Source organism: Limosilactobacillus fermentum (assembly GCF_013394085.1).
Classification (GTDB): domain Bacteria; phylum Bacillota; class Bacilli; order Lactobacillales; family Lactobacillaceae; genus Limosilactobacillus; species Limosilactobacillus fermentum.
Genome location: NZ_CP040910.1, coordinates 722366 through 767408, shown reverse-complemented (window position 1 = coordinate 767408; position 45043 = coordinate 722366). Strand labels below are relative to the sequence as shown.

The following is a 45043-nucleotide window of genomic DNA, read 5'->3' as shown; positions in this document are numbered from 1 at the left end:
GATGGGCTGATTTTAAATCTATCTGGTTAGCACACTCACCACAACCACAAACGTTTGAAGACTTAGAACAGCTGGTGACAGAAGGTATCGATTACTTTACGCATTCCTTTATTTCAGGCAAAAGAAATGACCTTACCGCAGCAGAATACCGCTTTGGCAAGGCCAACTAGTTTTTATTATTTAATGTGTCAACTTGACAGGGTACAGTACCCGCCTGTTTGACATGGTTATCAGCTTTCAAGTTTCAGACAATATCCAAAATAAAGCTAAGAGGCTGAGAAAAAACAAAGTTTCTTCTCAGCCTCTAGTTTTATTTCCGATAAATTAAGAAACCATCCTGAGTAAGCTGTCGACCCTCATAATTTTGACTGAGGACTTCTTGTCCGTTACCATCAATTGTAACAGTTTGATTGCTTGTATTAAACAGTCCAACCAGTTCACGGCCATTAAACTGTCGTCGAACCTCAATCAAGCCATTTTTAAGTACCTGTAAGCTTAATTCCCCCTCAGAAAGTAATTGCCAGTTTTGGCGACGTAACTCGTTTAACTGCTGGAAGAAGGCAAAAATTTGCTTTGCCTTACCATCGGGGTGCCAGTTCATCGGTTTACGACAGTCAGGATCATTTTCACCAGTCATTCCGTATTCGGTTCCATAATAAATGGATGGGACACCAGGCTGCAGAAAAGTAAATGCAAAGGTCTGTTGAACTAGGTCAACATTATTATGGGCTAGAGTCATTATCCGTGCTGTATCGTGTGAATCAAGAACATTAAACATCATCTGATTAGTTTGATCACGATACTTCATCAGTTGCGTGCTCAACTGTTCAATCATCTGATTACTGCTCAGTTCATGATTAATGAAGTGGTGCAAAATCGCCGTAGTATAGCTGTAATTCATAACCCCACTAAATTCATCCCCATTAAGCCAAGCCTGTGAAGTGTGCCAAATCTCACCAAGAATATAGAAATCCGGTTTCAGGGCAACCATTTCTTGGTGGAACCGCCGCCAGAAGTGGTGGTCAATCTCATTTGCAACATCTAATCGCCAAGCATCGATATCAAAATTCTCTACCCAATACTTTGCAATTCCTAACAGGTAGTCTTGAAATTCTTGACTAGCTGTATTCAATTTTGGCATATGAGGCGTATAGTCAAACGTATCATATGTTGCATCTGGTGTAAACTCAAAATTATCCGTCTGGGTATAAGTAGCTGGAAACTTATTTATGTGAAACCAGCCACTGTACCTTGAATCCTTACCGTTTTTGAGGACATCTTGCCACTGCGGCGACTTATCGCCAATGTGGTTAAAGACTGCATCAAGCATCACCCGGATTCCTCTTTTATGAGCCTCCCTAACGACTTTTTTGAAAAGCCTAGCATCACCAAAATGAGGATCAATTTGGTAATAGTCTTCCGTATCGTACTTATGATTTGACGGTGCCTTAAATAGCGGATTAAAGTAAATTCCATTAACTCCTAGCTTCTGTAGATGATCGAGGTGGTCAAGTACTCCTTGAAGGTCACCACCGTAAAAGTCTTGCCGTCCAGGCCTAGTATCTGGATCCCATGCTTTTGTACTAGCAGGATCGTTTGTCTTATCACCGTTAGCAAATCTTTCAGGAAAAATCTGATACCAAATTGTTTTCTTGACCCACTCAGGAGCATAAAAGGCATCAATTCCTTGGAAGAAGGGCATTCGGAAGTAAGTATTCATGTCCTCCAACTGTTTCTTATCATCAGGATCAATGAAACCACGATCAGTATAAATAATATGCGTACCATCTACTCCTATGATTGTAAAGGCGTATGCTAACCGTTTCTTGGGTTCTGTAACAGCAATTTGCCAGTAATCAAATAGATCATCACTCAAGATTTTCTTCATCGCTGTTGGTTGAGTATAAAACGGCGGCCTAATTCCAGCAAGGCTCCGTAAACTATAGGGATCACCGTGAAGAAGTTCTACTTTCTCTACATCATCCTTTGCTGTTCGTAAGCGAATACGCATCGTTTTGGCATCATATAAGAACGCCATTTCACTTTCGGGTCGGTGATAAATTGCTGCATAATTCACTAATCAATATCTCCTTTTTCAACAGAGGTTTCCTTAACAACGTGAACCGCAAAGATACCGATAAAGCAAAGAACACCAGCCACAGTTAACATGTGTGGAATATCATTGCCTAATAACGGGAAAAGAGCAAACGAGGCAATCGAAGCAACGATTTGTGGAAGACAAATCCAACAATTGAACAGGCCCATGTAAGTACCATCATGCTTACCATCAAGGGCGTTAGTCAAAATAGTAAATGGGATTGAGTTAATTGTTACCCAGGAAATCCCAATACCAATAAAAGCAATAACAGATACGAACCGTGTAGGAGCAACTGACAAGCCCCAGAAACCGAGAGCACCAACTAACATTCCAAATGAGTAGGCTGGCTTACGGATCTTATCATTCAACTTTGTCAAAACTAAGCCCCAAATGATAGCGACGACAACTTCGATTGCTGATAAAACACCAAACCAGTTACCAGCGGCCTGATAAGCAGCACTGGCAGCGTTAGTTGTATGCCAGATATTCTTTGCAACCGTCCCTGTTCCATAGGTCCACAGGTATTGGAAGGCAGCCCAAGCAAAGAATTCAACAAGTCCTAACGTCCAGAAGACTTTTGGTGCATTCTTTACAATGGTAAAGAAGTTTTCACCAATATGATCTTCTTCACTTAAACCATGATACTTAGCATAGGTTTCAGGATCATATTCATCAACCTTCCAAATGGTGAAGATAGATGAAACGACAAGAATTAAAGCACCGAGGTAGAATGAAAATTTAACTGAATCAGGCAATTCGCCCTTGGCCGCAACGTTAGTGACACCAATCCAGGTTAAGAGAAAGGGAAACAAATCGGCAGCAACGGAGCCAATGTTACCCCAGATAGTCTGCCAAGACCAAGCGATATCCTTTTGTTCATCATTAACCATATCAGAAATCATCATCTTGAATGGTTGCATAGACATGTTAGAGGAAAGATCCATGAATAAAATGGAGATTGCACCGAACCACAGGGCAGTACTCGTCTTGAAACCAAATGAACCAGAGTTGGGCAGTAAACACATCACAACAACTGCAACAATTGTCCCAATAATTAAGTATGGGAGCCGTCGTCCAATTTTAGGAATCCAAGTCCGATCAGAAAAATAGCCAACAAGTGGTTGAACGATCATCCCTGCAAGTGGCGGTAAGATGAAAAAGAATCCTAATTTAGTAGGGTCTGCACCGAGGGTCTGAAAAATACGACCCATATTTGAGCTTTGTAAAGCAAATGCCATCGAAGTTCCTAAGTTACCAAATGTCATCAGCATTAAAGTCGAAAAGGCTAATGTTGGTAGCATCTTCTTTCCTTTTTCTTTGTCCATACAAAAGACCTCCATGAATAATTACTAGGTAGTGTCTTCAAACTACAGGCGTTAAACTTTTCTGCATGGTATCCAGTTTGGTGCCATTTTTTACTGATTAAATAATTTGAAGACACACCCTAGTGAATTTATTGAAATTCAATTAAAATAATAGCATCATTTTTCATTTTTGCAAGCGTTTGCACATTTTTTTGTAAACGATTGCAAAAATTTTGTCGATTGATGAACAACTAGTAATAAATCATAGTAAATCTTTTTAAAAGGCAGATTGTAAAATTTAAGTTGAACATATTAGTGGACAGAAAAACCCATAAAGGTCTTTAATGGTGTCACCACAACATTCCATTAGAAAGAAGGACCTTTATGGGCACCACTATTTTATCATTTGAAGACCGCGTTGTCATCGAAACACTTCATCATGAAAAGCACTCACTTCAATATATTGCCGATTATTTAGGCTTTAGTAAAACCACTATCTTTAATGAGGTTTATCGCTTAGCTGGTGAGTATCACGCAGTTAAGGCTCAAACTAACCATGAAGTTAAACTTAGTCATCGTGGTCGTAAAACCATCTTAACGACTAACCTAAAGCGATTGATTGAAGAAAAAATCAAGATCCAAAAATGGTCAATTGAACAAGTGGCTCATGTAGTTAGAATTGCCTACAAAACCATCTATAACTGGATTGATCAGGGACTACTGGATATTAATGTGACTGATTTACCTAACCATGGTATTCGTCGCAAACGAGCTAAAGAAACCCGTGGTACTTTTAGTCATGGACGTTCCATCGAAGATCGTCCAGCTGAAATTTCTGATCGTAATACTTCAGGTCACTTCGAAGCTGATACAGTTTTATCTGGAAAACGTAAAGGTCAAGCAGTAGCTACGTTTGTCGAGCGTAAGAGTCGGCTTACCATCGTTAAACGGCTTAATGGACGAGATAGTACTTCAATGTCCAAGGCTATTTTAGAATTGGCTAACCAGTTAGGAGATAATCTCAAGACCCTTACTGTTGACCATGGGAAAGAATTCGCCAACTACAATTTGATTGAAGAACAGACCGGTGTTCCGCTGTACTTTGCGCACGCTTATTCGCCACATGAACGAGGCAGTAATAAAAATCGCAACTGAGTACTACGCCGCTTCATTCCCAAAGGTCAACCGATTGATGAGATTACCGATGATGAATTAATTCAAATTAACTGGTATTTGAATTCCCGACCACTCAAATGTTTAAATTGGCGAACACCGATTGAGATCTTTTTGCGTAATCTGCGTTACTAAATTTGTTCAAGTTATTTCTTGCAATCTACCCCCAACAAAAGCAAATAGTAACAAAAAGAGCCTAGAACGTTGATTTAACAACATTCTAGACTCACCATGCTCAGATAACTTGACGGAGTTAAATTAAACATGAAAGGAGAGTACAGGATTTGAACCTGCGCGCCCATTCAACATGGGTTCGCCGGATTTCGAGTCCGGTGCATTACCACTCTGCCAACTCTCCGTAACAACTATGTAAGTATAGCATTACTTACATAGACGTGCAAGCGATTATTGGTCAGCAATGTCGTAAGTTTTGCTCCCGTTCTTGGTTGTGTACATTGCTTGGCTGGTGTCGTTGGGGTTCATCAAGCTGATCGAGTAGTCGCTGCCCAAGAGCTTGGACACTTGCGTCGACGTCTTATCCAGCGAATCGGTCAGAGAAGACCAGCCCATGCTGCTGGCTTGGGTTGGGTTTTGGGCCAGGTACTTGAGCGAGTCGGCCTCGTCGCCGCTGGACGGGTCGATTTGAAAGGTCTTGGAGCCCGAATCAAAGGCCACGCTGCCGAACTTAGAATAGGAAGATTGGAGCTGCTTTAAAACGGCGGCTTCTTTTTGTTCCTGGGTCATGTTGGCCGTCGAAGAGGACAAAGCGGGGTTGTTAGAATAGCCGCTGATGCTGTTGCTACTGGTGCCCGACGACGAACTCTTGGCACTGGTCTGACTGCTAGTCTGGGCGCTGCTGTTTTTATGCCAATAAGGCAGGTTGATAACCCCGTACACCGTTACCGCCAAGCTCACCAGCACCAAGAGGGTGGCAAACTTCCACTGGTGGTACTGTTGCCAGGAATTAACCAGGTAAAAGCACCCCAACACAAAAATTAACCCACCGAAAACCACTAAAAGTATCATGATTGAATTCAACCTTTCAAATATTTTGTCTTAATCTCAATTGTGTCGCCTTGCTCAATTCGCTACAATAATTATATTAACCATTAAATTATATTAATCATTAAAGGAGAACAGCTTATGCGCATTTACTTAGCAGGGCCTTTTTTTAGCGATGAACAAATTGACCGCATCGCCCGGGCCGAACAAGCCCTCACCCAAAACCAAACGGTCGACAGTTTCTTCTCCCCCCGCCTGTCGGATGAAAATAGCACACCCTTACTCAAGGAAGGTACGCCGGAATGGGCGCAGATGATTTTCAAAAAGGACGTCGAAGAAATTGACGACGCCGACCTAGTGGTGGCCGTGGCCGATTTTGTCCACGCCAACGTCGATTCCGGAACCGCCTTTGAAGTTGGCTACGCTTATCACTCTAACAAGCCGATCGTGATTGTGCAAGAGCTGGACGAGCCTTTGAACTTAATGCTTGGCCAAGCGCTGACCCACTACACCACTTCCGTTGCCGACCTCGCCACGCTTGACTTCACCAATTTACCCAACCACCCCTACAGTGGCCAGACATTTTAGCAGTGCAGTCGAGGTGCTATCTTGGAAAAACGCAGACAAGTTAAGTTAGAAGACGTGGCGGCCCTGGCCGGGGTCTCCAAAACAACGGTTTCCCGGGTCCTCAACAACCGTGGCTACCTGAGCGAAGCCACCAAGCAACGGGTCCACGAGGCAATGGAACAGCTCCATTACCGCCCCAACGCAATCGCCCGCCAGCTCTTTACCCAAAAGACCAACCTGGTCGGCCTGGTCTTCCCGACCGTCAACGACCCCTTCTTTGGCCAGCTTGAAGCCGGGTTGGACGAGTGCCTGTACGAGAACGGCTACCGGACCCTGATGGGTAACAGCCAAAACAACCCGCAAAAAGAAGAGCAGTACTTACAATTGCTCTTAAACCACCAGATTGACGGCCTGATCGTCGGCGCCCACAACCAGGCGATGCCGGATTACTTGCAGACCAACTTACCGATCGTTTCGATTGAACGCGCGGTCGCCCCGCAAATTCCGGTCGTCGCCTCGGATAACTACCGCGGTGGCCAGCTGGCGACCCAGCGGCTGCTAGATGCCGGTTGCCAACACATTATCCACACCAATTACCCTAAGGACGTCATGACCACCAACCAGGACCGCCGCAAGGCCTACGAGGATCTGATGAGCCAGGCCGGTTACCCCGCCATTACCTACGAGGTTAATTACGACACCCCGATGGAGGAAAAAAAGGCCATTTTCGCCCGCCTCTTTGACGAATACCCCGAAGTCGATGGCATCTTTGCCGACAACGACACCAACGCCGGGCTGATCATCCAAGTGGCCAAGGCCCGTGGCCGCCGGGTCCCCGAGGACCTCAAGGTGGTCGGCTTCGACGGCGCGGACGGCACCCGGATCCTGTTCCCGGAACTGACGACCGTCCAACAGTCGATCGACCAAATGGCGGCGGTCGCCGTTAACCTGTTAGAACAACAGATTGCCGGCCAAACCAACGTCGAATCCGTGACCCTGCCGGTAACCCTTTTGGAAGGCACCACGGGCTAGGAGGCGCGGTTTGAAGCTCTACGATTATTTTTTGGGTGACTGGCAATTGACCGGGACGTCCCGCATCTTAACGGGGCACGCCACCACCATGCACGGCACCTGGCGTTTTTCTCCGCTCTCTCCCGATAGCCTCCTGTTGACGGAGAACGGCGAAATGATCATGGGTAAAACGGCGGCGCCCCTCTCCTTTTGGCGGGAATACCGCTACCAATTTGCGGGTGACCGGGTGCTGGTCTACTTTCACGACCAACCGTCTGGTAACTATGAACTTTACCAGGCCTACCGCTTGGACGAGAACGGTCACCTCCTCGTCCCGGACAACACCTACCTGTGTGCCCTCGACACTTACGACGCCCGTTTTGAACTGGACAATGCTCACTTCGCCCAACACACCTGGGTAAACGGTCCCCAAAAGGATTACCGGTTAGATAAAGAGTTACAGCGAATATAAGAAACAAGGGGCTGGAAGAACACCGTTTTCTTCCAGCCCCTTGTTGTATTTCAGTATGCTCAATGGGTGCCGCAACCCTGATTACTGCTCCTGGTCTTTTTTCAACAGTTCCAAAAGGGCCTTATCCCGGTCAGCCACGATCTGCTTACCGGCGTCCCCTTCTAAGTCGAAAAAGCCACGCCCGGTCTTTAAGCCAAGTTCGTTCGCGTCCACCTTTTTCTTTAAGAGCGGATCTTCCCCGGTGCCGTTTACTAGGTCTTGGTATAGGTAGGTGGTCAACTTTTCAAAGATGTATTGCCACGAAATGCCCCGCCAATTGTAGCCCTTATATGGGTACACAGTCGTACCATCGTTAACAAATTGAGAAACTGAACCATTTATTTCTGCCGGTGACTTAACTAACTTGAAGTGCTCAAACTCTTTGGTGTTAGAAATCTTATACGTTTGCCCCGTCAGTGACCGCGTTTCAAACGGAGCCGCTAATTGTTGACCAGTGTCGATGTCAACGTAGTATACCTTCTGCGTCAACAACTTCGGAACAATATCCGTCAAATTGTAGTACTTTGAGGTGTTAAGGTATTGGGAACTAGTTGGCCGCCCAAAGAACCACAGGTAGTTCATCGAAGGCCTGGCGTACATTGAATTCGACATGTACGAATCAACAACCATCGTCCCGTCACCATTGTAGTATGTTAAGTCCCCGTATAAACTCTGCGATAACTCTGACTGGTCCTTGCCTAGCGTGTAACTGTTTACCAAATGGTGGTTGGCATCCTCTTCATATACATAGAGAATCCCCTTCCCCGCCCGATCAGTTGCAAAGGTGATCGTGTGACCAACGTCTTCATACTCACCACCATTAACAATCAACGCTTCAAACACGTATTGATCGGCTGGTACATTCTTATACACCCCAGCCGGCATGTTCCCCGGGTCGCTTTTGGTAATCGTCGTCTCCCCAGTCGACGGCACGTTTTCGTACTCACTCGTCGCGGTTGCTAACATCCGACGGACGGCCCGGCGAGCAGGCATAGCGCTAGCGGAACTGGTACTGGCGGCGCTGGCTGCATCACTGGTGGCGCTGGCCTGGCTAGCAACGGCGCTGTCACTCGTCGCGGCGGCGCTGGAAGCAGCGGCGGCTTGGCTTTGCCCAGAAGCCACCGCAATCGTGGCATTGGCTTCCCCACTGGTGGCGCTGGTTGACGAGCTGAGCGCCCCGACTTCTTCGGGGTTAGTAGCGGCGTGGGCAGTTGGCCCTAAGGCCACGCTCGAGAACAAGAAGACCCCCGAGGCGACCGCAACGGAAAAGACCCCGATGCTTAGGCGCCAAATCGACCAACGGGTGTAGCGTTGGCCCATCTTCTGCTCAAGTAAGTTTTGATTGTTTTTCCCAACCATAATCGTAATCTTCTCCTTGAGATGTCTATCCGCCACGAGCGCCCGCATAAACTATCCAGCGATAAAACGAACTGGTTTAAAAAACACCTTTTCCCCGTAATTGAGAAAGTCGGCGTTCGGTGCCACCCGTGGTTTTTGATCAATTTGATTTATCACATCATATATCAATAGATTAATTAGGTCAACTCATCAATTAATCACCTAATAAACATTATTGTTCGGGATTTTAATATCCTTTTTGCCTCAATTTGTAAATTAAACGTTAGGATCGGGTCCCGCTTTAACGTAATTCAGAAAAAGAACTCACTAATCACCATTAGCCCAGCTTTAGCACTGGTTAGGATCAACTTAGCGCATTTCAACGCCAGGGAGCCAACTTGGTGCATTCGTCCATTAACCTCCATTTCCGCCCCATCATTCCATCATAATCACTCCTGACGATCGTTCGGTTTTTAAGCACACAAAGGCGCCCTACTGTCTTTTTGAGGGGTGTTTCGTTATAAATTAAGGACAAAATAAAAACATTACCGTGGGGTTCGGTAACGTTTTCCTTACTTGAAGTAAATGTCATAATGCAGCTTACAACCGGGATTGAAGGGGTGCTGGCAGTTTAAACAAGTGCCAGTAGCGTACTGGGCAAAGTTCATCTACTGCCCTGCCCGCATTCCCCGCACACCACGGCGAGTTCTTCCTTGCCGCAGGCGGCAAAGGGGTGATCTTCCAATTAATCGTGGCACTGGTAACAGGCGTAGTATTTTTGACACCGGGCGCACTTGAGGGCGGCCACGTCAACTTCCTGGTGGTAATGGGTGCACCGCCCCGCCTCATCGGTATCAATTCCGTGAATCTCAATCATTTTAAACTCCCAATCTCGCTATTTTTGTACTGGTTTAATCAATTCAACGCCCCGCTTTCCTCGTTTCCAGCGGCTGTAGACCGTTTCAACCGACAAGTGGTAGCACTCAGCTAACTCCGGCAGGCTCAGCCGTTCGCCGTTAATTTCGACGCGGTGGTTGACCGGGCACTTCTCCTTGACGAGCCGTTCTTTGGCGACTTCGACTTGGCCATCCCGGGGCGTCCGGTTGCGGATCAAATCGATTTCCACGCCCAGCTGCTTGGACAGTTCGTGGCGGGTCAGCCGCTGGTTGTCGACGATCAATTCCTTGCTTGGCATGTGGGCTTTGAAATCTTCGGCCACCTCCCCGAGGTACTTTTCGATCGCCGCCGCCTTGACGACCTCACTGCGGTTCTTAGCCAAGTGGTTAAAGGCGTTGCGGACCGACACCTCGTTACGTTGGTGCGTCAAAGAGTAACAAGAAATGCTAACGAAGTGACCGTGATCGTCAATTAAAAGGTCGTTTTTGCGCCCGGCCTCGTGTTTGACCGGCTCAATCAGCTCTTCGCCCCGGCACCCACTGTGGTAGCGTTAGTAAATCGTCCCGACCGCAAACCCATACCGGCAGGCAATTTGGCTCAGCGACAATTTTTCACCGTTCACCCACTGGACGATCCGGGTCGGCTTTTGTTGCTTGCGGATTGGCGCCGCCAGCTGGTCGTCACGCTTCCCCCGCCGGTAACGAGCCTGGATTTAGTCGGCGCTCAACTTCGGGTAACGCTCAGCCAGTTCCCCAGCCGTCAGCTCCTCGCCTTTAAAGGTGATCAGCTTGCCCTTCCTGGTTTTGACGTGGCTGACGAGGAGGTCCTTGCCCCGTAGCCCCTTTTCGTAGCGATCCCGGATTGTCCGGGTGGTTACGTGGGCCCGCTTGGCAATTTCGGCGATCGTTAATTGTTCACCGTCGATCTCGATTTGGCGCGCCCGGCGGCCCTTTTTAAGCGGGGCGACCAACTGGTCCTCTCGCTTGCCGTGCCGGTAACAGTTGGCAATCACCGTTGCCGATAAGCCGGCAATGTCGCCCAGTTCTTGGTAGGTCAGCAAGCGGTGGTGGTAACGAATCCATTTGGCGTGGTGCGCCGTGGTTAACGACTGCGCTCGCCTAAGCTGGCCGGTTATCGACAGTGGGTTGAAATACAACTGGCCATAGAGGGGCCCACCCCCATTGACCCACAGTCCCTTTTCTAGCCCGCGCAAGTCAGCCATGGCAATCACCGCCCGCGCCGACATCCCCACCAAGGAATGGCCGATTAGATAACTGAGGCGCTCTGCTCTGCTCTGCTCTGCTCTACTCTGCTCTGCTCTACTCTGCTCATAGCATCGTCCGATCCCCCTTTTGTGTCAACTTTTAGTTTGGCATCCGTTCACATTTTATTGACGATAAGCAAACGCTGTCAATTAGATTCGATTGATTTATGAATTAAAATCTTATTGATCGGATTGCCACGCGAACGTCAGCGCCAGACCCCAAGAGTTGCTCACCCGGAAATTAATTTATTTCCTAAAATTATATCAGACTTGCGACCTATATATTGTCTACTGATGCTTGAGCGTATAAATAATCACCATAATTCAATTACATTGGTGCGTTTTTCGTCCACTTCTCGCCCCCAATGGGTGAATTAACCTTCCCTACTTGCTTTCTTTACCCATACTTTATTATAGAATCAATTATTAGCCGATTTATTAGAAAGGGTTAATAAGCTTCTTTGGGTGCGCTTTTGCACTTCCGAACCGGATCTGCACCCCAATTTAAGAAGTTCGTTCTTCACCCCATTTTGGCCCCTTTTTTGGTCGGGGCGTTACACTTTTTTCAAAAAAATCGCTTCAGGGGCTTGCCAACTTAAATAAAGTTCGCTAGAATTGGAAAAAATTAAATAAGAGAAAAATGAGAAAGACGAGTAGGTCGTTGATTTGTCCAGTGAGTCAGGGCTAGTGGAAACCTGACCAACCCTCTGCGATTGAATAACACTTTCGAAGATTACTAACCCAAATGCATTGCAAAGTAGGCTTAGTCGTGACCGGAACGTTACCACCGGATGAGTATGTTTGTACTCAATGAAAAGTGGGCTAGTAATACCCTAGCCAACTTGGGTGGTACCGCGGAAATAAGCCTTTCGTCCCTTGTCAAAAGCAAGGGGTGAAAGGCTTATTTTTTTCATCCACGGTTTAACCACAAAGGAGACTTTACAATGTGCGGATTTTTAGCTGTTGATTCTAAGGAATTTGATTTAACGACCTTTTGCGACGCACTGGAGAAAAACGTTGACCGCGGCCCGGACATGACCGAAACCGTCGAAGAAGACGCGGTGATGTTTGGTTTTAACCGCCTGTCGATCATGGACCTGTCCGATGACGGGATGCAACCCTTCAAGGGCGAAGATTGCACCCTGGTCTGCAACGGAGAAATCTACAACTTCTTACAGCTCAAGGAGAACTTAAAAGACGGCTTCAGCTTCCAAAGCTCTAGTGACTGCGAAGTTTTGATCCCGCTCTACCGTAAGTACGGGTTGGACACCATGTGCAAGATGCTCGACGCCGAGTTCGCCTTCGTCTTATACGACAAGGTGGCCAAGAAGGTCGTGGCCGGGCGTGACCCGATCGGGATCCGGCCAATGTTTTACGGCTACACCAAGGAGAGGGGCGAAATCGCCTTTGGTTCCACGGCCAAGACCCTGATGGACTTGTGCGACCAAATCTTCCCGTTCCCACCGGGCCACTACTACGACGGCGAAAAGTTCGTTACCTACCGCGACCCAGCCATGGTTACCCGGATGCACACGCCAAGTTTTGCAGAAGCCACGACCGGCATCCGTGATTACCTGGTCAAGGGGGTGGAAAAACGGCTCCACGCTGACGCTCCGGTCGGCTACCTGTTGTCCGGGGGGCTGGATTCTTCCCTCGTTTGCTCGATCGCATCTAAGTTAATGCCGGGCAAGAAGTTACGGACCTTTGCGATCGGGATGGACCGCAACCCGATCGATCTCAAGTACGCCCGTGAAGTTGCCGACTACTTAGGCACTGACCACACCGAATTCATCATGACTCGCGACGATGTTTTAGGGGCGCTACGTGAGGTCATTTATACCCTGGAAACCTGGGACATTACGACCATCCGGGCCTCGATCGGGATGTACCTCTTGTGCAAGAAGATCCACGAAACGACCGACCTGAAGGTGATCCTGACCGGGGAATGCTCCGACGAAATGTTCGGCTACAAGTACACCGACTACGCCCCGAACGCCGAAGCCTTCCAAAGCGAATCGATGAAGCGGGTCCGCGAACTCTACATGTACGACGTGCTGCGGGCCGACCGCTGCATCTCGGCTAACTCGCTTGAAGGCCGGGTGCCGTTTGCCGACCTCGACTTCGTGGAATACGTGATGTCCTTAGACCCGGACATGAAGATGAACCACTACGACAAGGGGAAGTACCTGTTGCGGATGGCCTTTGCCGGACAAGACTACTTGCCAGACGACATCCTGATGCGGGAAAAGGCGGCCTTCTCCGACGCCGTTGGCCACTCCCTGGTCGACGACTTAAAGGAATACGCCGACGCCAAGTACACGGATGAAGACGTGGCCAAGGCCAGCGAAAAGTACGCCTACAAGACGCCGTTTACCAAGGAATCCCTGCTCTACCGCGACATCTTTGAGGAATTCTTCCCGGGCAAGGCCGAATGGATCAAGGACTACTGGATGCCAAACAGCGACTGGGAAGGTTGCGACGTTGACGACCCGTCCGCTCGCGTCCTATCCAACTACGGGGACTCGGGCAAGTAGTGAGTGCGGACCAACCATAAGGCAGGTCGTGGGCTTAAACTACATTGAAGATTAAACAAAGGGCTCCAACCATATTCTTATGCGAACTGGTGGCGCCCTTTTGTAACTGTTCTTTTATTTGACCATCATGGTCGTCATGCTATAATAACGATATAAACGGGAGGCTGTCGGAAGCCTCCCTGGGTAGAGCCGATATTTCGGTGGCCAACTTTTAGTTATTTAATAACCGCTAGCCGGTGCAAGCTAAGGCGGTTATTTTTTTACGCTAAGTTTGATTAGCGCAACGATCAGCATCAGCAGGCAAATGTCAAAATCGTCAAAAATAACAACGAGGGTCAACTCAATCAAGAGGGCGTCCTTTCTTCCAACTTGCATCAATCGGCTCCAGCAGTTCACACGTGAACTGCTGGGGTCTTTTTTCATCTTCCCAACCTTTTCGGTAGCGGTTACAATGAAAGAAACGCCTGTCGGCAAATCGAAATGGAATTGAGGATACTATGGTCACCAAAACTAACCACACCCGTTTGTACGTCTTAGCGGCGATGTTTGTCTTGATCTCCTTTATGTTGGGGGTGTAACGAATTCATGGTCGTCGGCAACCTTTCCTTGATTGCCCACACCTACCACCAGACCCTGAGCCAAAGCGCTTCGATCGTCTCGGTCTTTGCCTGGACCTACGCGATTGCGACCCCGCTCCTGGCGCTGTCGACCAACCGCTTCAATAAGCGCTCCTTGTTCTTGACCCTGCTGGCGGTCTTTTTAGCCGGCACCCTCTTGAGCGCCTTTGCCCCCAGCCTACCGATCTTCTTATTTTCGCGGGTGATGACCACCTCGGTAGCGGGCTTGATGGAGTCCTTGATGTCGGTGATCGCCTACCAACTCGCCACCACCGATCAGCAACGGTCCATGCTGGTCGCCTGGATCTACACCGGCTTTAGCATCGCTTCGGTGGTCGGCAATCCCCTGGGGACCTTCATCGCCAACCTCTGGCGCTGGCAAGACGCCTTCATTATGGTCGCCATTATAACGGTGTTGGCGACCGTAGTGGCCACCAACTTGATCCCCAAAGACCTGGTCAACGAACCAGCTTTCTTTAAAGAGCAGTTGGTACTCTTCTCCGACCGCCGGATCCAACTAGCGATCGTCTTTGCCATTTGCTCGGCCGGGATGATCTTTGGTTACTACACCTACATCCGCTCGTTGATACACCAAACCCTCGGCTTTTCGCTCACTGCCCTGTCGCTGGTCCTCTTGTTACTAGGGGTGTTGGACGTTTTTGCCAACCAATTATCGGGACGCCTCGCCGCCAAAAATGGGATAAAACGGCTGCGCCCCTTCTACGTTCTTGACCTGGTGCTATTAGCGCTCTTCCAATTCAGCATGCAAAACGCCTGGACTGGGCTGTTGCTGCTGTGCGCACTCGTCTTTTTCTTTGCCCTGTTTGGCTCCCCGATTCAGATCTTTGTCTTAGACGTCGCCAGCCACGATTACCCCCAGGCCACCACGCTGGCGTCCACGTTAAACGCCATCTTCTACAACGTTGGGGTCGCGGTAAGCTCCTTTACCGCCACCCAAACCCTCAAGGTGGCCGGCCTCCCCGACCTCGGCTGGAACTCCCTGGTCTACTGTGCGGTCGCCCTACTAGTCTTGCTAACCCTGGTCCGGATGACGGACCGCGAGGCTATGCGGGGCTAGGAAATGAATTGATTGACCCTTAAAAAATAACCGCTAGCTGGTCAGAGCTAAGGCGTTTTTTTTGTGCCATTTTTAAACATTACAATCAGGGCGCTGCTCCGTTAACCGGAAGCAACGCCCTTTTTATTATGAATTGGTTCCGTCCCACAAAACCTCTTCTTTACCGAGGTCCATGAAACTGAAGAAGCGGTCTAGCTCTCCTTGCAGGCGCTGGGCCAAACGGTCGAAGTACAGCTGGTCAACGGATTGCGCGGCCAACAACGCCGACCGCAAGTTGTTGACGACATCCACCTTAATGGACTGAACCGAATCTTCAATCGAAGAATTGACAACCCAACGAAGCCGTTCGGCATTAAACTGCATTTCCACCTGATCATTTTCGGACTTGATGATCCCGTACGGGTGGCGGCCACGCTGAACAACGCTGCCTGCCAGTTCATACTTTTGAACTAATGCAATGAAGTATTCGATAACAATTTTTTGTTCGTTTGTCATAACTTCTCTCCCAATAATAAAAAGTCATGATTATATTTTCTGATCAATAACTATAATTGTTAACTACAACCCCTATTAATTTCGTCATCACCCTAATTGATTTCTCATTCACTTAACGCTGATAAGGAGTAGTCAACAATTCGGTTTTATCAACTTAAACAACTTCTTTGGCGTCACGATCGCACTCCCAGACGAGGAACTTCCCAGCCGCGATTCTCATCATTTGATAATCTAAAGCCCGCCGTTTCACATTAGTTATAAAAATTAATTTTAGTGATTTCCCTTCCACAGCACCTCTTCATCGCCCAACTTGGAGAAGCCAAAGAATTGGTCGAGGTCATCTTGTAGCTGTTGGGCGAGGCGAGAGAAGTACTTGTAATCCCGGTTGGCCTTGGCGACCAGGAGTTCCTTTAGGCAGGTCAAAACGTCCACGCGAATCGCCTTTCCGACGTCGGTGGCGTTTCGTTCGCTTACCCAGCTTAAGCGGTCGGCGTTGAAGGGTACTTCCAGGGCTTCGTGCTTGGCTTTAACGACCCCATAAATGTGCTCCCCCTTTTGAATCACCAACGCCCGAACGCGGTGCTTTTCCATTAACTCAATAAAGTAATCAACGGCAATCGATTGTTCTGTGGTCATATCAATCTCTCCAAATTAATAAGTTCTATTTATATTTTGGGCAAATATACGGGCGTTGTCAATCAACCGGTAGATTATTTTTGTTATCAAAATAAGGGAAATCTCATCAATTTAACGCTGATAAGGGACCCTTGCCATCCCTTATTTATCGGTGCTAAGGAGTAAGATGACCGGCAAACGAGTTCTACGATCAAATATTTCGAAAATAAAAATACTAATCGGGTTGCCATTTTAAAAATGAGAGCGGCGCCAATCTTTTTTGATCCACTGATCACATGGGCTTGATTTAAATCAAGAAAGGAATTGAGAAAGACAGCAAGAGGCAGGGAGAACGCCGTGTTCCCCTGCCCCTTGTCGTTTAGTGTTCCAATTGTCGAATCACCCGCGCCGGGTTACCCACCGCAACCGTGTAGGGTGGGATATCCTTGGTGACCACCGACTTGGTGCCGACAATCGCGCCTTGGCCGATCGTCACCCCCGGTAAAACGCTGACCCGGGCGCCCAGCCAGGCGCCCTTTTCGATGTGAATCGGCTTGGTCATGATCGTGTGCAAGTTACTGGGCTCGTGGTTAACGGTGAAGAGCCCCACTTCCGGCCCCAGCATGGCCCCATCGTCGATCTGCACCCCGCCTAGAGACATCATCGTGACGTGGTGGTTGATGTAGACGTTTTTGCCCAGCGTCACCTGACTGGCACAGTCAACGCTCATTGGCGGCGTCAGGTAAGTGCCATCCTTGATCTGGCCGTTAAAGAGCTCGTTTTCAAGCTCCACCAGCCGTTGCTTAGCAGCCGGATCAGTTTGCCGCAGCTGCCAGCAGAGGTGGTCGCAACGATCGATTTCGCCGTGGACCTCACGCTGGTAGTCGGCATCCCGAATGTCAATGTGTTCGCCCTGGTGGAGGCGGTCAAAGACGGTCATTACTTCTTCCCCTCTGCCATCCCGGTCACCAGACCCGGTTGTAGCGGGCCGTAGTAGTATGACGCCGTGGCGCCCCCGTCGACGAGGAAGGTAGCCCCGGTGATGAATTGGGCCCGGTCGCTCATCAAGAGTTCGGCCACGTCGGCCACTTCATCGGCAGTCCCAGGCCGCCCCGCCGGACTCTTGGCAAACATGTTCTTGTAAAAGTCGCCCCGGATCCCGTTGAATTCGTCGAGGGCCAGCGGGGTGACGATGATCCCCGGGGTAATGTCGTTAAGCCGGGCCCCGCGTGCACCCCACTTAACAGACTCGCCCATCACCCGCTTTTCGTTGCACCACTTAGCCAGTTGGTAAGCTTGCAGGGTGGTTTCGATGTTTTCCTCGGCTAGAAGGGGCAGGTCCAAGAGCTCTTCGGTCGGGGGCAGCGCCAGTTGCCGGTCCTCTTCTGGGGTCAGCTGCTTCATCCGGAAGCCGGATTGCGAAGAGATAACGATCCCGGCGCCGCCTTCTTCAATCACCTTACCGCCCTCCTCTAGCAAAACGGCGGTCCCGTATAAATCAACCTTCAAAATCGTTTCGATTGAAGCCTGCGACGGCGACACACCGGCCCCGTTAACCAGGTACTTGACCGGCCCCATGCTCGTGGCCTTTTTAACCATCGCCTGGATCGAAGCCCGGTCGGACAGGTCCATCACCGTGGTCGTGACGTCAAAACCGGCCTCTTCTAAGACCTTGCCGATCGCCTTGGCGTTTCCCTCGCTCTTGTCGCCGAGCAGAATTTGCTTACCGTAGCCCATCCGCCGTGCGATTGCCAGCAAGATTTGTCCCGCCCCGACTACGATCATTACTTCTTTTGCCATTTGTGTTGCCACCTTTCGTTTACTTGATGGCTTAATTGTAAAAAAGCTCCCCGCCACGATCAATTCGCGTTTGGGGAGTGATCCATAAGTTAATCTGATTAATAATTAAACAGGGGATCGCCCTTCTCTTAACCTGCCACCCCCACCGGACAAATATTTAGATTTGCGCAAAATGGAAGTGCGAACCAACCTCCTCGACAGGCCGTTGGGCTAAGCTTGGCCGGGGGGTAGTGCGACACGCACTGTTCTCAGACCTGCTTAGCCACTAGGCCTGTGGTTGGGGAGCACGTTATCTGTGTAAACTTTCAAAACACTAATCTTTGCGCCCAATTTTAGATTTGTCCTGTATGCTTTCCTCACGATCACCGCTGACGTAACGCTTCAAGGCCAGCCCCTAGCTCACTCTGGTCCTTTACTAGACCCAACTCCTCCGCTTTTACCAGTTTCATCGCCTGCTCAACTTCTTTTGGGAGTTCTTCAAAATCGTTCAGCGAGAAACCACGGTTGGACTTATTGCTACTAGCATTCTCAAAATTTTTCATTGTCACGATAGGTATCCATTTCCCATTTACCCTTATTTGATCCGCCCACCCGAATGTTACACGGAACAGTCATGGCAAACGAAAGCACTATTGCCTAGGAACAGGGAAAGTTGGAGGAAGTTTTAGAATTACGCCGGGGTGTAAGAAAAGCGTTTATTATTATTCTCCCCCTACTAAAAAACCGATAAGGGTGCTTGACATCCCCCGCCCTTATCGATATTGTTAAAACATACACAATATCTAATTGGAGGAATTGACATGATTAAAGCTTTTGCTTCCCCATCTTCTTACGTTCAAGGTAAGGGTGTGCTCTTTGAATCCAAGCCCTACCTGGAAAGCTTCGGCACCAAGCCCCTCTTAATTACCGGCGGCCACGTCTACGAAGCCGTCGGCAAGGACTTTGAAGCTTACTTAACAAAGCAGGGCTTCGACGTCATTTTGGTCAACTTTAATGGTGAATCTTCGACCAAGGAAATCGACCGGATCGCCGCGATCGCCAAGGACCAAGGTGCCACGGCCATCTACGGTCTCGGTGGCGGGAAGACCAGCGATACGGCCAAGGCGGTCGCCGATACCGCTAAGCTGCCGGTCGTGATCATGCCAACGCTGGCTTCCACCGACGCCCCGTGCTCGCGTCTGTCGGTCATCTATAAGGAAGATGGCACGGTCGAAAACTACCGCTTCTACGACCATAACCCGGAACTGGTGCTGGTGGACAGCCAAGTGATCGCCAACGCCCCGGCCCGCCTCTTGGTCGCCGGGATCGCGGACGCCCTGGCCACCAACGTGGAGGCCCAAGCCGTCACCCAATCCGGCGCCGACACGATGCTAGATGCCAAGCAAACCCTGGTCGGGATCGCAATCGCCGAAAAGTGTGAGGAAACCCTCTTCAAATACGCTCACCAAGCCGTGGCCGCCGTCGAACAAAACGTGGTTTCCAGCGCCCTGGAAAAGATCATCGAAGCCAACACCCTGATGAGCGGGCTCGGTTTCGAAAGCGGTGGCCTGTCCGGGGCCCACGCCATCCACAACGGCCTGTGCATCTTTGAAGAGACCCATGCCCTGACCCACGGGGAAAAGGTCGCCTATGGTACCCTGACCCAGCTGATGCTAGAAGGCGCCGATGAAGAGCGCTACAACAAGTACTTGCGCCTGATCAAGTCGCTCGGGCTGCCGACCACCTTGGCCGACCTCCACTTAGCCGACGTTTCCGACGAAGCCCTCTTAGAAGCTGGTAAGGTCGCCTGTGCCCCGACCGATACCCTTCACCGCCTGCCGTTTGAAGTTGAACCGGGTGACGTTGCCCAAGCCTTCCGGGCCGTCGACGCCTACTCCAAACAAATCCTCTAATCAACCTTCCTAATTCAACCACCCAGCAGATGTTGCATTTAGTCTACTGGGTGGTCTTTTTTGCTCATTTTTATTAAATTAGCTTAATAGAGTCCAGAAAGTCTATTAAACTTTTCAATAATTAGCGCTTTTAGGTTTTCCATGGGTTATCATGGAAGATAATCATTCTTATTATTGGGGTATAGTAATGATCGGTGCTAGAATCAAACATCTTCGAAAGGGGCGGAACCTGTCCCAGGCGATGCTTGGTAAATACATTGGCGTTTCGCAAACCACGGTCACAGCGTGGGAAACGAACCGGACAGAACCCTCCAGTACATATGTCACGAAACTAGCAGAATTGTTTGAGGTATCAACTGATTACCTTTTAGACCATGAACGGTCAATTCGGCAACCAGTGACGGTCGACCTGGCCGATGAAAACGTCAATTTAACCTACCGGGGGCGTCCCCTCTCGAAGAACGACCGGAATATTATTTACCGGCTGATGGAAGACTAGGAGCTTGCTCCTGGTCTTTTTTGTTTTGGAAGTGCGTACCAACCATTGGCAGGCCGTGGGCTAAGGATAGGGCGAACGGTTGGTGCGGCACGCACCGTTCTTCGGCCAGACTTAGCCACTAGGCCTGCGGTTGGGGAGCACGTTATTGGAAGTGCGACCCACCCTCCTCGACGGGCCGTATGACCAAGCTAGAGCGGGGGTTGACGCCCTGACGTCATTCTCCGCTCGTACTTAGGCACTAGGCACGTGGTTGGGGAGCACGTTATTGGAAGTGCGTACCAACCTCCTCGACGGACCGTGGGCTAAACTAGAAAATCCGACTTAATTTTTTTCGTCCGTCCCAATTATCTAAGAATTTGTGTAAACCGGTTTATATTAAATAACAACGGTGACGCCCCTATTAAATTAGTTTATATATGTCAAATTTGTATTTTATGAGTAATAAATTTTAATTTTTTCTATATGTAACCTGTTGACAGTTATTATAACCGGCGTTATTATGTAACCGTTAACAAGAAGGTAACTACTTCACGATGCAAGCGATTCCCTGCGCTTGGTTGCCGAAGGTCACAAAGTTCACCCCACCAAACTGGGCGGTGGTTCTAAGCACAATCGCCATCCTACTTTTGACTTTCACATACTGCAATTGTTCATTAATCTACAATCATGCTGGCGGAAGCACTTGAATCCAGGATTTACTTATGGAAAGGATCTTCATTATGCAACAACCAAAGGAACACTCATTTGACTCTGAAAAGTTCATCTCCTGGCTTGGCCGCTTCGCCAGTGTCATCGCCATCCTGATGTACGTTTCCTACATCGCTCAAATCATCAATAACCTACACGGCCAATATGGTGCCCCACTGCAACCGTTCGTGGCCGGGGTCAACTGTTCTTTGTGGTCAATCTACGCCTACTTCAAGAAGGACCGTGACTGGCCCGTTTTCTGGGCTAACTTCCCAGGGGTCTTCTTCTCCTTCGCTACTTTCATTACTTGCTTCCACTTCTAAAGGGAAGTGCGACCCAGCCAATCAAGCAGGCCGTGGGCTAAGGATAGAACACAGGTTAGCGCATCAGCGGTGTTCTGTGGTCAGACTTAGCCACTAGGCCTGCGGCTGGGGAGCACGTTATCGGAAGTGCGACCCAACCTATCCAGTAGGCCGTGGGCTAAGGATAGGGCGAAGGTTGATGCCTTGGTACCGTTCTTCGCCCGTACTTAGGCACTAGGTCTGTGGTCATTTTCCACGTTATCGAAAGTGCAATCCAACTTTTGCCTACACAAAATGCGGCCGCTTCGCAAGATCAATCTTGCGAAGCGGCCGCATTTTAATTTGGGACCAGGTTGGTTGCCACTCTCTTACTTTCGAATAAACTGTTCGTCGACGTCATCGCCGCGGTCATCGCTGACGTAACGTTCAACACGCATGTGCAAATCGTACTTCTCCCGCAACTCGGCCAACTGCTTCATCATTGGCGAAGCATGGTGGGCATCCAGGGAGGCTTGGTCGGCCCAGCTATCGATCAACAGCAGGGTCTCCGGGTCGTCGTAGGGAATGAAATAATCGTACTTAAGGTTGCCCGGCTCGGCCTTAATGGCGGCCACCACCCCCTGGTCGATCATTTCCTTAGCAAATTGCTGGGCGCTGCCGTTTTTCCCCGTGTAATAAAGGTTGACTGTTAGTGCCATTACGCATCCCCCTTAATCTGGTCGGCTACCAGCTTGGCTTCAAATTCGTTGACTAAGTAATCCGCCCCGGCCGGGTAAAAGGCATCCTCGGTAATGATTTGGTCCAGGTCTTTGCGGGCCATCTGCCGGGCCAAAATCAACCCGGACTGGGCACGACTCTTGGACGGACCGACGATCAAAAAGTCGCCCGCTTCAAAGTGGCGGCTAAACCACTGGCGGTGGGCGGTCAGTTGGTCTTCCGTGACCTGATCACCCTTCAAACGAATGTCAATTAAATACATTTCAATCCCCCTATTCAAAGGCGCCGAGCACCTTTAACTCGTCTTGGCTCAGGTAGTCGGCGTACTCTTTTACCCGCTTGGCCAAGTCCTCGTCGCTGATCGAGCTAGCGCCGGTCGTCACAAACGGGGTAACAAACTTAGTCCCGATCAGGTTGCTCATCGCTTGGAACGGCCGTAACAATTCGTAAACCGTGTACGGGACGAACTTTCCGGCGCCGTAGTTGTCGGCCCCCGGCGTGATCGCCACCAGTAGTTCCTTGCCGTGCAGGGCGTTACCGTCGCTCCCGTAGGCCCAGCCGTAAGTCAGCACGTCGTCTTCCCACTTCTTTAACAGCGGCGTCCCGGAGTACCAGTACATCGGCGTTTGCAAGACGATCCGGTCGCTTTCCTCCATCACGGCTTGTTCCTTGGCGACGTCAATTTGAAAGTCCGGGTACAAAGCGTACATGTTGCGGACCTCGATGTCGCCCGGTAAACCGGCGGCTAAGGCCTTGTTGACGCGGGAGTTGGCGAAGTTGGGGTGGAATAAAAAGACGGTTGTTTTCATAATTAAAGTGTCTCCTTTTGGTCATCTAAAATTTGGTATTCTTCAAAGTAACTCTTCCTGGCCCGAATCTCACCGCTATCGTACAAAGCGATCTTGTGCTCCAAACGATTGATTGAGCGGTCCAGGTTGTGGCGCTTGTTTAACAAAACTTCGAGTTGGTCAGCCAACAGCTCCCGGCGTTTGGTTAACGTCGCATCGCCCTGCTCTAGTAGCTTAGCGTAAGTTTGCAAAACGTCGACCGGCACCCCCGAGTGGCGCAGGCAAACGATCATCTCGATCCAGTCTTGGACCCCCTGGGGATAATAGCGGCGCCCCCCTGGCGTCCGGGGGATCGGCGGTAGTAGGTCAATTTTTTCGTAGTAGCGCAAGGTGTCCGGCGTCAGGCCGTACTTGCTGGCCACCTGGGTAATCGTTAAATTCGCCATGTCATTTTCCTCCTGATGACCTTAATTTACTACTTTGAGTTAACTCCAAGTCAAGGGTTTCCGCCAGAAATTTACTCAAAAAAAGACCGCCCCTTAAGAACGGTCTCTCTTATGGTTACACTGTCGGCCTAGTGGCTAAGTCCAGCCACAGAACACCGCTGACGCGCTAACCCGTGTCTTGTCCTTAGCCCACGGCCTACTTGATTGGCTGGGTCGCACTCACCAATATCGTGCTCCCAACCACGGGCCTAGTGCCTAAGTACGGCCGGAGAACGGTGCGTTCCGCACCAACCCCCGTCCTAGCTTAGTCCAACGGCCCGTCGAGGAGGTTGGGTCGCACTCACTTTCTAAAATTCCGCCAGCGTCGGCCGTGCCAAGACCAAAACGTTGCCGAAGTCGTGGTTGAAGCGGGCCTCCCAGCGCCCGGCCGTCAAGTGTGGCGGCAAGAGGAAGGTCCCGGAAGATACCACCTGCCCGCGGGCGAACTGCTTGCCTTGTTCATCAAGCTTCTTAACCAACCACTGCAAGGACTTGAGCGGGTTCCCCAACACTTCGCTGGAGTCCCCTTCGCCGACCTGTTGCCCGTTTTGGTAGAGGTCGACGTGAACGGTGGCGGCGTCTTCAACCGAGGAAAAGGCCTGGTCGCTGTCACGCTCCTCGCCATAAACCACTAATCCCCCCACGGCGCAGTCTGACAAGACGTTGTACTTACCCAGGCTCGGGAACCAGTCAACGAAGCGGGCGTCGGGCACTTCAACGGCACCCGCTACGGTGGTCTTATGCAAAAGGTCCTCTAGTGAATCAGTCGGCTGGAGGGTTTCCTTGGCCCGGAAGGCGAGTTCGACTTCGACCAGTGGTTCATTGAGGTGGTCGAGGTTGACCCCAGCCGGGCCTTTTAAGAAACGCTCGGCGACCTGTTGACCAAAGAGGGGGGCATCGGTGTCAAACATCTTCTGGGTCTCTTCGCTGGTCAGAGAAACTTTATAGCCGGCGGTCGGTTGACCCTTGAGTGTCATCACCCGTTCCTGGACGGCGTAGGCGGTCTCAAAGTCTTGGACCACGCCCTGCCAATCGTCTTCGTTGAGGGCAACGTTGGTCACGTAACTTTGGTAGAGAGCCTGGGCAAATTCTGCTTGGCGTTGGTTTAGTTCAGTCATAATTCTTCCTCCTTTAACTCTGGTAGCGCACTATGTATTGGAATTGACGAGATCAAAAACGCCCCTCCTCCCCGTCATTAGGGAGCAGGAGCGCTTTCACGTGGTACCATCCTACTTGCTCAAAAGTGAGCCACTTAGCACGAACTTTCATTCGCGACCAGGATAATGGGTGGTAACCAACTTAGCTTACTTTGTTCAGCCAGTAGCTCGGGAATGATCACTTATTCGGGTTTCGTACCTAGCTTCCACCAGCCGCTAGTTCTCTTTTTCACGAAGTTCCGACAGTAGTTCCGTCACAGCTTTTTAATCTCTATCTAATTCTTGATGTTAGTATAAGGGCGTTTTCGTCGTTCGTCAATAAAATAATTAAAAAACACTAATTAGTTTAATCGATTTGTTAGGTAAGTTGTATGCAGTTTTACTTTAAATAATGAAAAGATTCGCTATAATAGTAATTGGCAACGTTACCAAGCTGACGTACATGTTACAGGAGGTATATTCATGGCAAAAATTTACGCATACGGAATCCGCAAGGACGAAGAACCTTACTTGAACGAATGGGCAAAGAACCACGCTGACGTGACGGTCGACTACACGGCCGAACTGTTGACGCCGGAAACGGCCGCTCAAGCAGCTGGTGCTGATGGGGTAGTTGTTTACCAACAACTCGACTACACCGCTGAAACGCTCCAAGCCCTCGCCGACCAGGGCGTTACTAAGATGTCCTTGCGTAACGTGGGGATCGACAACATCGACATGGCCAAGGCTAAGGAACTGGGCTTTGAAATCACCAACGTTCCGGTTTACTCTCCGAACGCCATCGCTGAACACGCCGCTATCCAAACGGCCCGCATCCTTCGTCAATCCAAGAAGTTAGACGAAAAGATCGAAAACGGGGACCTCCGTTGGGCACCAACCATCGGCCGCGAAGTTCGTGACCAAGTGGTTGGGGTTGTTGGTACGGGTCACATCGGTCAAGTCTTCATGCAAATCATGGAAGGCTTCGGCGCTAAGGTGATCGCCTACGACGTCTTTAAGGATCCGGAACTGGAAAAGAAGGGCTACTACGTTTCCTTGGACGAAATCTACGCCCAAGCTGACGTTATTTCCCTCCACGTACCGGCCCTGGAAAGCACGATCCACATGATCAATGACGAAACGATCGCCAAGATGAAGGACGACGCCGTACTGGTTAACGTTTCTCGTGGTCCGTTGGTTGACACCGACGCCGTTATCCGTGCCCTGGACTCCGGCAAGCTGTTCGGTTTTGTCATGGATACTTACGAAGACGAAGTGGGGATCTTCAACGAAGACTGGCAAGGTAAGGAATTCCCTGACGCCCGCCTTAACGACTTGATCCACCGCGACAACGTCTTGGTAACGCCTCACACTGCCTTCTACACCACGCACGCAGTTCGCAACATGGTATTAAAGGCCTTCGACAACAACCTGGCCCTGGTTAAGGGTGAAGAACCTGAAACCCCAGTTAAGGTTGGTTAATAATAGCCTAGCAAAAAAGCACCGCCCATTCGTGAGCGGTGCTTTTTTATGGTTTCGGACTGAGCATTACCGGTTCAGATTAGTAAGTACTGGCCACCTGGCTGACAATCTGACAACGCCCAGCCTGACGTTTCAAGTTGACTCGCATTTGCAGGGGCCAGGTACTAACCCCGCCGCCCCAAACACTTGCTTTGACCCGGTTTTGGCCCACTAGGCTGGCCTGGTCCCCTTCAACCACCACGTCAAAGACTCGCTCCTCGGTTGAAGAATAATACTTCATTTTCCCGTCCATTATCTGGGCGATCCACTCCTGGCGGGGCTGGACGTAACCGGTCATGTGGGTCAAGGTCATCGTTTCCGCCAGGATCCGTTCGAGGGTGGCCTGGTCGCGTTCAACCATCGCCCGGTTTTCGGCCCGGTAAATTTCCACCACCGCTTCTTCATCGCTTCTCGTCATGGCGCTCCTCCTTAATCAAAATGACTTTCCCCCATTATCGCTGTTGGACGGTCACTTGCCAATTCCGGTTGGCGATCGAATTGATCAGTTTTGGTGATCAATTACTTGAATGCAAAAAGCGCCGAGGGAAAAAACGACTTTTCTCCTCGGCGCTGGTTAAGTTTTACATGGGATGCGTGCCTAGCCAATGGTTGGGTCGCAACGGCAGCACTGATAACGTGCTCCCAGCCGCAGACCTAGTGGCTAAGTCTGGCCGGAGAACGATGCGTACCGCATCAACCCCCGTCCTATCCTTAGCCCACGGTCTGCCTGATGGCTGGATCGCACTCAACTATTCTCCCTCGAATTCCATCAGGGTCTTAACGTCATAACCCTTCAGCTTTTCGCGGCCGTTTAGGTCCTTTAAGTCGATCAAGAAGGCACAACCGACCACGATCCCGCCCATTTGTTCAACCATGTCGATGGTGGCCGAAATCGTGCCCCCGGTAGCCAAGAGGTCATCAACGACTAGCACCCGTTGGCCCGGCTTGATGGAATCATTTTCCATTTGCAGGGTTGCCGACCCGTATTCCAGGTCGTAAGTCGAAGAGACTGCCGGCCGGGGCAGTTTCCCCTTCTTACGGGCCGGGGCAAAGCCGACCCCGAGTTCGTAAGCAACCGGGCAACCAACAATGAAGCCCCGGGCCTCTGGACCGACCACCATGTCAACGTGCTTGTCGCGAGCGTAGTTGGCAATTTCATCGGTGGCCTGCTTGAAGGCCTCCCCGTTTGCCATCAGCGGCAAGATGTCGCGGAAAACGATCCCTTTTTCGGGGTAATCCGGAATGCTAGCGACGTAATCGTAAAGATTAATAGCCATAAAAATTTCTCCTTTAGCGCGCGCCAACCAGCCGCTTGACCCACGCCACTAGATCGGGGTGAGACGAATGGACCAGGGCCCGTTCAACTTCTAATTGCGCCTGGCGGCGACGATAACTCGTTGTTTCTTTAAGGTCCCGCCGCTGAGCCTGCGGGACGAGATTTAAAACACCATCTTTCATTGTAACAAATCCAGCCTCAAAAAACACATTTATCATGAAAATTAACTGATCCGCTGGCAAGCGCAGGTAGTTACTAATTGGGTTGACCTGCTGGTTGATGTTTATGTTGGGGTTTTGGCCTAGCAGGCGGTACAGTTTGGCAAAGGCCTGGTAGGCTGGCATCCCGGTCAGGGGGGCCTGGTTGAAGTAGCACAGGAGTCGGATCGAACTAGCCGCCGCGCACTTAGCCAAGCTTGTGGTCAGCTGGCTAATGATCGGCGGGCAATCAACCACTACCAGTTCCTGGTTGGCTACCAGGTCGGCGGTGAGGTCCTTAGGGCCGACCACCGGCCCGTTAGCGTGGCCATTAATGTTATTGCGCAGCCGCTCATCGAAGGCCAGGTAAACCGCAGCCGGTTCAAACATCGGCGGCAACAGCCGGGCCGTCCGTTGGTCGAGCACGGTGACTCCGGTGGCCGCCACGTCGGTTAGCATCAGCTGGCAGCTGGTCTTGCCCCGCCACTCGTTTAAGCTGAGGGTGCCGACCAGTTTGACTTCTTCCGCCTCGGCCAGGGCCGGTGCTAGGCTAGCCTTGCCAAAGGCGACCACGTCTAACGGCGGTTGACCGACCTTTAGTTTAAGGTGGGACTTGTCCTTGCCCATCACCTGGGTCGCCACCGGTCCCTTGACGTCGAGTTCGATTTGGGGCTCCTCGTTGCCCGGGCCAAAGGGTGCCAACCGCTGGATTTGCGTGTACAGGTCCTGGGTGAGCCGGTCTGGTGCCAAGGTCAGGGTAATTTTTAACGGCGGTTTTTGCTGCTGGTTAAAGCCCTGCGCCGTGACCTCTTCGTTTAAGGCCGCTTGTAGGGGCGCCGCCGCAGTTAATTCAAAGGACATCCCGCAGGCCATTGCGTGACCCCCGAAGGCCGTCATCAAGTCGCGGTGCTGATCCAGGGCGGCGAACAAATCGAGGCCCTCCACCGAGCGGCCGGAGCCCTTCGCGATCGTCTCACCCTCGTTGGCGGAAGCGACGATGGTTGGCTTACCGGTTGCTTGAACCACGTGGGCCGCCACGATCCCTAACACCCCCTGGTGCCAGCCGTGGCCCACCAAGACCAGGGCGGGCACCTGTTGGTTAGCCGCCATTGCGAGGGCTTCTTTAGTGATCTGCTCCACCAGTTGCTTACGCTCCTCGTTGGTTTGATCGACTTCTTTAGCTAACCGTTCGGCCTCCTCTTCGTCAAAGGTGGACAAGAGGACCACCCCCGGGCCGGCCTGTTCAATCCGGCCGAGGGCGTTTAAGCGCGGCGCTAGTTGGAAGCCCACGTCGGTCCCGGTCAGGGTCGCCTCCTTGACCCCGGCTAACTTCAGCAGGGCGTGCAAGCCCGGCCGGCTCCCCTGGCGGAGCTGCTGCAACCCCAGTGCCACTAGGGCGTGATTTTCACCGGCCAGGGAAACCAGGTCGGCCAACTCCCCGATCGCCACCAGGTCCAGCATTTCCACCGGGAACTCACCCAGCAGGGCCCAGGCCACTTCAAAGGCGACCCCGACCCCGGACAGATCGGCAAAGGGATACTCGCTACCCGGGTACTGGGGGTGGACAATCGCCACGGCCGGCGGGAGTTGTTCGGGCAGGGCGTGGTGGTCGGTAATGACCACGTCAACCCCCTGCTCCTTGGCATACTCAATCGCCGCCAGACCGGCCACCCCGTTGTCAACGGTGACGATTAGCTGGGTGCCCCCCTCAATCAGCCGCTGGTAGACCGCTTGATTGGGCCCGTAACCATCAGTGAAACGATCGGGCACGTAATAATCAACTTGCGCCCCCAGCGTTTCCAGTGCCTCGTACATCAAAGTAGTGGCGGTGATCCCGTCGGCGTCGTAATCGCCGTAGACCGTGATCTTTTCGCCCGCTTCGACCGCCGCCATGATCCGCTCAACGGCCCGGTCGACGTCGTGCAACGCGTCGGGGGTGTGGAGGTCTTCTGCTTGCGGGTTGAGCCACCGTTGGGCGGCGTCAGCGCTTTTAATCCCCTGGTTGACTAAAAGGGCCGCTAACTCCGCCGGTAGCCCCGTCGCATCGGCCACCACCTGGATCGTTTCTTTATCGCCGTTTGCTTGCCCTTGCCAGGCGTACTTGCTGTCAATCATGCCCGTTCCTTTCTAAGTCTTAACAGTATTAAGACCCCAGCACCCGGTTACGAACTGCTGGAGTCATTTACTTTAGAGGTTATGCTTATTTTGTTGGAAGTTGAAGAACTTCTTGATCGCCCAGTCTCCGAGGCCCGGGATGATCTGGTAGGCCCAGGCGAGCCCAGTCGTGTAGCCCGGTACGTTAATTTCGCGGGTTTCGTAACCCACGTTGTCCCAGACCTGGCGGGCTAAGGCGTCCGGTGCGATAACAAACCACTGCGGTAGGTGGGCCATGTATTCCCCGCTCGGGTCGGCCTTCTTGAAGAAGTCGGTGGCGACCGGTCCCGGATTAACGGTTAGGACCTGGACCCCGTAGTCAGCAACTTCCATCCGCAAGATGTTGGAGAACTGGATCACCCCCGCCTTGGTGGCCGAGTAAACCGCCGAGTTAGGGGTCGGGATCTTGCCGCCCAACGAAGCGACGTTAATAATGGCGCCGTACCCTTGATTCATCATCTGTTTGGCCACGCACCGGCTCAGGTACATGGCGGCCAAGAAGTTGACCGTCACCATCTTGTGCATGGTCGCGTAGCTTTGGTCAACCACGGCGTCCATCATCCCGAGGCCGGCGGCATTGATCAAGACGTCAATTTCCCCGACCTGGTGGCGAATCTGGTCAAGGACCTCATCCACCTGGTCGGGATCGGTCACATCCATTTTAAAGGCAAAGGACGGGCGCCCCGCTAAGATCAGGCAGCGGTCCGCTACCTCTTGAAGCTTTTCTTGGTTGCGGGCGGCCACCACCACGACGGCCCCGCGCCGGGCGGCTTCTAGGGCCAGCGCCTTGCCGATCCCCTCCGAACCCCCGGTGATCAAAACCACCTTGTTACGCAAAAAACGCAGTTGCTTCAGTCGCTTAATCATTAACATGGTCCTTCACCCTCGCTTCCTTACCTTTCCTTAAAAGGAATCTCGATGACGTCTAAATCATTCACCACCCGGGTTTGCTCAAAAATGTCCCGCACTTGGTAGGCCAGCTCATTGGCGTACCTGCCGACGTAACGCGCCGAAATGTGGTTGAGCAATAAGCGCTGGGCACCCGCCTTTTTGGCAACCGTGGCCGCCTGGGCGCTGGTTGAGTGGTAGTAGTTGTGGGCTAAGCGTTGCTCGTTTTTGGCAAAGGTCGCCTCGTGAACTAGGACGTCGGCGCCCTTAGCTAACTTAACGGCGTTATCGGTCACCCGGGTATCGCCTAAAATAGCGACGATCCGGCCCGGTTGCGGCGCCCCGATGAAGTCGTGGCCATCGACCGTGCGGCCGTCTGGCAGGGTCACCACCTCACCGCGCTTGAGTTGGCCGTACAGTGGCCCCGACGGAATCCCAGCTTGGCGTACCTTTTCAACCATCAGTTCACCAGGGTGGGCCGCCTCTTCCACCCGGTAGCCAAAGCTGGCAATCTTGTGGTCCAGCCGCCGGGCGGTCACGGTGAAGGTTTGGTCCTTAAAGACCTCGCCATCGCCAGTCAGCTCCACGAACTTGAGCGGGTAAGACAGGCGCGATTCCGACACCTTGAGGGCGGTTTGCACAAAGTCTTTAATCCCCTTGGGTCCGTAAATGGTTAGCGGTTCGTCGCCGCCCTGAAAGGAGCGCGACGACAAGAAGCCGGGCAAACCAAAGATGTGATCGCCGTGCAGGTGGGTGATGAAAATCTTTTCCACCTTGCGGGGGCGAATGGTGGTGTGCAGGATCTGGTGTTGGGTCGCCTCCCCGCAGTCAAAGAGCCAAATGGCGTTGCGTTCCTCTAACAGGCGCAGGGCCAGGCTTGAAACGTTCCGTTGCTTACTTGGCGACCCCGCCCCAGTTCCTAAAAATTCAATCTGCATTCTAAACCATCTTTCTAATCATCAAATTATTGGACGAATTCAAAGACAAAGTCCTCGATCCGTACCAAATCGCCGTCTTGGATGCCGGCCTCGCGTAGGGCGTCATCGACCCCCATGTGGCGCAGTTGACGGGCAAAGCGCAGCTGACTGTCTTCGTGATCCAAGTTCGTCATCACGAAGAGCCGTTCCAACTTGGCCCCGCTCAGGACCCAAGTCCCGTCGTCATCCCGGCTAATCGTGAAGTCTGGTTCCGCTTCTTGCGGCGCCTTGTAAGTGACGGCTTCTTGTTCATCGTGGGCGTTGGCGTCAAAGGCCGGCGTTTCTTCAATCAGGTTGGCCGTCGTTTGCATCAGTTCCTGAACCCCGGCGTGAGTTACCGCCGAAATCGCAAAGACTTGCGGCGTCTCCGGGAGGGTGTCGTCCGCTTCCAGTAGCTTCTTAAACTCGTCCAAGTGCTCCTGAGCTTCCGGTAGGTCCATCTTGGTGGCTACCACAATTTGCGGCCGCTTGAGGAGTTCCGGGTCGTAAGAAGCCAGTTCCTTGTTAATATCGTGGAACTTCTCGAGCGCCAATTCGGCGTCCTGATTCCCCAGGTCCACCAGGTGTAAGAGCACCCGGGTCCGTTCGATGTGGCGCAGGAACTGGAGCCCCAGCCCGACCCCCTTGGAGGCGCCGTTAATCAATCCCGGCATGTCGGCCATGGCGAAGTCGCGCCCGTCCGGTAGCATTACCATCCCGAGGTTCGGCACTAGGGTGGTAAACTCGTAAGCGGCGATCTTTGGCTTGGCGCCGGTCACCACCGAAAGCAGGGTCGACTTGCCGACCGACGGGAAACCGATTAAACCGACGTCGGCCAGCATCTTCAGTTCGAGCTCCAGGTAGTGGTCTTCGCCCGGTTCACCGTTTTCGGCGATTTCCGGGGCCGGGTTCTTCGGCGAGGCAAAGTGAATGTTGCCCCGGCCACCGCGGCCCCCCTTGGCGACAACCAGTTCTTGGCCTTGTTCAACCAGGTCGCCGACAATCTGACCGGTGTCAAGATCGCGGACCGTGGTCCCCTGGGGAACGGCGATCACCGTGTCATCGGCGGCCGCCCCGGTCATTTGCTTACTCATCCCGTTTTGGCCGTTCTTGGCCTTAAAAATCCGGTGGTAGCGAAAATCCATCAGGGTCCGCAGGCCTTCATCGACCTTTAAGATGATCGAGCCACCCCGACCGCCGTCACCGCCGGCCGGACCACCGTTGGGAACGTACTTTTCCCGGCGGAAGGCCACCATTCCGTTACCGCCGTGTCCGGCGTGCACTTCAATTTTAATTTGATCCACAAAGGTTGGCATCTATCTTCTCCGTTCTTAATTCAATCATTCTCTAGTATATGGGAAAAGCCCCGTCAGGTCAAAGCTAGTCATGACTGGACCCCTTCTTGACCTCGGCTTGCCCCTGCAAAGAAACCTTGATTAACTGGGCGGTTGTTTGGTTAATCCCGAGCGCCCTGATTTCTTCGACCGGGGCGACGGCAATCTTATTAATCGAACCAAAGGCCTTCAAGAGCTTGTTCCGGGTCCGGGGACCGACCCCGTGAATCTCATCGAGCCGCGACGACAGGGAGTGCTTGGTGTGAACCTTGCGGTGGTAGGTAATGGCGAAGCGGTGCACCTCGTCTTGAATCCGTTGCACCAGGTAAAAGCCCTGGCTACGCGGGTCCAAATTGACGTGGTGGGCATCGTCGCCGTACAAGAGGTCGGCAGTCTGGTGCTTATCGTTTTTGACCATCCCGATCACCGGAATGTTTAAGCCGAGTTGGTTTTCCAAGACGTCCTTGGCCGCCTCCATTTGAATCGGTCCCCCGTCCATCATGATCATGTCCGGCATCGGCTTTTCTTCCTTTAGGAGCCGGGAGTAGCGCCGAAAGATCACTTCGCGCGTCGAAGCGGCTTCGTCGGCGTGGTCAACGACGGTGGTTAGCTTGTACTTGCGGTACAGCTTTTTAGCCGGTTCGCCGTTGACAAAGACCACCATCGCCGAGACCGGATCGGCCCCCTGAATGTGGGAGTGGTCGAAGGCTTCGATCACGTGGCCGGTTGGCAGGCCCAGTTCGTCGGTGATCTCTTTCATCGCCCCGGTCGTTTTCTGGCGGTCCATTTCTAGCAGGCGGAACTTTTCGTTTAAAGACAGGATGGCGTTTTCCTTAGCCATGTCCAGCAGGTCGCGTTTCTCCCCGCGCTGGGGGGTCCGCACCGGCACCCCTAAGATCTCCTCGATTTCTTGGTTCGGTAATCCCTCCGGCAAGAGGATTTCCTTTGGCAACAACTTGTTGCGCCGGTTGTAGAACTGGAGGATAAAGGAAGTCATTTCCTCTTCGGCCGTATCGACCACCGGGAAGAGCCGTTTTTCACGCTTCATTAACCGGGCCTGGCGAATGAAGAAGACCTGGATACTTAGCCAGCCCTTGTCCAAGTAAAAGTTAAAGAGGTCGCGGGGGGTCTTATCGTTTGAAATGATCTTTTGTTTTTCGACCGTTACTTCAATGTAGTGGAGCTGGTCGCGAATCTCGGCCGCCCGTTCAAATTCGAGCTGCCCGGCAGCCCGCTCCATCCGGGCGGTTAACTGCTTTTTCACCTGGGCGGTATTGCCATTTAAAAAGGACTTAATCCGCTTAGTTTGAACGGCGTATTCTTCTTCCGGCACTTCCTTAAAGCAACACCCCAGGCACTGGCCGAGGTGGTAATACAGGCACGGCCGCCCCTGGTAGCCATGGCACCGGCGTAAGGGAAAGACCTTTTGAATGAAGTGAACCGTTTCTTCGGCCGCGTAGACGTTGGGGTAGGGGCCAAAGTAGTAGGCGCCGTCTTTTTTGACTTGGCCGGTAATCTTAATGATCGGGTCGCGCTCGTTGGTGATTTTGATGTAGGGATACCCCGTCCCCCGCTTAAGCTTAATGTTGTAGTAGGGTTGGTGTTTTTGAATCAGGGTGATCTCCAACAAAAAGGATTCCTTATTGGAGGAGGTGACGATCGTTTCGAAGTCGGCCACTTCTTCGACCATCGCCGCCACCTTCCCCGTGTGACTAGACTTGAAGTAGGACCGCACCCGGTTCTTTAAGTTTTTGGCCTTGCCGACGTAAATGATCTGGGCGTTGGCGTTTTTCATTAAGTAGCAGCCCGGCTGGTCCGGCAAGAGGGCCAGCTTATGTTCTAAGTACTCACTTGCCAATCTCGTTCCCCCTTTAAACAGGTGTTTGATAAATCTATTTTACGGCTTTTTGGGGGCGGGGGCAAAGAAAAGGCCGTGCTACCGCTCCCTGCAAATAAACATCCGGTCCTTCGCAAGTACTTTGCGAAGCGACCGGATGTTAATTTAAAGCAACGTGCAATTTACCCCTGTCCTAGCTTAGTGGCTAAGTCTGGCCGGAGAACGATGCGTGCCGCATCAACCCCCGACCTTTCCTTAGCCCACGGCCTGCTTAATGGTTGGCCCGCACTTCCTTTAATTACGCATTCAATATCTTTTCCAAGAAGTCCTGGGCCCGCTCAGTCTTGGGGTTGGTAAAGAATTCTTGGGGGCTGGCCACCTCTTGGATGTTCCCGTCGGCCATGAACCAGATTTCATCGGCCACGTTCTTGGCGAAGCCCATTTCGTGGGTCACCACGACCATCGTCATCCCATTGTTAGCTAGCTCTTGCATTACTTTGAGCACTTCCCCCACCATTTCCGGGTCCAGGGCGCTGGTTGGTTCATCGAAGAGCATCACTTCCGGGTTCATCGCCAGCGCCCGGGCGATGGCCACCCGCTGCTTTTGCCCCCCGGATAAGGACAGTGGGTAGGCATCAGCCTTATCGTCCATGTCCACTTCGCTTAACAGTTGGTGTCCCAGCTTTTGTGCTTGTTCCTTGTCCATCCCCTTAACCTTAATTGGGGCGAGGGTTACGTTGTCTAACACGGTCATGTTAGGAAAGAGGTTGAAGCCTTGGAAAACCATCCCCATCTTTTCGCGGACGGTTTGAACTTCCTTGGCCCCCATCTCAACCAGGTTTTGCCCCTCAAATAACACGGCGCCCGCACTCGGTTCTTCTAGCAGGTTCAAACACCGTAAGAAGGTACTCTTCCCGGCCCCGGACGGCCCAATCACGCAGATCACCTGGCCCTTTTTGACCTCTTCGTTAACCCCGTCTAAGATGATGTTTTTACCGAAGGACTTCTTGAGGTCCTTAATTTCAATCATTGTTTTATCTTCCATCGTTGCTCCCTCGTCTCTGTTGATAATGAAACCATTATACTAACTAACGAATTATTATGCAAGTAAATCGCATATAAATCCCCATTTTTCCCGATTTATGCATAACAAAGCGGCGCCGCTTTGCTTTTTTTCATCCGGCATCTGTGCTAAAATAGCCCTAATTTAGCACCACAAAGGAGGATGCCTAATGGGACTTGTCACTCGCCGCAGCGATAAGCTGGACGACTTATTCAATAAGTTCGCTAGCGACCCGCTCAAGCCGGTTAAAAAACCGGACGACCAACCAAAGGACGCCAAAGAAGACGCCGCTAAAAAAGAAGATTCCGCCAAGTAAAAGTGGGTGGGAAATAACCTACTCGGCAGGCCGTATGACTAAGCTAGGACGAACGGTTGGTGCGGTACGCACCGTTCTTCGGCCTGCTTAGACACTAGGCCTGCGGTTATTGACCACGTTTTCTGTCTAACATTTGGGAATACAGCAAGAGGCCGGGAAAAACGGAGTTTTTTCCCGGCCTCAATCGAAAAAGGGACTGGGAGAACACATCTCCCAGCCCCTTTCATCATTTTTAAGGTACCGTACACAAAGTAGGGCTTCCCACCCTAGGCCTGTTTATTAAAGCCGTTTGGGTAACGGCGGTTCAAGGTTTCAATATTGTCCTTGGCCACCTGATCGAAGGGAATATCGGCCCATTCGGCAATTTGGGACAGGTACCATAAGACATCACCTAACTCGTGGGTCAACTGGTCCTTATCCAAGGGGTGACCCTTAAAGGTGTAATTTTTGACCAGGTCAACCACCTGACCGGCCTCGCCCGCTAGGCCCAGGGCACAGTTAGTCAGTACCTGTTCGTTGCCGTAGCGGGTTCTTTTGGCCGCTTTTTGATAGTCATTAAACTCCATTAGTCACTTACTCCCGTCCGTTCTTCAATCCACTGCCAAACCGACTCGGCGCCCTTTTTAGTTGTCGCCGAAAAGAGGATTAAGTCCTGATCCTTTGCGGCGCCCAGGCCCTCTTTGACGACCTTGACGATCCGGTTATGGGCGTTGGGCTTGACCTTGTCAACCTTGGTGGCCACCACCAGGGTCGGGATGTGGTAGTAGGCTAACCACTGAAACATCATCCGGTCGTCTTCCGTCGGGGCGTGGCGCCCGTCAACTAATTGGACGACTCCGCGCAGTTGTTCGCGGGTGGTCAGGTAGTTTTCGATCATCTTACCAAACTTTTCCCGCTGCTTCTTGGAGACCTTGGCGTAGCCGTAACCGGGCACGTCGACAAAGTAAAGCTTGTGTTCAACCTCATAGAAGTTCAGGGTCTGGGTCTTCCCCGGTTGGCTCGAGGTGTGGGCGTAGTTTTTCCGGTTAATCAACACGTTGGTCAACGAAGACTTCCCAACGTTGGAGCGGCCAACCAGGGCTAACTCCGGCAGGGCCGTGGCTGGGTACTGGTTTTCTTCGACCGCCGAGATCGTTAATTCAACATCATGTACTTGCATTCGTCTTCCTCGCCTAGGATGCTTGGTCGCTTTGCAACACGTATTCTGGGGCGGTGTGCTTGGTGACGCATTCCTTATTGATGACCACCTTAACCACGTCCTGGCGGCTTGGTAAGTCAAACATGATGTCGCGCATCACGTCTTCAATGATCGAACGCAGCCCCCGGGCACCCGTGTTCCGGTCAATCGCCATCTTAGCCATTGCTTGCAGGGCCCCCGCCGTGAAGTGTAGTTCCGCCCCGTCTAAGCGGATCAGTTCTTGGTACTGCTTAACCAGGGCGTTCTTTGGTTCCGTCAGGATCCGCACTAAGTCGGCTTCATCAAGCTTTTCTAAGGCGGTCATGACTGGGAGGCGCCCGATAAATTCAGGGATCAGCCCAAACTTCAGTAGATCTTCTGGAATGACGTGTTGTAAGATATTCTTTTCAGTCACGTCGTTAATTTCCTTGGAGTCGGTCCCAAACCCGATCGTCTTATCCCCTAAGCGTTCCTTGACGATCGTTTCAATCCCGTCAAAGGCTCCCCCGACAATGAAGAGGATGTTCTTGGTGTCCACCTGAATGAACTCTTGTTGCGGGTGCTTACGACCACCCTGCGGCGGAACGTTGGCGATCGTGCCTTCCAGAATCTTTAAGAGGGCCTGTTGAACCCCTTCCCCGGAGACGTCCCGGGTGATTGAAACATTTTCGCTCTTCTTGGCGATCTTATCGATTTCATCGATGTAGATGATCCCCTTTTCGGCCCGGTCGATATCAAAATCGGCAGCTTGGAGGAGCTTTAAGATGATATTTTCAACGTCTTCCCCTACGTAACCCGCTTCGGTCAGGGTGGTGGCGTCGGCAATGGCGAACGGTACGTTTAGGATCCGGGCCAGCGATTGGGCCAAGTAGGTCTTCCCGGACCCGGTCGGCCCGATCACGGCGATGTTAGACTTTTGTAATTCGGTATCGTTATTATCACCGGTCACCATGGCGTTAACCCGCTTGTAGTGGTTGTATACGGCTACGGCGAGGGTCTTCTTAGCGTCTTGTTGACCAATTACGTAGTCATCTAATTGATTTAAAATTTCTTGCGGGGTCGGAACGGTGAACGTTTCTGCTTCCGTGCGGTCCTCGGCTAGCTCCTGGTCAATGATTTCTTGGCACAGGGCCACGCATTCATTACAGATGAACACGCCGGGACCGGCAACGATCTTTTGCACTTCCGACTGGGACTTCCCACAAAAAGAACAGTGGACATCTTGTCCAGTGGTATCTTCAAACATTTACTTACCTCCTAATGGTAATCGATAGGATAATCATAACAGACGTACGCTGCGTTTTAAAATAATTAAGCTACCAATTAAAAAGGAGGGTCGCAACAAGCATGGCTGTTGCGACTCCCCCTTTGGGTAAAGATTAATCACGGTAAATGATTAGTCCTTGTCAGCGGCCTTGGCAGTTTGCTTTGCGGAATCCGCAATCAGGTCAACGGCCTTCTTGATTTCGATATCGTGTTCCAGCATGTCGCGGGTCAAAGCCTTGGATACGGCTTCTTCGTCCATCCCGTATTGCTTTGCCAGGTCAGCGATTTCGTTTTGAACGTCTTCGTCAGTAGCGTTTAGGTTAGCATCCTTTACAACGGCTTCCAATACCAAGTTGGTCTTCACCCGCTTAGCTGCGTCGTCAGCAAATTGCTTGCGCAGGTCGTCTTCCGTCGTGTTGGTGATTTGGAAGTACATTTGTGGGTTGATCCCTTGTTGTTGCATGCCGGCCAAGTATTGTTGGAGTTGACGGTTAGTGTCATCGTCTAACATGGCTTGCGGAATTTCTTCCGTTTCGGCGTTGGCAACGGCTGCTTCAATCGCAGCGTCTTCGATGGCTGCCTTAGCAGCGGCTTCCTTTTGGTCTTGGAGTTGCTTTTTAACCTTGTCCTTTAATTCGGCCAGGGTTTCAACGTCTTCGTCGACGTCCTTAGCAAATTCATCGTCCAGTTCCGGAAGTTGCTTTTCCTTAACTTCGTGGATCTTAACCTTGAAGAGGGCGTCCTTACCAGCTAAGTCCTTAGCGTGGTAGTCTTCTGGGAAGGTAACGTTAACGTCCACGTCTTCGCCCGCCTTGTGGCCAACTAATTGGTCTTCAAAGCCCGGGATAAAGGAGCCAGAACCCAGAACTAAGGAGTAGTTATCAGCGGAACCGCCATCAAACTTTTCCCCGTCTACGGAGCCTTCGTAGTCGATGACAACGGTGTCGCCGTCGGCAGCTGCTTCGTCTTCCTTAAGCACCAGTTCTGCTTGTTGTTGACGCTTGTTTTCTAATTCGCTGTCAACGTCGGCGTCGGAAACGGAAGTGTCTTGTTCAGGAACTTCCATCCCCTTGTAGTCGCCCAAGGTTACTTCTGGCTTAACCGCCACAGTGGCCGTCAAGGTCCAAGGTTGACCCTTTTCCATGCTTTCAACGTTAACTTGTGGTTGGTCGACCGGTTCGATGCCCGCTTCCTTGATGGCAGCTTCGTAAGCATCCGGTAAGACGTCGTTTAAAGCATCTTGGTAGAGGGATTCTTCCCCGTACATTTGGTTGAAGATCGTCCGCGGAACGTGGCCCTTACGGAAGCCAGGAACCGAAATCCGCTTTTGGGTGCGGGTAAAGGCGTGGTCAATCCCCTTTTGAATGGTTTCAGTGTCGATATCGAACGTTAACGTCCCCTTTGGAGCGTCGCTATCGCGTTCCCATTTTACTGACATTTCATTTCCTCCAATAACATATCTATTTAGCCTCCCGTCAATTGGCGAGAGCCCTACATACTTTTTAATTCTACCCTAGAAAGGGGGGTATTTCAATTAAAATTCCCGGTAGTCCGCCAATAAAAAAAGCCGCGATAAATCGCGACTCTTTTAGAAGTTAATTCCCGAGATTAGTCGAGCACTTCGGATACCACACCGGCACCAACAGTGTGACCACCTTCACGGATGGTGAACTTCAGACCCTTTTCAAGGGCAACTGGCTTTTGCAGTTCAACAGTGAAGGTAACGTTGTCACCAGGCATAACCATTTCAACACCATCTGGGAGTTCAATGGTACCAGTAACGTCAGTAGTGTGGAAGTAGAATTGTGGGCGGTAGTTGGAGAAGAATGGCGTGTGACGGCCCCCTTCTTCCTTGGTCATAACGTAGACTTCACCCTTGAATTGCTTGTGCGTTTGGATGGAGCCTGGTTCTGCCAGAACTTGACCACGTTCGATTTGGTCGTGAGAAACCCCACGTAAAAGGATACCAACGTTGTCCCCGGCTTCCCCAAGATCAAGGGTCTTGTGGAACATTTCAACACCGGTAACAGTGGACTTGATAACGTCTTCCTTCAAACCAACGATTTCAACTTCGTCACCGACCTTAACAGTACCACGGTCGATACGACCAGAAGCAACAGTACCACGACCAGTGATAGTGAAGACGTCTTCGACAGGCATCATGAATGGCTTGTCAGTAGGACGCTTTGGAGTTGGGATGTATTCGTCAACGACGTCCAGAAGGTGAAGAACAACTTGTTCTTGTTCTGGGTCACCTTCGAGGGCCTTAAGAGCGGACCCACGAACAACCGGAACATCATCGCCAGGGAAGTCGTATTCGGACAGAAGGTCACGAACTTCCATTTCAACTAAGTCAACCAGTTCGTCATCGTCAACAAGGTCAGTCTTGTTAAGGAAGACAACGATGTATTCAACACCAACCTGGCGAGCCAGAAGGATGTGTTCACGAGTTTGTGGCATCGGACCATCAGTTGCGGCAACAACTAAGATCGCACCGTCCATTTGAGCGGCCCCAGTGATCATGTTCTTAACGTAGTCGGCGTGCCCTGGAGCGTCGATGTGAGCGTAGTGACGCTTTTCCGTTTCGTATTCAACGTGGGCAGTGTTGATAGTGATACCACGTTCCTTTTCTTCTGGAGCAGCATCGATATCAGAGTAGTCTTCTGCCTTGGCAAGGCCCTTAGCGGCCAATACCTTGGTGATAGCTGCGGTTAAAGTAGTCTTCCCGTGGTCAACGTGGCCAATAGTACCGATGTTAACGTGGGGCTTAGTACGTTCATAATGTTCTTTTTCTGCCATTAATGAAACCCTCCTGAAAAATTACAAGTAACATGCCAGACCACCAGGGGTGTTCTGACACACCTTTAGATTAATTGTACTACTCCGCCAAACCGATTTAAAGGATAAAATCAGGTCCGGCGAAGAATTCTTAATAATGGTATCAGATCAGTTAGCATTTGTAAACGAATTTAGCTAAATTCAACTAAGCCTTGTCACTAGTGCGTTAATCCGCTCCTGCCACTGGTGTGCACGCAAGATTGGCTCCTCATTTCCGCTTGCCGAATACGCCACCAAGGCCTGCACCCAAGCGTCAGGATCTTCAATTGCTAACTCCACAAAGGGGTACAAAAAGGCCAGTTGCAGGTGGAATTCTCGCAGGTAGGTTTGATACGAGAGCGGGTCTTGATCAGCGAAGCGGGCGGCAATTAACCGTTCCCCCTCCTTGACGACGGTCAGTTCACCCAGCGGCTTGAGCTCCTTGATGTTTAAAGGGTGCTCTTTTTCATCAAGCCAGAGCACCGTGAGCTCTTCGTTAAGCCGTAGCTGTTGGAGGACCTGCACCAGTGATGATTTGATCAACGGGTGGGTATCCGGGTCACGCAGTAAGAACTTAGCCCCCACCAAGTAATCGCTGAGCGGGAGCATCCGCCCCTCGCTAAAGCGGCGCTGTTGTTCACGAAAGCTACAATCCCCCATGTGGATAAATTGGCGGCGCCGACTCGCTAAGGTCTGCGCCCCCACCCGGTCATATTGTTCTTCGGCCCGTTTGACCAGGCGCCCCTCCGCATCCGTTAAGTGGGTCGCCAAACTGATGAATTGGCGGGCGGGGATAAACAGTTGGTTTTTAAGGGCCAACTGGACGTAAAAGTCCGCTAGTTGACGGGATTGGTCATAATCGGCCAAGTGGCGTTCAGCGACCTGGTAGGCCTCGACAAAGCGTTGGTCTTCAAACAGTGCCCGGGCTAACTGGCGGTTGACGGCAAAGTCATCGACCTCTAAATCAAGCTCTTGCAACAGCCGAATCCCCTCACCAAATTGCCCCTGATCGATTGCTTGGGTGGCCTGCTTAAATCGTGCTCCTTGTTCCGGTGTCATAGTGCCCTCCTTCTTGCAGATAAAGAAGGGGCTCCTAGTACCGTTCGTAATTGAACAACTAGAAGCCCATCTGTTTAATTGGTTACTTAATTACTTTGCTTCGCTCGCCGGACGCTTCTTGCCCCGCCCCCGACCACCACGGGAATTGTGGTACTTTTTGGCCGGTTTCTTGGCCACCGGTGCCTTGGTAGCTTCCTTGGTCGTCTTAGTGTGGTTCTTACGCTTGGGGTGCTGGTTGATTTCCATGATCACCGGCAGGATCACCGGGTGACGCTTGGTTTGGTTGAATAAGAAGCGGTTCAGTTTGTCGCGAACGTTTTGCTTCAGGTGTCCCCAATCGAATTCCTTTTGGTCGAGGTCTTCTTGGACCACCTTTTCGACCAGGTCGGCCGCTTGGTTCATCAACTCACGGTTAGTCTTCACGAAGACAAAGCCCCGTGATGTGATCTGCGGACGGGCGACGATCTTTTTCTTCTTGCGGTCAATCGTAGCCACCACGACGAAGATTCCGTCTTCGGAAAGGACCCGCCGGTCGCGTAAGACGATGTTACCGATGTCGCCAACTCCGGTTCCGTCAATCATCGTGTTGCCAACTTCAACCCGGTCCCCCAGGTGGAACTTGCCATCTTCATAGGAGAGAACGTCCCCCTTAGCGGTAATGAAGATGTTTTCGGCCGGGATGCCGACTTCTTCAGCCAGTTCGGCGTGCCGGTCAAGCAGCCGGTATTCCCCTTGGATCGGGATAAAGAACTTCGGCTTCATAAAGTTCAGCATTAGTTGCTCGTCATTTTGACTGGCTTGGCCAGACGGGTTTAAGTCATCGGCGATAAACTTAACCTCGGCCCCCGCCCGGTAAAGCATATCCTTGGTCTTTTGGACCATTGTTTCGATCGCGTACGACGGCGTGGTGGTCACAAAAACCAGGTCGGTGCTGGTCAGCTGGATGTCTGGGTCGTCACCATTGGCGATCTGTTGCAAGGACTTGGTGGGTTCGCCCATCCGTCCGGTGACTAAAATCACCACTTGGTCGTCATCAAGGTCCAAGGCCTCTTCAAAGGAGATCAATGTATCGTCCGGAATTTGGAGCAAGTTGAGCCCCTCCGCCGTCTCGATGATCTGCTCGAGGTCCTCGCCGGACAACACGATTTTGCGGTCGGTGGCCAGTGCCGCGTCAACAATCTGTTGGATCCGCATGATGTTGGAAGCCACCGATGCAACCACGATCCGGCCCTTGGTGTTTTCAAAGGTGTCTTTGATGTAGGCGCGGATGTCACGTTCCCTGGTCGAAGCGCCGGTAATTCCCGCCCCAGCTGAATCACTGAGCAAGGCCAGCACCCCTTCGGTTCCAACTTCGGCTAACCGAGCCAAGTTGGTCTGGTAACCCTTAACGGCGGTTTGGTCAAACTTAAAGTCCCCGGTGTAAACGATCGACCCTTCCGGCGTCTGAACGTCAATCCCCAATGTATCCGGAATGATGTGGGTCGTGGTGAAAAAGCCGATCGTAACGTTACCAAATTTGATGGTCTTAGTTTCGTCAACCACGTGGAAATCGTTAAACTTCTTAACCTGCTTGTTTTCCTTAACCGCCAACTTAGCGAGGGCGATCGTCAACTGGGACCCGTACACCGGCACCTTAAAGTCGGCTAAAAAGTACGGCAGTGCCCCAATGGCGTCGGCGTGACCGTGGGTTAAAAAGACCCCCTTAATTTGGTCAGCGTGGTCTTGTAGGTACGACCAGTCCGGAATGACCACGTCGATCCCCATCAGCTCGTTTTCCGGGTATTTTAACCCACAGTCGAGAATAAAAATCTGGCCGTCCACTTCCACGGCGTACATGTTCTTCCCGTTTTCGCGGACCCCGCCAAAAGGAATAATCTTAATCTTGCTCATGGCTTCTCCTTTAATTTGTTCAATATTTACTTGTAAATGCCCCACCCGACCGGTTGTCTAATGGGCTCTTTTTTCACTCACAAATCATTACTATTCATCTTACCACAGATCGTAAATTAGGGCGACAAAGTTAAAGACGCCCGCCCGGGTCACCGGACAGGCGTCTATTATCATTGAATTAAGCCACTTGGTTCGTAACTGCCCCGGAAGAGGTTTTTCTTTAGGTCCTCTGCCGACAGCGGGGTGGTCATGTTTTCAAACCCCTTAAACGTAGTCAGGGATTGCAGGGCGCTCTTTTGGTAACGCAAGGCCCGGCGTAACCCGAATTCGGTCAGTGAGCCGTCTTTAATGAACCGCGGAACCGCGCCATCTGCCCACTCGGGGTTAAGTCAGGGCGGTTGACCCGGTCGGTCATGTCCTCTAAGACCTCTAAGTACTCCGGCCCCAACTGAAGCTGACTGGCAAAGAGCTCTAGTCGTTCT

The 45043-nt window shown here is 51.5% G+C and carries 44 protein-coding genes, 1 tRNA gene, 2 pseudogenes and 1 other annotated feature; of the genes and pseudogenes, 12 read left to right on the top strand and 35 right to left on the bottom strand.

Annotation, left to right across the window (positions count from 1 at the left end):
• Positions 1-170: pseudogene (locus tag FG166_RS09540) on the top strand (IS3 family transposase); the annotation flags it as partial.
• Positions 171-310: 140 nt separating this feature from the next.
• On the opposite strand, the gene FG166_RS03805 reads toward FG166_RS09540, so the two are convergent.
• Positions 311-2077, bottom strand: a complete 1767-nt coding sequence (locus FG166_RS03805; RefSeq protein WP_003681995.1) for a glycoside hydrolase family 13 protein — start codon at positions 2075-2077, stop codon at positions 311-313.
• The gene (locus tag FG166_RS03800) at positions 2077-3423 is read right to left on the bottom strand and encodes an SLC45 family MFS transporter (RefSeq protein WP_035430795.1); all 1347 of its coding nucleotides are present in this window, start codon (positions 3421-3423) and stop codon (positions 2077-2079) included. Before FG166_RS03800 ends, FG166_RS03805 begins: the two co-directional genes overlap by 1 nt.
• Before the next feature lie 363 nt (positions 3424-3786).
• Between FG166_RS03800 and FG166_RS03795 the strand changes: the two are divergent.
• Positions 3787-4710 (top strand): annotated as a pseudogene (locus FG166_RS03795) (IS30 family transposase).
• A gap of 134 nt (positions 4711-4844) precedes the next feature.
• Here FG166_RS03795 and FG166_RS03790 read toward each other — a convergent pair.
• Positions 4845-4933 (bottom strand) — tRNA-Ser (locus tag FG166_RS03790).
• A 47-nt stretch (positions 4934-4980) separates the two neighbouring features.
• Positions 4981-5601 carry a hypothetical protein gene (locus FG166_RS03785; protein WP_003681998.1) on the bottom strand — a complete coding sequence of 207 codons (621 nt, stop codon included), beginning with the start codon at positions 5599-5601 and terminating at the stop codon, positions 4981-4983.
• Positions 5602-5718: 117 nt separating this feature from the next.
• Between FG166_RS03785 and FG166_RS03780 the strand changes: the two genes are divergently transcribed.
• From FG166_RS03780 to FG166_RS03770, 3 genes are read left to right on the top strand one after another with little or no spacing between them, the layout of a single operon-like run.
• The gene (locus tag FG166_RS03780; protein WP_003682001.1) at positions 5719-6165 is read left to right on the top strand and encodes a nucleoside 2-deoxyribosyltransferase; all 447 of its coding nucleotides are present in this window, start codon (positions 5719-5721) and stop codon (positions 6163-6165) included.
• A gap of 21 nt (positions 6166-6186) precedes the next feature.
• Complete coding sequence (locus FG166_RS03775) at positions 6187-7176, top strand: LacI family DNA-binding transcriptional regulator (RefSeq protein ID WP_003682003.1); 990 nt, start codon at positions 6187-6189, stop codon at positions 7174-7176.
• 10 nt (positions 7177-7186) lie between these two features.
• Entirely contained in the window at positions 7187-7627 is a 441-nt protein-coding gene (locus tag FG166_RS03770; protein ID WP_003682005.1) for a DUF6314 family protein, read from the top strand.
• 81 nt (positions 7628-7708) lie between these two features.
• Here FG166_RS03770 and FG166_RS03765 read toward each other — a convergent pair whose 3' ends face one another.
• The 4 genes from FG166_RS03765 to FG166_RS03755 form a co-directional block, all read right to left on the bottom strand.
• The gene (locus tag FG166_RS03765) at positions 7709-9073 is read right to left on the bottom strand and encodes a YSIRK-type signal peptide-containing protein (RefSeq protein WP_003682007.1); all 1365 of its coding nucleotides are present in this window, start codon (positions 9071-9073) and stop codon (positions 7709-7711) included.
• Positions 9074-9749: 676 nt separating this feature from the next.
• Positions 9750-9881, bottom strand: a complete 132-nt coding sequence (locus FG166_RS09750; RefSeq protein ID WP_003682009.1) for a CHY zinc finger protein — start codon at positions 9879-9881, stop codon at positions 9750-9752.
• 18 nt (positions 9882-9899) lie between these two features.
• Positions 9900-10331 carry a hypothetical protein gene (locus FG166_RS09535; RefSeq protein ID WP_003682010.1) on the bottom strand — a complete coding sequence of 144 codons (432 nt, stop codon included), beginning with the start codon at positions 10329-10331 and terminating at the stop codon, positions 9900-9902.
• Between the two features lie 282 nt (positions 10332-10613).
• Complete coding sequence (locus FG166_RS03755) at positions 10614-11147, bottom strand: hypothetical protein (RefSeq protein ID WP_003682011.1); 534 nt, start codon at positions 11145-11147, stop codon at positions 10614-10616.
• 649 nt (positions 11148-11796) lie between these two features.
• Positions 11797-12045 (top strand) — a binding site (T-box leader).
• Positions 12046-12109: 64 nt separating this feature from the next.
• Here FG166_RS03755 and asnB point away from each other — a divergent pair.
• Entirely contained in the window at positions 12110-13699 is a 1590-nt protein-coding gene (asnB, locus tag FG166_RS03750; RefSeq protein WP_003682012.1) for an asparagine synthase B, read from the top strand.
• Between the two features lie 252 nt (positions 13700-13951).
• Here the strand turns inward: asnB and FG166_RS09530 are convergent, their stop codons facing one another.
• Positions 13952-14074, bottom strand: coding sequence for a hypothetical protein (locus FG166_RS09530; RefSeq protein ID WP_003682013.1), 123 nt, complete (start codon positions 14072-14074; stop codon positions 13952-13954).
• A 210-nt stretch (positions 14075-14284) separates the two neighbouring features.
• Between FG166_RS09530 and FG166_RS03745 the strand changes: the two genes are divergently transcribed.
• Positions 14285-15394 (top strand): MFS transporter, encoded by a 1110-nt coding sequence (locus FG166_RS03745; RefSeq protein WP_003682014.1) that lies wholly within the window; start codon positions 14285-14287, stop codon positions 15392-15394.
• 126 nt (positions 15395-15520) lie between these two features.
• Here the strand turns inward: FG166_RS03745 and FG166_RS03740 are convergent, their stop codons facing one another.
• The 5 genes from FG166_RS03740 to FG166_RS03720 all read right to left on the bottom strand — a co-directional run bounded on the left by FG166_RS03740 (position 15521) and on the right by FG166_RS03720 (position 18846).
• A complete protein-coding gene (locus FG166_RS03740) occupies positions 15521-15889 on the bottom strand; it encodes a hypothetical protein (RefSeq protein WP_003682015.1) in 369 nt (122 codons plus the stop codon).
• A gap of 270 nt (positions 15890-16159) precedes the next feature.
• Positions 16160-16525: a hypothetical protein gene (locus tag FG166_RS03735; RefSeq protein WP_003682016.1), complete on the bottom strand. Its 366-nt coding sequence runs from the start codon at positions 16523-16525 to the stop codon at positions 16160-16162.
• A gap of 358 nt (positions 16526-16883) precedes the next feature.
• Positions 16884-17444: a DapH/DapD/GlmU-related protein gene (locus FG166_RS03730; protein WP_003682017.1), complete on the bottom strand. Its 561-nt coding sequence runs from the start codon at positions 17442-17444 to the stop codon at positions 16884-16886.
• Positions 17444-18304, bottom strand: a complete 861-nt coding sequence (locus tag FG166_RS03725) for an SDR family oxidoreductase (RefSeq protein ID WP_035430800.1) — start codon at positions 18302-18304, stop codon at positions 17444-17446. The genes FG166_RS03730 and FG166_RS03725 overlap by 1 nt, the downstream gene beginning before the upstream one ends.
• 362 nt (positions 18305-18666) lie before the next feature.
• Positions 18667-18846, bottom strand: a complete 180-nt coding sequence (locus tag FG166_RS03720) for a hypothetical protein (protein WP_003682020.1) — start codon at positions 18844-18846, stop codon at positions 18667-18669.
• A gap of 258 nt (positions 18847-19104) precedes the next feature.
• Here FG166_RS03720 and FG166_RS03715 point away from each other — a divergent pair, with 258 nt between their 5' ends.
• The 3 genes from FG166_RS03715 (at position 19105) to FG166_RS03705 (ending at position 21705) form a co-directional block, all read left to right on the top strand.
• A complete protein-coding gene (locus tag FG166_RS03715; RefSeq protein ID WP_003682024.1) occupies positions 19105-20196 on the top strand; it encodes a glycerol dehydrogenase in 1092 nt (363 codons plus the stop codon).
• Between the two features lie 187 nt (positions 20197-20383).
• Positions 20384-20695: a helix-turn-helix domain-containing protein gene (locus FG166_RS03710; protein WP_240839920.1), complete on the top strand. Its 312-nt coding sequence runs from the start codon at positions 20384-20386 to the stop codon at positions 20693-20695.
• A 701-nt stretch (positions 20696-21396) separates the two neighbouring features.
• Positions 21397-21705 (top strand): SemiSWEET family transporter, encoded by a 309-nt coding sequence (locus FG166_RS03705; protein WP_003682029.1) that lies wholly within the window; start codon positions 21397-21399, stop codon positions 21703-21705.
• 347 nt (positions 21706-22052) lie between these two features.
• On the opposite strand, the gene FG166_RS03700 is transcribed toward FG166_RS03705, so the two are convergent.
• The 5 genes from FG166_RS03700 to FG166_RS03680 all read right to left on the bottom strand — a co-directional run bounded on the left by FG166_RS03700 (position 22053) and on the right by FG166_RS03680 (position 24792).
• Entirely contained in the window at positions 22053-22382 is a 330-nt protein-coding gene (locus FG166_RS03700; protein WP_003682030.1) for a putative quinol monooxygenase, read from the bottom strand.
• Positions 22382-22663, bottom strand: a complete 282-nt coding sequence (locus tag FG166_RS03695) for a YciI family protein (protein ID WP_003682032.1) — start codon at positions 22661-22663, stop codon at positions 22382-22384. Before FG166_RS03695 ends, FG166_RS03700 begins: the two co-directional genes overlap by 1 nt.
• 10 nt (positions 22664-22673) lie before the next feature.
• Positions 22674-23210: an NAD(P)H-dependent oxidoreductase gene (locus FG166_RS03690; protein WP_003682034.1), complete on the bottom strand. Its 537-nt coding sequence runs from the start codon at positions 23208-23210 to the stop codon at positions 22674-22676.
• 2 nt (positions 23211-23212) lie between these two features.
• A complete protein-coding gene (locus FG166_RS03685) occupies positions 23213-23635 on the bottom strand; it encodes a MerR family transcriptional regulator (protein ID WP_003682036.1) in 423 nt (140 codons plus the stop codon).
• 347 nt (positions 23636-23982) lie between these two features.
• Complete coding sequence (locus FG166_RS03680) at positions 23983-24792, bottom strand: 2-keto-4-pentenoate hydratase (RefSeq protein WP_003682039.1); 810 nt, start codon at positions 24790-24792, stop codon at positions 23983-23985.
• 501 nt (positions 24793-25293) lie between these two features.
• Here FG166_RS03680 and FG166_RS03675 point away from each other — a divergent pair.
• The gene (locus tag FG166_RS03675; protein ID WP_003682040.1) at positions 25294-26292 is read left to right on the top strand and encodes a D-2-hydroxyacid dehydrogenase; all 999 of its coding nucleotides are present in this window, start codon (positions 25294-25296) and stop codon (positions 26290-26292) included.
• 79 nt (positions 26293-26371) lie between these two features.
• Here FG166_RS03675 and FG166_RS03670 read toward each other — a convergent pair whose 3' ends face one another.
• From FG166_RS03670 to FG166_RS03635, 8 genes are all read right to left on the bottom strand, one after another.
• A complete protein-coding gene (locus tag FG166_RS03670; RefSeq protein ID WP_003682041.1) occupies positions 26372-26749 on the bottom strand; it encodes a nuclear transport factor 2 family protein in 378 nt (125 codons plus the stop codon).
• Positions 26750-27080: 331 nt separating this feature from the next.
• The gene (locus tag FG166_RS03665; RefSeq protein ID WP_024500798.1) at positions 27081-27602 is read right to left on the bottom strand and encodes an adenine phosphoribosyltransferase; all 522 of its coding nucleotides are present in this window, start codon (positions 27600-27602) and stop codon (positions 27081-27083) included.
• A 19-nt stretch (positions 27603-27621) separates the two neighbouring features.
• Positions 27622-29919, bottom strand: a complete 2298-nt coding sequence (gene recJ / locus FG166_RS03660; RefSeq protein ID WP_003682043.1) for a single-stranded-DNA-specific exonuclease RecJ — start codon at positions 29917-29919, stop codon at positions 27622-27624.
• 72 nt (positions 29920-29991) lie between these two features.
• Positions 29992-30825: an SDR family NAD(P)-dependent oxidoreductase gene (locus FG166_RS03655; RefSeq protein WP_171029993.1), complete on the bottom strand. Its 834-nt coding sequence runs from the start codon at positions 30823-30825 to the stop codon at positions 29992-29994.
• 26 nt (positions 30826-30851) lie between these two features.
• Positions 30852-31784: a ribonuclease Z gene (gene rnz / locus FG166_RS03650; RefSeq protein ID WP_003682045.1), complete on the bottom strand. Its 933-nt coding sequence runs from the start codon at positions 31782-31784 to the stop codon at positions 30852-30854.
• A 26-nt stretch (positions 31785-31810) separates the two neighbouring features.
• Entirely contained in the window at positions 31811-33118 is a 1308-nt protein-coding gene (obgE, locus tag FG166_RS03645; protein ID WP_003682046.1) for a GTPase ObgE, read from the bottom strand.
• A gap of 64 nt (positions 33119-33182) precedes the next feature.
• Complete coding sequence (uvrC, locus tag FG166_RS03640; RefSeq protein ID WP_003682047.1) at positions 33183-34994, bottom strand: excinuclease ABC subunit UvrC; 1812 nt, start codon at positions 34992-34994, stop codon at positions 33183-33185.
• 277 nt (positions 34995-35271) lie between these two features.
• A complete protein-coding gene (locus FG166_RS03635; protein ID WP_003682049.1) occupies positions 35272-36018 on the bottom strand; it encodes an amino acid ABC transporter ATP-binding protein in 747 nt (248 codons plus the stop codon).
• A gap of 187 nt (positions 36019-36205) precedes the next feature.
• Between FG166_RS03635 and FG166_RS03630 the strand changes: the two genes are divergently transcribed.
• A complete protein-coding gene (locus FG166_RS03630) occupies positions 36206-36352 on the top strand; it encodes an SPJ_0845 family protein (protein ID WP_003682050.1) in 147 nt (48 codons plus the stop codon).
• Between the two features lie 266 nt (positions 36353-36618).
• Here FG166_RS03630 and FG166_RS03625 read toward each other — a convergent pair whose 3' ends face one another.
• From FG166_RS03625 to FG166_RS09525, 8 genes are all read right to left on the bottom strand, one after another.
• Positions 36619-36918, bottom strand: a complete 300-nt coding sequence (locus FG166_RS03625) for a nucleoside triphosphate pyrophosphohydrolase family protein (protein WP_003682052.1) — start codon at positions 36916-36918, stop codon at positions 36619-36621.
• Positions 36918-37511 carry a ribosome biogenesis GTP-binding protein YihA/YsxC gene (gene yihA, locus FG166_RS03620; RefSeq protein ID WP_003682053.1) on the bottom strand — a complete coding sequence of 198 codons (594 nt, stop codon included), beginning with the start codon at positions 37509-37511 and terminating at the stop codon, positions 36918-36920. The genes FG166_RS03625 and yihA overlap by 1 nt, the downstream gene beginning before the upstream one ends.
• A gap of 13 nt (positions 37512-37524) precedes the next feature.
• A complete protein-coding gene (clpX, locus tag FG166_RS03615; protein ID WP_003682055.1) occupies positions 37525-38775 on the bottom strand; it encodes an ATP-dependent Clp protease ATP-binding subunit ClpX in 1251 nt (416 codons plus the stop codon).
• Between the two features lie 150 nt (positions 38776-38925).
• Entirely contained in the window at positions 38926-40233 is a 1308-nt protein-coding gene (tig, locus tag FG166_RS03610) for a trigger factor (protein WP_003682058.1), read from the bottom strand.
• Positions 40234-40403: 170 nt separating this feature from the next.
• Entirely contained in the window at positions 40404-41594 is a 1191-nt protein-coding gene (tuf, locus tag FG166_RS03605) for an elongation factor Tu (protein WP_003682059.1), read from the bottom strand.
• Positions 41595-41774: 180 nt separating this feature from the next.
• On the bottom strand, positions 41775-42671 hold the full coding sequence (locus tag FG166_RS03600; RefSeq protein ID WP_003682061.1) for a hypothetical protein: 897 nt from the start codon (positions 42669-42671) through the stop codon (positions 41775-41777).
• 90 nt (positions 42672-42761) lie between these two features.
• The gene (locus tag FG166_RS03595) at positions 42762-44561 is read right to left on the bottom strand and encodes a ribonuclease J (RefSeq protein WP_035430804.1); all 1800 of its coding nucleotides are present in this window, start codon (positions 44559-44561) and stop codon (positions 42762-42764) included.
• Positions 44562-44731: 170 nt separating this feature from the next.
• Positions 44732-44869 (bottom strand): hypothetical protein, encoded by a 138-nt coding sequence (locus tag FG166_RS09525; protein ID WP_003682065.1) that lies wholly within the window; start codon positions 44867-44869, stop codon positions 44732-44734.
• Positions 44870-45043 lie beyond the last annotated feature (174 nt).

Excerpts from the sequence above, each read along its gene's own strand:
- FG166_RS03800 (WP_035430795.1), bottom strand. The coding sequence starts at position 3,423 with ATGGACAAAGAAAAAGGAAAGAAGATGCTACCAACATTAGCCTTTTCG.
- FG166_RS03785 (WP_003681998.1), bottom strand. The coding sequence starts at position 5,601 with ATGATACTTTTAGTGGTTTTCGGTGGGTTAATTTTTGTGTTGGGGTGC.
- FG166_RS03780 (WP_003682001.1), top strand. The coding sequence starts at position 5,719 with ATGCGCATTTACTTAGCAGGGCCTTTTTTTAGCGATGAACAAATTGAC.
- FG166_RS03765 (WP_003682007.1), bottom strand. The coding sequence starts at position 9,073 with ATGCGGGCGCTCGTGGCGGATAGACATCTCAAGGAGAAGATTACGATT.
- FG166_RS09750 (WP_003682009.1), bottom strand. The coding sequence starts at position 9,881 with ATGATTGAGATTCACGGAATTGATACCGATGAGGCGGGGCGGTGCACC.
- FG166_RS03755 (WP_003682011.1), bottom strand. The coding sequence starts at position 11,147 with ATGTCGGCGCGGGCGGTGATTGCCATGGCTGACTTGCGCGGGCTAGAA.
- asnB (WP_003682012.1), top strand. The coding sequence starts at position 12,110 with ATGTGCGGATTTTTAGCTGTTGATTCTAAGGAATTTGATTTAACGACC.
- FG166_RS09530 (WP_003682013.1), bottom strand. The coding sequence starts at position 14,074 with ATGCAAGTTGGAAGAAAGGACGCCCTCTTGATTGAGTTGACCCTCGTT.
- FG166_RS03745 (WP_003682014.1), top strand. The coding sequence starts at position 14,285 with ATGGTCGTCGGCAACCTTTCCTTGATTGCCCACACCTACCACCAGACC.
- FG166_RS03740 (WP_003682015.1), bottom strand. The coding sequence starts at position 15,889 with ATGACAAACGAACAAAAAATTGTTATCGAATACTTCATTGCATTAGTT.
- FG166_RS03735 (WP_003682016.1), bottom strand. The coding sequence starts at position 16,525 with ATGACCACAGAACAATCGATTGCCGTTGATTACTTTATTGAGTTAATG.
- FG166_RS03730 (WP_003682017.1), bottom strand. The coding sequence starts at position 17,444 with ATGACCGTCTTTGACCGCCTCCACCAGGGCGAACACATTGACATTCGG.
- FG166_RS03725 (WP_035430800.1), bottom strand. The coding sequence starts at position 18,304 with ATGGCAAAAGAAGTAATGATCGTAGTCGGGGCGGGACAAATCTTGCTG.
- FG166_RS03720 (WP_003682020.1), bottom strand. The coding sequence starts at position 18,846 with ATGAAAAATTTTGAGAATGCTAGTAGCAATAAGTCCAACCGTGGTTTC.
- FG166_RS03715 (WP_003682024.1), top strand. The coding sequence starts at position 19,105 with ATGATTAAAGCTTTTGCTTCCCCATCTTCTTACGTTCAAGGTAAGGGT.
- FG166_RS03710 (WP_240839920.1), top strand. The coding sequence starts at position 20,384 with ATGATCGGTGCTAGAATCAAACATCTTCGAAAGGGGCGGAACCTGTCC.
- FG166_RS03705 (WP_003682029.1), top strand. The coding sequence starts at position 21,397 with ATGGAAAGGATCTTCATTATGCAACAACCAAAGGAACACTCATTTGAC.
- FG166_RS03700 (WP_003682030.1), bottom strand. The coding sequence starts at position 22,382 with ATGGCACTAACAGTCAACCTTTATTACACGGGGAAAAACGGCAGCGCC.
- FG166_RS03695 (WP_003682032.1), bottom strand. The coding sequence starts at position 22,663 with ATGTATTTAATTGACATTCGTTTGAAGGGTGATCAGGTCACGGAAGAC.
- FG166_RS03690 (WP_003682034.1), bottom strand. The coding sequence starts at position 23,210 with ATGAAAACAACCGTCTTTTTATTCCACCCCAACTTCGCCAACTCCCGC.
- FG166_RS03685 (WP_003682036.1), bottom strand. The coding sequence starts at position 23,635 with ATGGCGAATTTAACGATTACCCAGGTGGCCAGCAAGTACGGCCTGACG.
- FG166_RS03680 (WP_003682039.1), bottom strand. The coding sequence starts at position 24,792 with ATGACTGAACTAAACCAACGCCAAGCAGAATTTGCCCAGGCTCTCTAC.
- FG166_RS03675 (WP_003682040.1), top strand. The coding sequence starts at position 25,294 with ATGGCAAAAATTTACGCATACGGAATCCGCAAGGACGAAGAACCTTAC.
- FG166_RS03670 (WP_003682041.1), bottom strand. The coding sequence starts at position 26,749 with ATGACGAGAAGCGATGAAGAAGCGGTGGTGGAAATTTACCGGGCCGAA.
- recJ (WP_003682043.1), bottom strand. The coding sequence starts at position 29,919 with ATGATTGACAGCAAGTACGCCTGGCAAGGGCAAGCAAACGGCGATAAA.
- FG166_RS03655 (WP_171029993.1), bottom strand. The coding sequence starts at position 30,825 with ATGATTAAGCGACTGAAGCAACTGCGTTTTTTGCGTAACAAGGTGGTT.
- rnz (WP_003682045.1), bottom strand. The coding sequence starts at position 31,784 with ATGCAGATTGAATTTTTAGGAACTGGGGCGGGGTCGCCAAGTAAGCAA.
- obgE (WP_003682046.1), bottom strand. The coding sequence starts at position 33,118 with ATGCCAACCTTTGTGGATCAAATTAAAATTGAAGTGCACGCCGGACAC.
- FG166_RS03635 (WP_003682049.1), bottom strand. The coding sequence starts at position 36,018 with ATGGAAGATAAAACAATGATTGAAATTAAGGACCTCAAGAAGTCCTTC.
- FG166_RS03630 (WP_003682050.1), top strand. The coding sequence starts at position 36,206 with ATGGGACTTGTCACTCGCCGCAGCGATAAGCTGGACGACTTATTCAAT.
- FG166_RS03625 (WP_003682052.1), bottom strand. The coding sequence starts at position 36,918 with ATGGAGTTTAATGACTATCAAAAAGCGGCCAAAAGAACCCGCTACGGC.
- yihA (WP_003682053.1), bottom strand. The coding sequence starts at position 37,511 with ATGCAAGTACATGATGTTGAATTAACGATCTCGGCGGTCGAAGAAAAC.
- clpX (WP_003682055.1), bottom strand. The coding sequence starts at position 38,775 with ATGTTTGAAGATACCACTGGACAAGATGTCCACTGTTCTTTTTGTGGG.
- tig (WP_003682058.1), bottom strand. The coding sequence starts at position 40,233 with ATGTCAGTAAAATGGGAACGCGATAGCGACGCTCCAAAGGGGACGTTA.
- tuf (WP_003682059.1), bottom strand. The coding sequence starts at position 41,594 with ATGGCAGAAAAAGAACATTATGAACGTACTAAGCCCCACGTTAACATC.
- FG166_RS03600 (WP_003682061.1), bottom strand. The coding sequence starts at position 42,671 with ATGACACCGGAACAAGGAGCACGATTTAAGCAGGCCACCCAAGCAATC.
- FG166_RS03595 (WP_035430804.1), bottom strand. The coding sequence starts at position 44,561 with ATGAGCAAGATTAAGATTATTCCTTTTGGCGGGGTCCGCGAAAACGGG.